The organism is Pseudaquidulcibacter saccharophilus (assembly GCF_019455445.1).
GTDB classification, from domain to species: Bacteria; Pseudomonadota; Alphaproteobacteria; order Caulobacterales; family Aquidulcibacteraceae; genus Pseudaquidulcibacter; species Pseudaquidulcibacter saccharophilus.
Window position 1 is genome coordinate 288,358 of record NZ_JAHWUS010000002.1, and the last position, 57,671, is coordinate 346,028.

Here is a 57,671-nt window from a genome sequence, read left to right on the forward strand (position 1 = left end):
ATCGATTGCGATAAGCTTGCAGATTATGAAGATAATGAAGAGCTTTGGATTGATTTGTCGTGGAATGAAGAGGCGCGTAAAAACGGGCTTGCTGTTGGACGCCTTCGATTAACATGTGAAAATACTAAAGGGGTTTTTGCAGACGTCGGTAAGATTATCGCTAATTGCGATGGCAATATTACAAATCTACGTGCGGAAAACCGTAAAGAAGATTTTATCGACTTATTGGTTGACATTGAAGTTGCAGATAATAAGCATTTGAATGTAATTGCTGCAAGTTTGCGTTCACTGCCAAGCCTTATTGAGGTAGAGCGTTTACGTAGTCAGGATTAAAAAGGCTTAAAACCATGAAAACACAAAAAGTATTGAAAATTTTCAAAGAAGCTGGCGCATTACTCGAGGGGCATTTTATTCTTTCTTCTGGTCGTCATAGCCGAAAATTCTTGCAAAAAGCATTTGTTTTCATGAATCCAGATGCAACAAGTAAACTTTGTAAAGCTCTTGCGAAAAAAATTGCAAAAGAATTTGGTGAAGTTGAATATGTTGTCTCTCCTGCGGTTGGTGCGATTATTCCCGGCTATGAAACTGCTCGTCATTTAAAAGCTAAATCAATGTTCGTAGAGCGCGAGGATGGGGTTTTTAAACTCCGTCGCGGGTTCGAGCTTCCAAAGGGCGCAAAAGTCGTTGTAGTAGAAGATATTATATCAACAGGTCTTTCAGTCCGCGAAACAATTGATGCAATAAAAGATTTAGATATTAAATTGCTTGGTGCCGCAGTATTAATTGACCGTTCTGGCGGTAAAATTGATTTAGGCTTGCCACTTGTTTCACTTGCAGAATATGAGGTTGAAAGTTTTGATCCAAATAATCTGCCAGATGATTTAAAAGATACGCCCGCAGTTAAACCGGGAAGTCGTGATTTATCAAAAAATACAAAGAAATAAGTTATGAGACCATTAAAATTAGGCATCAATATTGATCATGTGGCAACAATCAGAAATGCCCGTGGTGGGTTACACCCTGACCCGATGCGCGCCGCCATTTTAGCGCAAGAAGCAGGGGCCGATTCAATTACTATTCACCTACGCGAAGATAGGCGTCATATCATTGATTCAGACGTTTTTGAAATTGCTGGTGGCTTGGTGATACCGCTTAATCTTGAGATGGCGGCGACCGATGAGATGAAGGAAATTGCCCTCAAACTTGCCCCAGAGGCAGTTTGTTTGGTTCCAGAAAAGCGTGAAGAAAAAACCACTGAAGGCGGACTTAATGTCATTGATGTTCAAGACAATCTTCGTGAATTCATTTCTGAATTGCAAGATAATGGCTCGCGAGTGAGCTTGTTCATCGAACCAAATGAAATGCAAATCAAAGCCGCACATTACACCGGTGCAAGAGCGATTGAGTTTCACACTGGCCGTTATTGTGAAGCAGTTGAAAAAGGTGATTATACAGCCGCATCCGAATGCTTAAGTGATCTTCATATTGGTGCTAGATTGGCTGCCTCACTTGGTTTGGATGTTCATGCGGGGCATGGAATAACGTATGACAGCGTTACCGAAATTGCCCGTATTCCTGAAATTTCTGAACTTAATATAGGTCACTTCTTGGTTGGTGAAGCAATTTTTATCGGCCTAAAAGATTCAATATCAAAAATGCGACAAATAATGGATGATGCGCGCAGGGTTTCTTTTTAATGATAATAGGCATCGGTTCAGATATTTGCCGTATTGATAGGATTGAAAAATCACTGTTACGGTTTGGCAAAAGATTTGAAAATAGATGCTTTACCAGTACAGAACAATCTATTGCTGAGGGAAAGAAAGCCATAAAGGCTGCATTTTACGCAAAGCGTTTTGCTGCTAAAGAGGCTTTTGTAAAGGCAATAGGTGGAGAAATAAAAAATTCCCTTAGCTGGCTTGATATTGAGATTGTAAACCTTATAAATGGTCAACCTGTGATTAACCTTACTGATCATGCAAATAGAATTTTAAACAAAATCATTCCGCAAGGATTTGAACCCAAATTATTTTTAACTTTAAGTGATGACTATCCTAATGCTATTGCGTTTGTAATTATTGAAGCAATAGAAATCAAAAAGAGAGATTAAATGGCGGACATTACCGAAGCATCGGAAACAGTTTCAAACAATAGTGATGATAATAGCGCTAAAACTACGAAAAAAGGTGATGCGCCATTGAATGATAAGCACCATGAAAAAGAATCTTTAGGCGATATTATAAAAACCGTTTTGGGTGCGCTTATAATTGCTCTTTTATTGCGCATAGTTATTTTTCAACCGTTTTCTATTCCTTCCGAATCGATGCGTCCTGGCCTTTTGGTTGGCGACTATCTTTTCGTTTCTAAGTGGGATTATGGTATTTCGCGTTTTTCGATTCCATTTGAACCTAAATTATTCAAAGGCCGCATCTTTGATAAACAGGTTGCGCGCGGTGATGTGGTTGTTTTCAAACATCCATACCAAACTAAAGTTGACTATATTAAACGTGTAATTGGCCTTCCAGGAGACAGAATTCAGGTTGTTGGCGGTCAGTTGGTTATTAATGGTGTTCCAGTAACCCGTGAGGCGTTGCCGCCGGAAATCATAGTTGATTCACGCAATAATACGATGAGCACAAATAGATGGAAAGAAACTCTACCAAATGGTAAGAGTTATACTACCTACGATTTGGTCGAAGAAGGGCAGTTTGACAACACCAAAGTTTACGAGGTTCCACCAGGGCATTATTTTATGATGGGTGATAACCGCGATAATTCGCTTGATAGCCGTGCAGACCCTATTTTGGAGCAAGGCGTTGGTTATGTTCCAGAAGAAAATGTTGTTGGCAAGGCCAGAATTGTACTATTTTCTTGGGATAGCGGTGTGAGCTTGTTTAAGCCTTGGACTTGGCTAACCGATTTGCGTTATGACCGTATAGCAGTTCCGATTAAATAATGGCAAAACTAAAACTTGAATTACCTGATGACGCTGAACTTAAAGAGTTGCAAAATGCGATTGCTTATGAGTTTAAGGATAAATCTCTTCTAAAGCTTGCGCTAATTCATAAGTCTGCCGGTGAGGGGCGTGATAATTTCGAATGTAATGAACGTCTGGAGTGGTTGGGTGATAGGGTTTTAGGGCTATTATCTGCTGAATTCTTATATGAAAATCATCCAACGTTTGAAGAAGGCAATTTAACCAAGGCCTTCAACAAATGTGTGTCTGGGGCTAATTGCGCGGTTTCTGCACGAAAAATAAATTTACAAAAATTAGTTGTCGTGTCTAAAAGCGTTATGCAAAATCAGGGCGTAAATGACAATATTTTGGCTGATGCTTATGAGGCATTAATAGGCGCAATATATCTTGATGGTGGAAAAGATTATGCTTGGAAGCTGGTTGAGCTTGCAATAAAAACTGCTTCAGAAGCCCCTGATGATGGCAAAAATTACAAAAGCATGTTACAGGAATGGTTGCAAAAACGTGGACATGATGCACCAAAATATTCTGTTGTAAACCGCGAAGGTCCAGATCATGCGCCGGTATTTACGGTGGAGGTAACTGCGATTGGGCAAAGCCTGTGCGCAAAAGCAGGCTCGAAACAGGTTGCGCAGCAAATATGTGCCAAAGAATTTTATGAAAAAGTGATAAAAAATGCCGATAAATAACCCTGAAAATAAACAAGAAAATTCAAAATGTGGTTTTGTGGCAATCGTTGGTGCGCCAAATGCCGGTAAATCAACGCTTATGAATGCCTTGGTTGGGCAAAAAATTTCCATTGTATCGCAAAAAATTCAAACAACGCGCTTTCCGGTTCGTGGTATTATCATGCAAGATAATGCGCAAATCATTTTCATTGATACGCCTGGCGTATTTAATCCTAAACAAAGACTTGATCGTGCTATGGTTGCTTCTGTTTGGACTGGTGCCCGTGATGCTGATTTGATTGTGCATGTGGTTGATGCGGGATTAGCGCAAAAGTTTGGTAAATCCGGCTTGCCTAAAGGTGAAGAAAAAGCGCTAGAAGATATTGAACGTACTGAAGCTGGCATAAAGTCACAAAATAAAAATACGCTTCTTTTGCTAAATAAGATTGATACTGTTCCTAAACATGAATTACTTGATTTAGCGCAATCATTTGCGCAAAAAGAGATTTATAAGGAAATTTTGTTTGTAAGTGCTTTACAAGAAGATGGCCTTGAAGAGCTTAAACAATGCCTTGGTAAATATTTACCAGAAAGCCCATTCCTTTATCCCGAAGATCAAGCATCTGATATACCTTTGCGCCTTATGGCGGCGGAAATTACGCGCGAAAAAGTTTTCCATCGTCTGCATGATGAATTGCCTTATAATGCCAATGTTGAAACCGATAATTGGAAAGAATTAAAAGATGGCTCAGTGAGAATTGACCAAACGCTTTACGTTGGCCGCGAGGGGCATAAAGCAATTGCCATTGGCAAAAATGGACAAACTCTAAAATGGATTTCTTCGCAAGCCAGACATGAATTGATGCGTGAATTAGAGCGTGAGGTTCATCTGTTCCTCCATGTTAAGGTTAAAGATAATTGGCAAGAAGATAGCCGCCACTATACCGCACGCGGGCTTGATTATAAGGCGTAATAATGGCGTCATGGGAAACTGATGCAATTGTCCTTAATGCCACCAAATATGGCGAAAATGACGCTATCTTAGAAGTATTTTCTTATGATCATGGCCGTATATCGGCATATGTTTATGGTGGTGCAGGCAAGAGGAAACGTGCACTTTTACAGACTGGTCAGATACTTCACCTGAGCTTTATGTCAAAAGGTGAAAACCAATTGGGATATTTTGATCGCCTTGAAACAAAATTTTCCATTGAAAACGTCTTTGATAACGCTGCAGGTATAAATGCCATTGGCTCTGTTTGTGCGCTTTTAAAAGAAGCTTTGCCTAATTTTCAAACCTATAAGCATTTATTCAATGCAACCGAAATATTGGTTCGTTTGATTTGTAATCAAGATAATTGGGCCGCCGCTTATGTCCGTTGGGAAGTTGGTCTTTTGGCTGATTGTGGTTTTGGGTTAGATTTTGAAGAGTGCGCATTAAGCGGTGTTCGTGAAAACCTTTCATGGGTTTCACCACGGACGGGTAGGGCGGCAAGCTATGAAGCAGGATTACCCTATAAGGACAAATTATTAGTTTTGCCGCCGTTTTTATTGTCATCGGAAAATGAAATCAAAAGCGGTGATATTGCCGATGGATTTGCGTTGACGGGTTGGTTTATTGAACGTGACCTTTTGGGGCAAGCAATGAAAAACATGCCGGATGCAAGGGCGCGTCTAATAATATCTTTGGGTAAAAAAGGCTTGTTATAAAAATACCCCGCATAGAGCGGGGTATAATTGTATTTGCTTGATTTTTTACGAATAAATCTATGATTTTAAACCACGATATTCAAGTAATGCGTCAACGGTTGGCGCGCGACCACGGAATTCAATATATAAATCCATTGGGTCTTTGGTTCCACCTTGTGAGAAGATTGTATCTTTCAGACGTTTCGATGTCGCAGGATCATAAACATTTCCAACTTCTTTAAATGCATTAAAGCCGTCGGTTTCAAGAACCGCTGCCCAAATATATGAATAATATCCAGCAGCATAGCCACCGTCAAAAGTATGTTTGAAGTAACCAGGGCGATAACGAACAACAATTTCAGGAATAGCCCCCATATCGTCAAGAAGCTGTTTTTCCCACGCATCAATATCTTTTGGTGCAGGTCCTTCAATCATGTGCATTTTCATGTCCATGATTGCAGCCATCATATATTCAGAGGTTGTCCAGCCTTCATTAAAGTTTTTCGCCGCCAATAATTTATCAACAAGCGGTTGAGGGATAACTTCATCAGTTTTCCAATGGCGTGCAAATTTACCCAAAATTTCAGGTGTTGGAAGCCAATGTTCCATCATTTGTGATGGGAATTCAACGAAATCACGTTTAACATTTGTACCTGATTGTGATGGATACATTACGTTTGAACACATGCCATGAAGCGCGTGGCCAAATTCGTGGAATAATGTTGATGCATCATCAAAAGAAAGCAATGATGGTTTACCAGGTGATGGTTTTGCATAGTTACAGATATTGTAAACAACTGCTTTGACGTCACCAATTAGTTTTTGTTGGTCACGGAATGAAGACATCCACGCGCCAGACTGTTTTGATGGGCGTGCATAGAAGTCACCAAACCAAATTGCCTGTAAAGTGCCATCACTTACGTTATGAACTTCATATGCAACAACGTCTTTGTGCCAAGTTGGAATTTTGTCGTTTTTAACAAATTTTAGGCCAAATAGATGTTCCGCATGATAGTGGATGGCTTTAATCATGTTGGTAAGTTCGAAATAAGGCTTCACCTCATTTTCATCAATCGCATATTTTGATTGGCGAACTTTTTCAGCATAATACCACCAGTCCCAAGAGGCAATTTTATCAACACCGTCTTTTGTGGCCAATTCTTGCAACATGCCGCGTTCTTTTTTTGCGGTTGCAATTGATGCAGTCCAAACAGCATTCATGGTTGTCATTGCATTTTCTGGGGTTTTTGCCATTTTGTCATCAAGCTGATAGGCGGCAAATGATTTAAAGCCCATAAGGTTGGCACGTTGGGTGCGCAAATCAACGATTTGGGTAATCAATGGACGGTTATCTGGACCAAATGTTGAACCAACCGACATCCAACCTTTTTGAACAGCTTCACGCAAATCGCGTCTTGTTGATGAGGTCAAAAAAGGTTCAAATGAAGAGCGTGAAAGGGTAATTGCACCCAAGGCATCTTTGATACCGCGTTCTTTAACCGCAGCTTTGGCGGCGTCAATTTGGCTTTCGTTCAAGCCTGCAAAATCAGCTTCTGTTTTTAGCGGAAGATAGAATGTAGATTGTCCTTTAAGAACATTTTGGTCAAATTGAACTTGAATCTTTGCAAGTTGCGCATCGATATCGGCAACTTTTTTCTTTTTATCGGCATCCAATAATGCACCACCACGCACGAATGATTGGTAGGTATTTTCCACAAGGTATTTTTGTGGGCCATTCAATCCAAGTTTTTCACGACGTAAATATACTGATTGAATTTTTCCAAACAACAATGGGTCTTGCGTGACCGAGCTTTGGTGTGCCGATAGTTTTTCAGAAATTGGCCCTTCGATTGCTTGAAGTTTTTCATTGGTATCAGCCGAAGTAAGGTGGAAAAATACCGAAGCAACCTTTGTTAAATCTGCGCCTGAACGTTCCATTGCACCGAATACATTGTCAAAAGTCGGGTCTTCTTTATTGGTTGCAATCGCCTTTAGCTCTGCTTTATGGGTTGCCATTGCCGCTTCGAAAGCCGGCATAAAATCAGACGGCTTGATTTGAGAAAAAGGAGGAACACCAAACGGGGTATTCCATTTTTGTAATAATGGATTTGAAGACATTTTTTTTCCTGTTGCTGCAAGAGCTTCGGTTGCAATTATTGATCCTGAAGTTGAACCAATTATTGCCACCGCAGCAGCAGTTTTAAGAAAGTTACGACGACGCATAATTTTTCCTTCCGGTTTGTTTGTTTGGGTGATTTGTTCCACATTTTAGCGCTTTTGTCGATTAATAAAGCGCACAAGAAAGTGTAATTTAAATTATAACTATTTTTTAGTTTTGTTTGACAAAAGATGGTTTGATGCTTAGGGTGTATATATGCAAAACACTACCACTGGCGCGATTGGTAAATACGAATATGGGGCGAATGATGATTTGTTATCACGCCCCCTTTTAAAAAAATATATAAGCTTTTTTGATGTTTTTGTTTGGCTTAGGGTATACGACGCCATCAGAAAGGCAGCAGGTGATCATATTACTTGGCAGAGCTTATTTCTAATTCTTACTGTATTAGCTTTAGGAGCAGTAATTACGCTTAATACTTATTCCAATGCACGTAAAATTTATGAAGTTTCGCCAGAGGATTATGAAAATAGATTTACACCATTCAAAATATTTATCTCCTTTATGATAATTAGTGGAATTATTGGCTTTATATTAAGCTTTCTTAAGCAGGCATTTAAGGAATATGGTCAGGTTTTTGAAGCAATGATATCTGCCCAGATATTAATGTTTTGGGCCTTTTTCTATTTAGGGTCTCGTGCAAAGGCAGATTTATTTCCGGAAAAGTTTTGGAATACAAAGAATGTGATAATCGTGATTTCTTTATTCATATTCTCTTGCTTTGCATTTATACCTGCATCCATAATAGGAAAAAATGTTTACGATTACCGCGTAGAACATAATAACAAGGCGCGGCCATAATTTACTATTGGTATTGCGATTATTATATTTAATGATAATGCAGACATATGCCTTTATATACATTTACAGAATCTGAACCTATGCGCGTCAATAAATGGCTTGCGCAATTAGGTGTTTGTTCGCGCCGTAAGGCTGAGGAATTAATTGTTTCAAATAGTATAAAAATTGATGGCGACATAGTTTCCGATCTTGGGCGAAAGATTGAAAATGGCCAAGTGCTTGAGGTTATGGAAACTGCACAGAATAATCTTTCGGGGCAAATCTCAATTGCTTATAATAAGCCTGTTGGCATAGTTTCCGGACAGCCGGAAAAGGGTGAAATCCCCGCGGTTCGAATGCTAACGCCAGAAAATGCGTTTAATAATGCGCAAATTTTAATTCCAAATAATATATCAATACCGCCTATCGGACGTCTTGATAAAGATAGCCATGGATTGCTTATTCTGTCGCAAGACGGTGTTTTGGCAAAGGCAATCATTGGTGAAAATACCGAAAAAGAAAAAGAATATATCGTAAAAGTAGCGGGCTATATTACGCCCATCGCTCTAAAACAGCTTCGTCACGGCCTAGAGCTTGATGGGCGAAAATTAAAGCCTGCAATAGTTGAACAGCTAGATAAACAAACATTGCGCTTTATTCTTAAAGAAGGGCGCAAACGACAAATTAGAAGAATGTGTGATCTTGTTGATTTAAAGGTTATCGACCTAAAGCGTTTGCGAATTGGCAATTTGGAATTAGGTGATTTACCAGAAGGAAAATGGCGGGCTTTAACAATTGATGAAATAAATAGTTTTAAAGGGATTTAATTGCGGTTCTTGCTAATTCATCACAACGTTCATTTTCTGGATGCCCTGCGTGGCCCTTAACCCATTCCCATTTCACTCTATGTTGGGAAGTAATTGCATCAAGTCGCATCCATAAATCGGCATTCAACAGAGGTTTTTTATCAGCTTTTTTCCAGCTATTTTTTTTCCATCCCCAAATCCATTTTGTAATTCCATCCATAACATATTTAGAATCAGTTGTTAGGATTACTTCACAAGGTTGCGTAAGCGCTTCTAATGCCGCAATGGCGGCCATTAATTCCATGCGATTATTTGTGGTTTGTTTTTCGCCACCAGAAATTTCTTTTGTCGCGCCATTATGGCGTAAAACGGCACCCCACCCGCCAGGTCCAGGGTTGCCAGAGCATGCACCATCGGTAAAAATTTCGACCTGTTTAAGGTTATTAGTTTGATTCATAAGCGCCAGATAAATTGATTTATCCAAAAATTGAAATATTTTTGCCAGTTTATTGCAAATATAACTTGACAAAAACACTTAAAGATATGTTTAAGTGTTTAAACGTTTTGGAGCTTGCGATGGACAATGTAATCGAAATCTTAAAAGCAGCAGGTGAGGACACACGGCTTCGTATCATTGCACTTTTAAATAATGGCGAATTGTCCGCAGGTGAATTATCCAGCGTTATGGCGCAAAGTCAACCACGCGTATCACGACATCTTAAATTATTATCTGAAGCGGGTATTATTGAACGCCGTACAGAAGGGTCGTGGGTATTTGTTAGGCTTTCAAATAGCGAACCAGCAAGATCATTAACAACGCAGATTATTTCATGTCTCAACCGTGATAGCTTTGTTTTAACGCGCGATTTAGCAAAGTTAAAAGAAATACGTGAAGCGCGCCAAGAACGTGCACATAAATATTTTGAAAAAATTGCCCCTGAATGGGAATCTTTGCGTAAGTTGCATCAGCCTGAAGGTGTTGTAGAAGCGGCAATGTTAGCGGCGGCTGATGGCCGTAAGTTTGATTTCCACCTTGATCTTGGTTCAGGCATGGGTGTTATTTTAGAAACTTTTTCCAAATATGTTAAACGGGGCGAGGGGATTGATACCTCTCATGGGATGCTAAATCTATCTAGATTGCGGTTTGACGAAGGGGATAATAAACATCTAAGTGCCCGCCTTGGCGATATTTATAGCCTACCATATGGCAATGAAACCGCAGACTTAATCACAATCCACCAAGTATTGCACTATCTTGATAATCCAGCCGCTGCGATGACAGAGGCGGCAAGGGTTTTAAAGCCTGGCGGACTTCTCTTGATTGCGGATTTTGCCCCGCATGATTTTGAAGAATTGCGCAATAAATACGGTCATTTGCGACTTGGCTTTGCCGATGCAGAATTTAGTGAATGGTGCAATCTTGCAGGCCTGAAAATTCAATCAATTAAATCATTTAAAAATGAAAAAAATGCTTCTGGTTTAGAAGTTAAATTATACGCAATTACAAAGTAACAGGAAAATATAATGACATTGCCAAATTTATCTTTGGAATTCTTCCCCCCCAATAGTGAAGCTATGGAACAAAAGCTTTGGCAAAGCATTATGGAACTTAAGATTCTAAATCCAAAATTCGTGTCGGTGACTTATGGCGCGGGTGGTTCAACGCGTGAGCGTACACACAATACAGTTGATAAAATCCTTCAACAAACCTCACTTGTTCCTGCGGCACATATTACTTGTGTTGATGCTTCAAAGGCACAGGTTGATGAAGTTTTGCAAGAATATTGGAATATGGGCGTGCGTAATATAGTTGCTTTACGTGGTGACCCAAAAACTGGGGTAGGTACCGAATTTATTGCTAATAAGGATGGCTATTTAAATGCAACCGAGGTTGTTGAAGCAGCAAGAAAAATCGGTGATTTTCAAGTTTCGGTTTCTTTTTACCCAGAGAAGCACCCGGAATCTCCATCGCTTGAGCATGAGTTTAATGTTTTGAAAGAAAAAATCGAAAAAGGCGCAACACAAGCAATTGGTCAATTTTTTGTTGAACCTGAAACCTATCTTAATTTTCGTGATTTGGCTGTTAAACATGGGATAAAAATTCCGCTTTTGCCTGGCATTATGCCTGTCGGTAGTGTCTCTGGATATATGCGAATGGCAAAGGCGTGTAATACCAATATTCCTGATTGGTTTGCAGAAAAGTTTGATGGCATGGATGGAAACCCTCAGGAACGCGAAAAACGCGCAGAAGAAACATTGGTAAACCTTGTCACAGCCTTGCAAAAAGAAGGTGTCGAAGATTTCCATTTTTACACACTGAATCGCGCAAAGTTAACCTTAGAAGCCGCAAAAGCACTGGGTTTTTAATAGAATTGATGGCGTTATGAAACGCTGGAGTAAATTATGAGTATTTTTAAGAATCGCGCAGAACGTCTTGCAAAAACCGAAGAGATTATAAAAAGTAGAATTTTAATTCTTGATGGTGCAATGGGTTCGCTTATTCAGCGTCTTGGTTTAGAAGAAAAAGATTATCGTGGTGAACGTTTTAAAGACGTAAAAATTGACCAAAAAGGTAATAATGACTTATTGGTTTTAACAAAACCTGATGCAATCCAATCAATCCATGAGCAATATTTTGCGGCGGGCTGCGATATTGTTGAAACCAATACTTTCGGCGCACAAAGGGTTTCGCAGGCCGATTATGAGATGGAAGAATATTCATATGAAATGAACAAAGTCGCGGCGCAAATTGCGCGTGCTGCGGCCGATAAATTTGAAACAATTGATAGCCCAAAACTCGTTGCTGGTTCAATTGGACCAACTACAAAACTACTTTCTTTATCGCCAAAAGTTGATGACCCTGCATATCGTGATATAAGTTTTGATGAAATGAAGGACGCATTTTATGAGCAGGTTAAGGGCTTGTACGATGGCGGTGCTGATTTATTATTGGTTGAAACTATAACTGATACTCTTAATGCAAAAGCAGCGATTTTTGCCATTGAAACCCTTTTTGAAGAAGTTGGTGAAACCTTGCCTATTATGATTTCTGGCACGATTACAGATATGTCTGGTCGTACTCTTTCTGGGCAAACTGTTGAAGCATTCTATAATAGTGTTCGCCATGCAAACCCATGGTCAATTGGGTTAAATTGTGCCCTTGGTCCAAAACAAATGAAGGCGTTTTTATCTGATCTGGCTCGGGTTGCAGAATGCAAAATTTCATGCCACCCCAATGCAGGCTTACCTAATGCATTTGGTGGATATGATGAAACACCTCATGATATGTGTGAAGTTATTTCAACATGGGCGATTGATGGTTTGGTCAATATTGTTGGTGGATGTTGTGGAACAACACCTGACCATATCAAGCATATTGCACATGGTGTAGAAGGTAAAAAACCGCGCCAAATACCACATTTTGAAACAGCACTGCGTTTAGCAGGCCTTGAACCATTTAATTTTTAAGAAGAACAAATGACCGACACAGTATCCCGCTTTGTTATTGTTGGTGAAAGAACCAATGTTACTGGCTCTGCAAAATTTCGTAAATTGATTGAAGCCGATGATTATGTTGGTGCGCTTGCCGTTGCCAGAAGTCAGGTTGATAGTGGCGCAAACGTGCTTGATGTAAACCTTGATGCGGCAATGATTGATGGCGTCAAAGCCATGAGAACGTTTTTGAATCTAGTTGCGACTGAGCCAGATATAGCAAAAATCCCAATCATGATTGATAGTTCAAATTGGGCAATCATCGAGGAAGGCTTAAAATGCGTTCAGGGTAAGGCGATTGTAAATTCAATATCACTAAAAGAGGGCGTTGACGCATTTCTTGATCATGCCCGTAAAATTCGCAAATATGGTGCTGCTACCGTCATTATGGCATTTGACGAAAAAGGGCAGGCAGACACATTAGAGCGCAAGGTCGAAATTTGTACGCGTGCTTATAATCTTTTGATGGAAATAAACTTCCCACCAGAAGACATTATTTTTGACCCTAATATTTTTGCGGTTGCAACTGGTATTGAGGAACATAATAATTATGGCGTGGATTTTATCGAAGCCACAAGAATAATTCGTAAGAATTTGCCACATTGTCATATTTCCGGTGGTGTATCGAATGTTTCATTTTCATTCCGTGGTAATGAGGCAGTACGCGAAGCAATGCATAGCGTTTTCCTATACCATGCCATAAAGGCAGGTATGGATATGGGCATTGTAAATGCTGGGCAATTGGCAATTTATGATGACATCGAACCAACGCTTCGTGACGCATGTGAAGACGTGATTTTAAACCGTCGTCCAGATGCAACAGAGCGTCTTTTGGATATTGCAGGAAATTATCTTGCTCAAGGTGGTAAAAAAGAAACTGGCCCTGATTTAAGTTGGCGTGAGTTGCCGGTTAATGAACGGCTTACACATGCATTGGTTAAAGGGATAACTGAATTTATTACCCAAGATACCGAGGAGGCCAGACTTCAGGCCGAGCGTCCACTACATGTTATCGAAGGCCCGTTGATGGATGGTATGAATGTTGTCGGTGATTTGTTCGGCTCTGGGAAAATGTTTTTGCCACAGGTTGTAAAATCTGCACGAGTTATGAAAGAGGCTGTTGCTTATCTGATGCCATTTATGGAAGCAGAAAAAGAGGAAATGGGCCTAGCACAAAAGTCAAATGGCAAAATACTTATGGCAACTGTAAAAGGCGATGTTCATGATATTGGTAAGAATATTGTGGGTGTTGTGTTGCAATGTAATGGCTTTGACGTAATCGACCTTGGGGTTATGGTTCCAACAGAAACAATTATTCAAAGAGCAATTGACGAAAAAGTAGATGTTATTGGGCTTTCTGGCCTCATTACACCATCCTTGGATGAGATGTGCTATGTGGCGCAAGCAATGGATAAAGCGGGGCTTAAAGATATCCCTTTAATGATTGGCGGGGCAACGACCTCACGCACACACACTGCCGTTAAAATTGCCCCAAATTTCAAAGGTGACACATTCTATGTAACGGACGCAAGTCGTGCAGTGCCTGTTGTTCAAAAGCTTGTTGGCGATGAAAAGCAAGAGTACGTCGCAGAAAACAAAAGGGATCAGGAAAATGCGCGCAATGCGCATTATGCATCCCAAGATAAACGCCCAAGGCTTTCATTAGAAGATGCTCGTAAAAATTCTTTAAAACTAGATTTTGAAGGCAAAACTCATAAGCCATCATTCCTTGGGACAAAGGTTTTTGATGAAATTAATCTTGCTGAATTAAAAGATTATATTGACTGGACGCCGTTCTTTGCATCTTGGGAATTAGCAGGAAGTTTTCCAGCAATCCTAACCGATAATATTGTTGGATCCGCAGCAAGCAATCTTTATAAAGATGCTCAAGTAATGCTTGAACGGATAATTAATGAAAAGATGGTTGGGGCAAAGGCCGTAATTGGTTTTTGGGCAGCAAATAGTATTGGTGACGATATAATTCTTTATGAAGATGACGCACGACAATCACCAATTGCTACGTTCCATACTTTACGTCAACAAATGGTAAAGGCAGAAGGGCGCGCAAATTATGCCTTATCTGACTTTGTTTCCCCTGTTGGAAACCCTGATTATGTTGGTGGCTTTGCGGTTACTTCTGGTATTGGGGAAATTGATGTTGCCAATGCATTCAAGGCAAAACACGATGATTATTCTGCAATACTGTTCCAATCGCTTTGTGACCGTTTAGCAGAGGCCTTGGCGGAATATATGCATGCAAAAGTTCGTCGTGAACTTTGGGGTTATGCAAAAGATGAAAATCTTTCTTATGAGGATTTAATTAAAGAAAAATATCATGGCATCCGCCCTGCCGCCGGATATCCCGCACAGCCTGACCACACCGAAAAAGAAACACTGTTCAAACTATTGGATGCAACCAATGCCACGGGCATAAGTTTAACCTCATCAATGGCCATGGATCCGCCATCATCTGTTAGCGGACTATATTTTGCGCATCAAGATTCAGAATATTTCGGGGTTGGTAGAATTGATAAAGAGCAAGTGAAGGATTACTCAATTCGTAAAAATTGGGACATTAAAACAACTGAGAAATGGCTTGCGCCAATTCTTTCATATGACCCATCAACTAGCGAATAAATTGTTCAACGATAATACTTGTTGAGAAAATCGGTTTATCGTTTGTGACATTATACATGGTAAATAATGAGAATACGATGAATACCAATGAAGATAGCATTGCAATCGAACTTGGTTTTTCAGATGAATTTTTATCGCCATCCCAACATTTTACGTTTAATGCGCGCTCTTCAATTTTATTTGCTTCTGTGGCACGCAATATTTGAAAAGCTAAGGCAAATGCAACAGGGATCAATACCAGCAATGGTATTGGCATGTTTAGCATTATTGCAACGCTTTCTAATAAGTTGGAAATATTCATTTTCGCCCCTCTACAAATTATCAATACAATATCTGGTTGAATTTTAAATTAACCCAATTGATAAAATTTTATATTTATAGGTAAATTTAAACATTGGTGTACAGTAAGTATGAAGAAAACTTGTTTCATATTTTTAATATTTGATTTTATTACTTCAAACGGGGGGATAGGCCAACATAATCCCTTTAAACTCAAGTAATTATATAATGTGCAATGGTGAAAATATAATTGCCAATGTGGGTTTAAAATAAAGTTTTCCATATATGAAAAACTTTTTTAAAATCACTAAGTTTGCCATCTCGATGTCAGGAAATGTCAGGGTTTTGGTGAATGGGCATTAATTTAATAAAACCTATGGTTTTGTGTGCTATGATAAAGATTATATAAGGGGGCAATCTATATTGATTGTTTCTGCGCTTTAATTTATTTCTTGGTTATTATGTCAATTTGGAAGAAATTATTTAGAAATCCTTTTAGTTTTTTTGACCCCGGCGCTAACTTTAAAAAGCCGGCTAAAAGCGCTAATAAATCACTAATAATTTCAGATATACGAAATGACGAAGACTTTGCTTCATCAGTTGTGGCATTGGCGGCAAAGATGGCAAAGGCTGATGGAATTGCAACGGTTGATGAAGCAATTGCTTTTGAAGCGGCTTTTCCGATTGCTAAAGAAGATAAGCCTGCATTTGAAAAACTTTTTCGACTTGCGGCTGGAACAACCCTCGGTTTTGAGCATTACGCAAAAAGAATCGGTAAAAAATACCGCGAAAATCGACAAATTTTATTCGACGTTATGGCAGTATTGTTTTTTGTTGCGGTTGCTGATGGTCAGATAAAAGAAGCGGAAAAACAATATCTTATAAATGTATCGCAGTATTTGGGGCTAAGTGGCAGTGATTATTCACGAATTTCGTCTTTTTTTATAAAAGATGTTGAGCCAAATCCATATGTTATACTTGGTGTACACGAAAGCGACAGTGACGAAATAATAAAACGTGCATGGCTTGATATTGTAACCAAAAACCATCCAGATTCATTTATGAGTAGGGGGGAGCCCATGGAGTTTATAAGGCTTGCCCATGAAACAACTGCTCAAGCGAATGCGGCATATAATAAAATTCGTTCAGAAAGAATGACAAAGGGTTCTTCCTAATGTCATTTCGTGATTTGATTTTAATTTTGTTGGTTGCATTTGTTTGGGGTGCAAATGTTCCCATGTCTGCAATTGCGGTAAAAAATTCACCACCAGTATTTTTTGTTTTATTACGTTTTATAATTCTAACCATATTGTTTTTGCCAAAACTTTTGCCAATTCCTAAACAATTAGGAATGTTATTTTTTGTATCGCTTTGTATGGGGGGATTATCGTTCATTGCGCAATTTGTTGCGCTTTTAACAACTTCGGCGTCAAATTTGGCGATTATTGCGCAGCTTTCTTTGCCACTTGCCACAATATTATCAATCATATTTTTAAAAGAAAAAGTAAGGTGGAAACGTGGATTGGGAATGTTTCTTGCCTTTTCAGGTGTGATTTTTGTTATTTATAAACCACATGGTATTGACCTTAACTTAGGTAACATTCTTGCTTTTGCATCAGCATTACTTGCGGCAATCGGAACCGTTTTAATGAAAAAACTTGAACCAATTGAGCCATTAAGGTTTCAGGCATGGAATTCATTATTTTCTCTAATCCCGCTGTTTTTATATACCTTATTTTTAGAGCATGGGCAGTTTGAAGCATTAGAAACGAACTCTAAAACAATAGGCTTAATATTATTATTTTCTGTTGTTTTTGTTTCTATATATGGGCATACAATGTATTTTCACCTCATAAAAAAATATGAAGTTACCCAAATTATGCCATTTACTTTAATGACGCCAATTTGGGCAGTTTTACTTTCAAGTGTAATTCTTCACGAAAAAATAACTTTACAAATTGTTTTCGGCGGGCTTATCTCTATTGCTGGTGTCGCCCTAATTGCAATGAGGGATAATGCTTCATTGGGTAAAAACACTGCTACAACAATAACTAAAATATAAAGATGTAAAATGTTTCCATATCGCCCATCAAATCCAAAACCTGTTAGAAATCTTAAAAAAATGCCAGCAAAACTTATTATTGAGCAAGCGCCAAGTCCAAATTTTAATGAGCGCACTCGCCCCATTCGTTATGTAGTTCTTCATTATACAGGCATGCCGAGTGAAGAAAAGGCACTTGAATTGCTTCGCGATCCAGATCCAAAAAGAATAGCATATAAAGCCGAATTAGTTGAACATCCGCGTGAAGGAATGGCTCCCCCGGGGCCAAATCTTAACCGCGTTTCTGCGCATTATGTGGCGTTTAAAAGTGGTCATATTTACCAACTTGTAGATGAAGAAAAACGCGCATGGCAAGCTGGCGCGGGTGTATATGGCGGCGAGACCGATATGAATTCTGCATCCATTGGAATTGAAATTTGCAATGCCGGACATGATTTTGGTTTGCCAGATTTTCCAGATGAACAAATAGATGCCGTTATGGAATTAGTGAAACAAATCAAAGAACGTCACGGCCTTGATAAACGCCATATTATTGGGCATTCAGATCTTGCGCCGCGTCGAAAAATAGATCCAGGTGAAAAGTTTCCTTGGCATAAATTCGATGCCTCAGGGATTTCACAAGGTATTCCTGCCGCCAAAGCAGATAATGACAAAACCATTATTGCTGAAGAGATAGGATCGCAATCCGAAGATATTGCTGCTTTTCAAAAGGCGCTTTCTGATGTGGGATATGGAATTCCGCAAAATGGTATTTTTGATGAAGATACAAAATATGTCTTGATTGCATTCCAGCGCCGCTATCGTCAAAGCGATGTTGGCGGCAAACTAGATGTTGATTGCCTTGAAAAAGCACGACGTTTGGCTAAAATCATCAAACCTGCTTGATAATTCAAGGGTTTTGAGGCAAAAGCCATTTGTCAGATAGTCGGGTGATTGCGGATGATATGGCCGAAAGGTTTCATCTGAGGAAAGTCCGGGCTCCACACAAATATGATGGCGGATAACGTCCGCCGTGGGTAACCACAGGGAAAGTGCCACAGAAAACAAACCGCCATTATTGGTAAGGGTGAAAAGGTGGTGTAAGAGACCACCGCCTTTTTGGTAACAAAAAGGGCAGGGTAAACCCCATCAGGAGCAAGACCGAATAGGAACACGTTGAGCGTAAGCGAAGGCGAATTTGTGCGCAGATGTTCGGGTAGGTTGCGTGAGCTTGTTAGTAATATCAAGCCAAGATGAATAATCGCCACCCATATGGGTACAGAACCCGGCTTATAGACTATCTGACGAATTTTTATTTTAAAACTCTGCATATAGTTATATTTGATTTTTGGCTTGCTAATCACAACTTTTGATGCGAAATTAAATTTAAGGGGTGGGGGTTTTAATGAAAAGTTGCAAACCGAAAAAAATAGAAATTTTGTATTTAATTGGATTATTGTCTACAATATCTTTTTGTGGTCTTGCTAATGCAGAGCCATTAAATGCAGGTGATTATTCTGCATTGAATTGGGCGAATTCTCAAAGATTTGCTTGTTCTGCTAGTATTCCTAGTGAAGCTTTTGAAGGTGGATATTCAAAGCAATATATACAATTCGCTATACAGGCACACGATGATATGACTGCCACAGGTATTCAACGTGATACAATTAATGTAAGAGGATCAAATTATAAAAAAGACACGCAATTATCGGGCAATGTTTTCAAAAATAGCAGCTCGCTTGGTTTTTGGGTGGAAAGCCATAGTCTTGTTGAATATGATCCACTTCCAGATGGTATGACTTGGGGCGATGAGCTGCAGATGCAGATTTGGATAAATGACAATGGTGGGGGCAATTATTCAATTCAAGGGCAATTGGTAAGGCCTAGCTCATCACGTATAAATTTTGATTATTGTATTGTTGACAATTAGTATTGGTTGGCAGCTTTAATAAAACTATTTTTCTGCGCTCACCAACCAAACTTTGCCTTTAAAACAAAGGCTTTCATCCTTTACATAATCTTTGCATGCTTGTGTAAGTCGCGTGATACCAATTTTTTGTTGTTCAAGGGGGAGGGCCGCAAGGTTGCGTGACGCTGGGCCGATTTTTGCTAAAAGCGATACACCAGCAGCGAGACCTTTTCCTTTGTTATAATAAAGATTTCTTTCGTGCCCTGTGATTTCAATGTTACGAAAACCTGCATCGGTTAAAATAGCACGCACCCGGTCAGGGTTGTTAAATGCAAAAGCACCAGGGGCATCCGGATTATTGGCGGAAATGGCTTCAGCGATACCATGCAATGCATTTTTAGTTACCATAATCCATTCGTTTTCTTGTGGTGACTGCCAAGCAATAAAAATAAGCTTTGCATTTGGTTTCATGGAATTATGGATATTTTTAAAGCTTGTAACGCTATCATCAAAAAACATTACACCAAAACGTGATACTGCTAGATCGAAATAATCTGGAATAAACTGATAATCAGTAACGTCGCAAAGCTCAAAGCGCGGGTTTATCTTATTTTCTTGTTTGCTTTGTGCGTTTGCTAAAAGTGATTTTGAAACATCTGCGCCAAAAACTTTTGCCCCATTTTTAGCAAGTGAGTACGATATAGTACCTGCACCACAGCCGATATCAAGAATTGATTTGTTATGGCAATTTCCAATTTCGTCTAATAAAACTATTGAAAATTCTTCTAACATTTCGTCGATTTCGTGGTGATATTCATCCCACTTATTACCGACTTCACCATTCCAATATGCGATTTGTTTTTGATTCTGTGTCATGTTTTCTTTTTGCATGAATTTAAAAAATATTAAATCTGCACACGCATATTGAAAATTACATTATCAAAGTGCATATTATGCACATCATGATAAATAGCGATTGGTTTAAAAATAGATTGAATGCACTTGGCCTTACGCAAGATGATGTTGCACGTGCATTGGGTAAAAATCGAACAACTTTTGGGCGGTTAATAGGCGGCCAGATAGAATTTAAATTACAACATGCTCAGGCATTAGCGCCACTTTTCAAGACAAGTGTTGAAGAAATACTTGTCAAAGCTGGTTTAAAGTTAAAAGAAAAAGAAAATAATATGTTAGAAAATATAGAGACCGCAATCGAAGCCTTTAAAAATGGTGAAATACTTATTGTTACAGATGATGATGACCGAGAAAATGAAGGTGATTTAATTGTTGCTGCTAATAAATGCACGCCGGAACAAATGGCCTTCATTATTCGTCATACATCAGGGATTGTTTGTACACCTTTATCTGAAAAGAGAGCGCGTGAACTAAATCTCAATCCAATGGTCGCGCAAAATAATGCGCCTTTAGCAACTGCTTTCACTGTTACGGTTGATGCGCGTCATGGCACTACGACGGGTATTAGTGCTGCGGAACGCTGTAATACTGTTCATGTGATTGCGAACAATAATTCAACTGCTGATGACTTGGTTCGCCCAGGGCATGTTTTCCCGCTCATTGCGCGCGAAGGAGGTGTTTTGGTGCGTACAGGGCATACTGAGGCAACGGTTGATTTGTGTCGTTTGGCGGGTTTGCCAGAGGTTGGTGTCATTTGTGAAATGGTCAATGATGACGGTAGTGTTATGCGTGGCGACGATATTAAATTATTTTCGCAAAAACATAATATCAAACACATCTCGATTGAACAGTTGATTGCATATCGGCAATCTCGTGAAAAGCTAATTGATAAAACTAGCGAGTTTACAATTGAAAGTGAAATCGGCACGCTAAGAGCAATTTCTTATAAAAGTCATTTTGATAATGTGCAGCATTTGGCATTAATTTATGGTCGTATAAATGATGGCGATGATATACCGGTTCGACTTCATCGTGGTGATATTGTTGATGATGTTTTTGGCGGTCGTGATTCAATCAATAGCGCATTGCAAAAATTCAAAACACTTGGACGTGGTGTGTTAATCTACCTGCGCGATGGAAGTGTTGGTGTTCCATCAAATCTTAGTGCGCAAAGTCATTCAAGTGAAGAAAAACGCAATGTTGTTTGGCGCGAAATCGGAATTGGGGCGCAGATTATCCGTGATTTGGGGATTAACTCAATTCACCTTCTAACGCGGTCACAGCTTAAGTTTGCTGGTTTAGACGGTTTTGGTATAAAAATAGCAAAAACAGAGGGGCTGTAAAATACAGCCCCAATATTTATAACCCTAATTTTTCTTCAACAAATTTTTGTGATGCCACATAATCAATTTTACCGGTTCCTAATATTGGAACATTTTCGGTGAAAAGGATTTGTTTAGGTAATTGAAGTTCGCTAATGCCGTTTTCTTTATAATATTTTTGCAAAGCATCTTTTGGAAAATTGGGTAGGTTAGAAACAAGAATGATTTGCTCACCTTTTTTACTATCGTTAACTGCAATAGCAACATGAAGATTTTCTGGCCAAATCGAAGCAACGTGATTTTCAACAGCAGTTAAAGAAACCATTTCGCCACCGATTTTTGCAAAACGTTTTAAGCGACCACGAATTGTCACAAAACCATGATCGTCAATTGATGCGATATCGCCTGTATCGTGCCAGCCGCCAGGAAGTGCTTGTATTTCGCCTGGCGCATCAACACGAACATAGCCTTGCATGACATTAGGGCCACGAACATAAAGGCGACCGCCACCATTTATACCGGGAACGGATTCTAGTTTCCACTCTATATCAGGCATAAGCTGACCAACAGTACCGTGACGGTTGTTTTCATCAGGAGTATTAACAGCCAGAACAGGTGCAGCTTCTGTAACGCCATATCCTTCGACAATAGTTACACCAAATTTACTCATCAAGGCTTCGCGGGTTTCTGGTTTGACACGTTCCGCGCCGCAAACGACAAACTCAAGCGAGTTTAAATCTCCTTCGTCTGCCACACGAATGTATTGGTTTAAGAATGTATCAGTACCAAATAAAATTGATGCTTTTAAATCTTTAACCAAGCCAACAATATTTTTTGCTTGAAGTGGAGACGGGAACATGAATGTTTTCATGCCAGTAAATAATGGCAAGAAAGTTCCGCCGGTTAGCCCAAAGCAGTGAAAAATTGGTAGCGGGTTGAATACAACCCATTCAGATTTAAGATCAATGTGCGCTGCAATCTGTTGAACATTTGCCACCAAGTTTTTATGGCTTAAGGCAACACCCTTTGGTGCACCTTCGGTTCCAGAAGTAAATAGCATCACAGCGGTTTCATCAGGATCAACTTTTGGGACGGCCGATTTGGGATTAAATGAATCCATAAGACCACGAACCTTATCAAGTGGTCCGATTGCATCTTTAATGTCTTCTAGATAGATAATTTCAAAATCTTTGCTAAGATCGCTGAAAAGTGTCTCAAGTCCTGCTTTTTCAACAAAACGGCGTGCTGAAACAATATGCTTTACTCGACCAGCTTCGCAAGCGCTCTTAATATTTTTTAAGCCAGCAGTGAAGTTAAGCATGGCAATCGTGTGGCCAAAAGCACTTAGGCCAAGAAAAGCAAGTGTGCCACCAACCGAATTGGCAATCAATAAACCAACCGTTTCTGAATCTTTTAAAGCTAAGTTTAACTTGCGTCCAAGAACCAAAGAAGCCAAAACAACTTTGTCATAGCTTAAAGGGTTGCGTTCAATATCTTCAATAATAGGTTTTTTGCCGCCGTAGAGTTTCTTTGCATCTAACAAAGCCTCGAAAATGGTCTTGCGGGCGTTTTTTACCTCAAACTTTCGTGAAGGCATATCCTGTCCTTATTGTTCAGTTTTTGTTGAGGATTTAGCCATTATCACGGAATATTGCAAATTGTATCAACAGTAATGCTATAAAGACGATAATAATCTGCCCTTAATCCTTGCAAAATAAAATAATTACATTCACAAAAATTGAATGAGAAATTATGCAAAAAAACAAAATACTATGAAACATACCTTACAATTATCGATATTTGGAATAACGCTTTGTGCGACTATTAGTCCTTCGTTGGCAAATGCGCAGGCTCTTAGGCAAACCAAGGGCGATTTTTACGATGCATTTCGTCAATTAGACCCGGAAGAATTACCTACGCCAAATGAATTCAGGTCTGCTTCGGGGGCACCTGGATACAAATATTGGCAGCAACAGGTTGATTATAAAATCAAAGCATCTCTTGATGAGAAAAGTAAAAGCATATCTGGCACTGAGAAAGTTGTTTATAAAAATAATTCGCCTGATACTTTAAACTATCTTTGGCTTTTGCTCGATCAAAACTATAAAAGAAACTCTATTTCTGAGCTAACTCGTACATTCCCTGATGGCGATAAAATTTCTTTTGGTGAAGTCAAAAGAATGATGAAAATGAAGGAATGGGAGGGTGGTTTTGACATTAAATCGGTGCGAGGTCCTGATGGTCAAAATTTACAATTCTCTATAACCGATACTTTACTTCGTGTTGAGTTGCCAAAGCCTCTTAAAAGCGGTGAAGAATATAGTTTTTCAATTGATTGGTCATTGCCACTTGTTGATAATAAATTGATCGGTGGCCGGTCTGGCTATGAATGTTTCACCAAAGAAGGTGAAGACGGTAATTGCATATTTGAAGCGGCACAATGGTTTCCGCGTCTTGCAGTTTATTCCGACTATGAAGGGTGGCACAATAAAGCGTTCATAGGTTCTGGTGAGTTTACCTTGGAGTTTGGCGATTATGACGTTGAGATAAATGTTCCGTCAGATTTTGTTATTGCTTCAACGGGTGAATTGCAAAACAGTGATGAGATTTTAAGCGCAGCTCAAAAGCAACGCCTGCAAAGCGCCAAATCAAACTATGACAAGCCGGTTTTTATTACCACACCTGCTGAGGCAAAAGCCGCGCAAGCAAATAAGGCAAGTGGTACAAAAACATGGCATTTTGCCGCAAAAAATGTTCGTGATTTTTCTTGGGCTGGTTCTCGTAAATTTATTTGGGATGGTATGGCAGTAAAACAGGATAATGCCCCTGATGTACTTGCGATGTCGTATTATCCGAATGAAGCAGAGCCATTGTGGTCAAATTATTCCACACAGGCAATTGCACATACCATAAAAGTTTATGGTCGTATGAGCTTCCCGTATCCATATCCTGTTGCACAGTCGGTAAATGGACCAGTTGGCGGTATGGAATATCCGATGATTACTTTTAATGGACCACGTCCAGAAAAGGATAAAAAGGGAAATCTAACTTATACTGACAGAGCAAAATTTGGTTTGATTTCTGTTGTTATTCACGAAATCGGTCATATTTGGTTTCCTATGTCTGTGAACTCCGATGAACGCCAATGGACATGGCAGGACGAGGGGATAAATACCTTCTTGCAATATATTGCAGAGCAAGAATGGTCAGAAAATTATCCATCTCGCCGTGGTGATCCGCGTGATATTACTGAATATATGCTTTCAAGTGACCAGGTTCCAATTATGACCAATTCTGAAAGTGTTTTGCAATTCGGAAATAACGCCTATGGTAAACCTGCAACAGCTTTGGTTATCCTTCGTGAGACTATTATTGGTCGCGAAAAGTTTGACCGCGCATTTAAAGAATATGCGAATCGTTGGCGCTTTAAACGACCAACTCCTGCAGATTTCTTTAGGACATTAGAGGAAAGCTCTGGTGTTGACCTTGATTGGTTCTGGCGTGGATGGTTCTACTCAACTGATCATGTTGATATTGGCATAACTGGTGTCAAAGAAGCGACAATTAACACGCAAGATCCAGAAATCGAAGCTAAATATCAAATTGAACAACGTGATAAGCAACCATTAGAACTAGGCGCGCAGCGCGTTAAAAACGTCGAAAAAGTTGTCGACAGACATCCAGAGCTTAAGGATTATTATGACAAAACTGATCCTTTGGCTGCAACAAAGTCACAAAAAGATAAATACAAGAAGGATTATGCGGATTTTGATAAATCCGAACAAGATGTCCTGAAGTTAAAAGATAAAATTTATATTGTTGGTCTTGAAAATAAAGGCGGTCTCGTAATGCCTGTTATTTTGAAGTTCACCTTTGCTGATAAAACATCAAAGACAGTTTATATTCCTGCTGAAATTTGGCGTTATGATACCCATAAAACTAATTGGGCATATATGTCTGATAAAGAAGTTGTATCAGTTGAGTTAGATCCAAATTACGAAACTGCAGATGCTAATCGTAATAACAACTATTTCCCATCACGAATTGAGCCTTCTCGCCTAGACGTCTTCAAGGCAAAACAGGGGAAAAATCAAATGAAGGATGATGAATTAGTTGTCGATCCAGACAGCTTGAAAACTCATCCAATGGCAAAGGATAAATAATGAGAAAGGCGATTGCCGCCTTTATGTTGGTGTTGTTATTGCCAATTGCGGCAATAGCGCACCGCATGAATTCAGCCTATTCTGTGATAGAGATTGAGAAAGGGGGATATGTTGAAATCACCCACCGTATATTTGCCCATGACCTAGAGCATAGCTTTAATCTTTCTGATGTCGGTATTGACTATTTTGCGTCAAAAGAGGGGCAGAATGCGCTGAAAACTTATTTGGAGCGCTCTTTCTCTATTTCTGCAGATGGCAAGCCGATGACTTTAAAATATGTTGGGTCTGAGGTAGAGGGTGATTTAGTATATTCTTATTTTGAAGCAAAGATAAAACCCAAAACTCGTAATCTATTGATTAATTCAAAAATCCTTTTTGAATTTCAAAAAGATCAGAATAATTACGTGAATGTGCATTTTGAAGGTAACACAAAAACGCTTACTTTCAGCGAAGGTAGCGATGATAAAGCAATTTCTTTATGGTAATGCTTGATAAAAGAGCTTTTAAAATTGCTTAATTTTGCTAAAGGAAATCGAATGGTTACTTTAATTGACAATTCAAAAGGCAATCGCCCGGCTAATGGCGAATTTAGGCATCCTGAAAAACGCAATCGGCCAGATAATCCTATTCAGCGTAAGCCTGATTGGATACGTGTGAAAGCACCGGGGACCGGTGAATATAAGGCAACACAAGCACTGGTTAAGGCAAATAATCTGCATACAGTTTGTGAAGAGGCGGCATGTCCAAACCTTGGCGAATGTTGGTCAAAAAAACATGCAACCATGATGATTCTTGGCGATACATGTACTCGTGCGTGTGCTTTTTGTAATGTGAAAACTGGTAAGCCTGGCCCAGTTGATGTTGACGAGCCAAAACATGTTGCCGAAGCCGTTGCAAAAATGGGGCTTCACCATGTTGTTATCACATCTGTTGACCGCGATGATTTGGATGACGGCGGCGCATTCCAGTTTGTTGATACAATAAGAGAGATACGTAAGGCCTCGCCAGAAACTACTATTGAAATTCTAACCCCTGATTTTTTACGTAAAAAAGGTGCTTTAGAAAAAGTTATTGATGCCCGTCCTGATGTTTTCAATCACAACCTTGAAACTGTTCCGCGACTATATTTATCAATTCGACCGGGTGCACGTTATTACGCCTCTTTAAGGTTGCTTGACATGGTCAAACAACGAGACCCATCGGTTTTTACAAAATCTGGTTTAATGGTTGGTCTTGGTGAGAGCAAAGAAGAAATTATGCAAGTTATGGATGATATGCGAAGTGCTGAAATTGATTTCATAACGATTGGACAATACCTTCAACCAACAAAAAAACACGCAGCTGTTGATCGATTTGTTCCACCTGATGAATTTAAGACTTATGAAACGATTGCTTATTCCAAAGGCTTCTCAATGGTTTCTTCTTCGCCTCTAACGCGTTCAAGCCACCACGCAGGTGACGATTTTGAAAAATTGCGTGAAAATCGCCGTCGCGAGCTGGGGCTCTAACTTATGTCAAAAACCGGTACTATTAGGGTTAATCGCATAATAAAGCATAGTGCCGACGAAATTGTGGCCTTGGTTGGCGATGTTCCGAATTATGGAAAGTTTATCCAATGGGTAAAGGCGGTTAGAATCTGGGACAAAGCGCCAGATGGCAATTCTTTTAGTGCAGAACTAATGATTGGCTATAAGGCAATAAGGATTCCATTTTCAACGCGGGTGACTATTGACAAAAACAATAGAACCATCAGAACTTCGCTTTTAAAAAATAAAAGTTTTTCACTTCTGCCAAATCCATTAAGATTGCTTGAGTGTACATGGAAAATTATGCCGCATGAACAAGGATGCGAAATAGACTTGCAAATAGACTATAATTTCGCAGATCCATTTTTGGCAACGCTTATTACCTCTAATATCAACAAAGCTACTAGCAGACTTATCGAGGCTTTTAGTAATGAGGCAGATAAAAGATACGTTATCCCATAGACTACTGCATTGCCTTAAAGAACAAGCCAATTGCGTAATTAACAGCGCTTAACCTAATTTTGTCGCGTCCGATATCGCCAAAGTTTTGTTCAAATGTTCTCGTCAGTGAGCCTTTACGGGCAAGTCCGAAATAAACTAATCCTACAGGTTTTTCAGCAGAGCCACCGCCAGGTCCAGCTACACCAGTTACGGATACCGCAACATCTGCCGCCGAGTTTTTTAAAACACCATTTGCCATCGCATTGGCAGTCTGTGGTGATACAGCACCATGAAAGCTAAGCGTATCAGTTGGGACGCCTAATAATTCATGCTTTGCAAGGTTTGAATAGGTTACGAACCCACGCTCAAAAACATCAGAAGAGCCTGGGATTTCGGTTAAAAGCCCAGCTAGAAGTCCGCCCGTGCAGCTTTCAGCAGTTGCAAACTTAACTTGGTTGATGCGTGCTTCCATCAATAATCTTACGGTGGCATCAATTAATTCTTCGTCAAACATAATAGTATTCCTGTTTCTGAATATTTTAAATATATTGAACCACGCTTGCAATTGCTTGTGCGGCAATTCCTTCACTTCGTCCAGTAAATCCAAGACGTTCAGTCGTGGTTGCCTTTATACCGACCCTATCAATGGGGATTCCCAAAACCGCGGCAGTGGATTTTTGAAGTGCCTCACGATATTTGCCAACTTTGGGTGCTTCACAGATTATGGTAATATCAACATTTGCGATTTCTGCGCCGTGTTTCTTAACTTCATCTTTTGCAAATTCAAGAAAGATTGAAGAGGCGGCACCTTTCCATTTATTATCGCTTGGCGGAAATACCTTTCCAATATCGCCAAGAGCCATTGCCCCAAGTAAGGCATCTGTCAATGCATGCCATGCTACATCCGCATCTGAGTGCCCCTCAAGCCCCATTGTATGAGGTATTTTAACCCCGCAAAGTGTAACAAAATCGCCATCGCAAAAACGATGAACATCAAATCCAATACCTGTACGCGGTAAGATTTTTGGTGATAATGTTCTTTCCATACGTTTAAAGTCTTCTTTATAAGTTAGCTTATCAGAGAATGATGTGCCCTTAATTGCCTTTATTATCATTCCATTTTGTGTTGCGATTTGTGCATCATCAAGTGCGGATTTAAAATCACATGATGAATAGGCTGCCAAGAGTTTGTTATATTTGAATGCTTGTGGTGTTTGCGCTCTAATGCGTTTTGTTTTGTTTACGGGCGACAAAAGTTGATTATCATCATCAATTTGCCAAAGAGCATCCGCTATTTCAACATATGGTATCGCCCCATCTGCGCCATTTGAAATTGCATCCTGCATTGAATTAATAACATCACTATCAATAAACGGTCTTGCCGCATCATGGATATACACATTGTCTGGCGATAAAATTTTTGCCGCTTCAAGGCCATTATAGACGCTTTGTGATCGTGTTTTTCCGCCGATTATAATTGTATAATTGTTATAATTAACTAGTTGTTCTCTAATGAAATCGTGCCACTCAGGGTTAGCAACAACTATTATATGGCTAAATAAATTTGACGTGTAAAAGAATTTAAAAGAGTGTACAAAAAGTGGTAGGCTGAGAAAATTATTATATTGCTTCGGAATATCAAGACCGGTTCGGGTACCGGTTCCCGAAGCAACAATTATAGCAACATTATTCATTAAAAACTCTAGCTTAAAAAATAGATGTTTAAAGGATAATAGGTTTAGTAAGTTTTGCAATCGTAAAGTCAGTGTCTGTATTTTAGACAAAGTGATTAAAATATGGTCATAATTCAATTGACCAAATTGCTAATCATATTAAAACATTTCAACAATTAACAATCTGCTTAAAATTTAAGCTCGTGATTTGGATGGATTTATGGAAGCGGTAAAAGAAATGATTGATGAGGCACATCAGCCTTCAATAGAATTTATACCAGCCCCGATAGTAGTCGTGGATAGCGAAGGCTATTTAAAATACGGAAATGTCTTTTCACAAGATTTGTTGGCATCTTCTAAAAAGTCCATGATTGGCAAGAATTTATTTGAAATAATTCGCTCTGAGGAATCTTTGCGCACTCTTGTGAAAAAAGCGGAAAGTTCAAACTCGGTCATTACTTCGTATGATATTGAAATTATTGATGCCAATTTAAATAGTTTTAAATCAGACATTACAATTTATCCTTCTGTTGCATCTGGACTTTTTAATGTCATGTTTTGGGTAAAGAGCCTTTCTGAAAACATCATTGAAAAAAAATCTGATAATGAAAAAAGCAAGTCATTTGGGCAAATCGGCCGTGCCTTGGCACATGAAGTTAAAAACCCACTTGCTGGCATTAGAGGTGCTGCACAATTGTTAATGCTTGACGCTTCTAATGAGCAAAAGCCACTTGCGAAATTAATCATTGATGAAACCGACCGTGTGCACCGCCTTATCGATCGTGTTGAAAGCCTTGGCATTGATAATGCCGTAGAGCTTGAACCAATTAATATCCATTCAATTATAGACCGTGTTGCCCAACTTGCTGAAAACGGTTTTGCCAGCGAGCTGCATATTTCAAGGCAATATGACGTTTCTTTGCCATTGATAATGGGTGAACGAGACAGGCTTACACAAGTGTTTCTAAATCTTGCAAAAAATGCCGCCGAAGCCGCAAACGAAAAAGGTGCAAAAGGGCAGGTTATTTTTGCAACATCATACAGACATTCACGGAAACTTCGCAATAATGAAATAGAGAACCCACATTTACCTATCGAGGTTTCGATTACGGATAATGGTTTCGGTGTTCCTGATGATTTGCGTAACGTAATTTTCGACCCCTTTGTCACCACCAAGAGCGAGGGAAATGGGCTTGGTTTGGCATTGGTAAGGAAAATGGTAACCGCACTTGGCGGAACAGTTGATTTTGAATCCCAACCTGGGCGAACGTGTTTTCGGGTACGCTTGCAGCAGGCATTGGATGTGGAGTAATTTATGTCACTAAATAATGTAAACTATAATAATGATATCCGAGGCACAAAAGGTACTGCGTCCACAATTCTAATTGCAGACGATGATGCATCCATCCGCACTGTATTGTCACAAGCATTGGCACGTGCGGGTTTTCAGGTTCGTTCAACATCGAACGCATCAACCTTATGGAAATGGGTAAAAGATCAAGAGGGGGACTTGGTCTTGACTGATGTGGTTATGCCAGATGGTAGCGTTTTTGATTTCCTGCCCAAAATCCGTATGGAGCGCCCAAAGCTTCCAATCATTGTTATGAGCGCGCAATCAAACCTTCTGACTGCTGTTTCTGCCGCAGAGCAGGGGGCGTATGAATACCTTCCAAAGCCGTTTGATTTGGACAAAATGATTGACCTTATTAAGCGCGCCTTAGAGCCAGTTGGCGAACACCGCGCAGTTGTGCAAAAACGTAAAGCACAGGTTGATGAAGGTCTGCCACTAATTGGTCGTTCTAATTCAATGCAAGAGGTTTACCGGTCTTTATCACGCGTTGCGCCAAGCGATTTAACCGTGCTTTTAGAAGGTGAGGTCGGTGTTGGCAAAAAACTAATTGCCCGCACAATTCATGATTATTCAAACCGTAAAACCGCGCCATTCCGCACTATTAACGTTGCCGGTTTTACCAATCCATTTGACTTGGATAAGGTGTTTTATGGCAAAAACCTTCAAGGTGGTGGCCTTATTGATGAAATGCGCGGCGGCACCATTTTGCTTGACTGCGTATCTGATACCACAAGTGAAATGCAATCGCGCATTCTTGGCATTATCTCCGATTTAGAAGCCGGCGATATAAGGATTATCGCATCATCAAACGATAGTTTGCGGGCGAAATTGGCGGCCGGTGAGTTTCGTGCTGACTTGTTCCATATATTGAATGTCATAAGCATTAGTGTGCCACCGCTTCGTGAACGTGTTTCCGATATCGGTGACTTGGCTCGCCTATTCCTAACGCGTGCGTCACGTCTTGGAAATGGCGAAAAAATCATTGATAAAAGCGCAATTGAAGAGCTTGAACAATGGTCATGGCCTGGCAACGTGCGTGAGCTTGAGAACCTTATGTATCGTCTATGCGTACTTAACTCACAGAATGTTATTAATGCCTCTACGGTTGCCAATGCCTTGGTCGAGGCAAAGATTATTCCGGTTGCTGCCTCAAAAGAGCAAGACGGCGATTTACAAAGCATGGTTAAAAACACCATTTCATCCATCCTGCTTAATGCAAAAAATGAAGGTAAAAATATCCACGATCTTCATTCAAACATTATCCGTTCGGTTGAGAAGCCATTGTTTGAAATGACCCTTAAAGAAACCCGTGGCAACCAAATCAAGGCAGCTGAATTATTGGGCCTAAACCGCAACACATTGCGTAAACGCCTCAGTGACTTTGGTTTAAACTAGTGATTTTGGTTTAAATTAGTGACTTTGGTTTAAGATAGGCAATTCTGGTAAACCCAATTGCCTATTTTGTAACTTGACCATTCCATTGCGTAACAAATGTTGATAATTCAATTTGGCGGTTGTGCCAAAAAAATATTATTAATCAATTTGTTACGTAATGATTTTAGCTATTTTTTGCGCAATTTCCGAAAATTGTTACCAAATGTTGACATTTTTACTTGGCGAGTTTTAACAAAAAACATTATTAATCAATCTATTACGCTATATTAAATGGCGTAAATTCCGCGCATTGCGCAAAACCCTGACAAATCCTGACATTTTAAAAACATACTAACATCTTCAATTAATCCCAATGTAATTTGGAATTATAATTGCGTTTGTTAGTGGTGGGGATACGCATTATTCTTTTGCATCAGCGGTAAATTATAAAACAAATTATTAGGAATATTGGAATTCAGTATACGCGAAAATCCGAAAACTATATTATAGGGATTAGTTCATATCCATATTTGCAAAATTGACATACACACATTACTGAAACTTTACCTTTGCCCCTGTTGCGGCGCGACAACTATTGTGTCATATATGCAACATGGTTGATGTTCAAAAGAATGAAACTCCAATAAAAAAAGCCGAAACCGGCTTCATTAACCGCAACGACGGCTTTGAAACCCTTAATTACGGGCTTTCTAAATATGCGCTAATCTTATTTGGCGTTGGTTTTCTGCTTAATGTTATTGCCCTGTATTTTTCGGTATCACAGGCACAGGATAATGGCTTTGCCGGAAAAATCATTGCGTTTTTCCTTATTGTAAACGCCCTGATTATTGGGTTCTTTGTTTATCGTCTTTTCAAAGTTTTCAAAAGCCTGCAATTTTTCAAGAAAAACAAAGGGCAGGGGTCGATTCTTCACCTGCGTTATGTGCGTTTCTTTGTTATGGCGGCGGCGATTCCGGCGATTATTATCGCGCTCTTTTCCGGTGTAACCTATGGACGCGGGGTACAGGTTTGGCTTTCAGGTCAGGTTAAGGATGCGATTACATCGACATCAAACCTTGGTAATGAAATTATCAATCAAATTTCTGAAAGCGCGCGTGCCGATATTATGGCAATGGCGTCGGACCTTAATCAGGCGTCCGCTAATTTTTCTTCATCGCCAGAACAGTTCAAGGAATATTTGCAAACCCAAGCCGTAAGACGTGCCTTTGTTGCGGTTTATATTATCCGCGAGAATGGCGAAATAATTTCAAAGGCAGAACGTCCGCAAAACGTCCCCGCATATAAACCGCCATCAAAAGATAATTTTGATACTGCGCGCGTTGGCGACGTTTCCTTTACTTTTGACGAGGTAACAACCCAAACCCTTTTCCGCCTTGATGGCATAAGTGGCGCATATCTTTATGCCATTAGATTGCAAAATCCAGAACAAATTTCGGTACTTAGTAAGGCAGAAAAGACAATATCCTCATATCGCGCATTAGAGGCGCGTCAGGCCAATATTCAATTTATTTTTGGTATTGCCTATCTTGAAATTGTTTTGCTTGTGGTTTTGGCTGCGGCATGGCTTGGGCTTTATTCGGCAACAACAATTTCTGTGCCCGTTGCAAAATTGGTGAATGCCGCCGGACAGGTTGCGGCAGGTGATTTAAGCGTCAGAATTGATACCGATCGCAAGGTGCATGAACTTGCGCTTTTAACCGATACGTTCAACACAATGACCAAAGAGTTACGGGTTCAAAAAGACGAGCTAGAGGCCGAACGTGAAGAGGCGGTCAAAAGATCCCAATTTATCAATGCGGTTATTGAAGGGGTTTCGCCTGGTGTATTAACACTATCAAAAGACGGAATTATTTTAACCGCCAACTCATCTGCGGCAAAGTTTTTGGCGATACCGGCGGAAAATTTAATTGGTACATCGCTTGAGGCGGCGTTTCCGCAATTCATTGCCGTAATTGAAAAATCGAAAACCCATCCGGGTGAAAAATCGCAAATTGAAATAAGTCGTGAAAATATTAATTTGCAATTTGAAGCCAGTGCGGCCCATGCTGGAGACGATTTGGTGATAACATTTGATGATGTGTCGGCCCTTATACAGGGGCAAAGGCAGGCGGCGTGGCGCGATGTTGCACGCCGTATTGCGCACGAAATTAAAAACCCACTTACACCAATACAGCTTTCTGCCGAACGTCTGACCCGTAAATTCGGCAAACAAATCGTTGAGGATAAGGATACTTTTGTTCGCCTTAATGAAACAATTATCAGACAGGTCAGCGATATTGGTCGTATGGTTGATGAGTTTTCATCATTTGCGCGTATGCCGGCACCGAAATTTATTGCTGCTGATATTTGCGAAATTACGCGCGAGGCCGTGTTCAGCCAAAAAATAACCTTTGCAAATATAGACTATCAATTAATCAGCCCACCAGAAAAAATCAAAGTTATGATGGATGAGCGGATGATTTCACAGGCATTATTAAATATTTTGAAAAATGCGGCGGAATCTATTTCTCATGAACAGGTAACTCAAAACGGCGAATATAAGGGAAAAATTGATATTTCTGTCGAAATTAAAGGTGAAAATGTTGTGATTACCATATTGGACAATGGCATTGGCTTCCCGGCAAATAATCGCCACAGCCTGCTTGAACCATATGTAACCACGCGTGAGAAGGGTACTGGTCTGGGGCTACCGATTGTGGTGCGGATTATCGAAGAACATGGCGGGAAATTACGACTTATTGACCGACCAGACGGGGAAAAAGGTGCGGGTGTTCAAATGAACTTACCTATTTTAGCAACAAGTGAAGTAAATTCGGAGGATGATAATGGCTGAAATTCTTATTGTGGATGATGAAGCCGATATTCGTGATTTGATTGGCGGAATCCTTGAAGATGAAGGTTATAATGTTCGCTTTGCTTCAAATTCGGACATGGCTTTGGATGCTTTTCGCGGGCGGCGCCCAGATTTAGTTGTTCTTGATGTATGGTTACAGGGTTCAAAACTTGATGGCCTTGAAATTCTTTCAACTATCAAGGGGATTGATGAAACTATTCCTGTGGTTTTGATTTCTGGTCACGGCACGATTGAAACCGCGGTTTCGGCATTAAAACGCGGTGCTTTTGATTATATTGAAAAGCCATTCAAAAGCGAAAGATTGTTGCTTTTGGTTGAGCGCGCCTTGGAAAATGCCAATTTATTAAATGAAAATGCGCGCCTAAAATTACGCAGTATGGCGGATGATGAATTGCTTGGTCAAAGCATTATCATGCAACACCTCAAAAGCACTATCGAAAAAGTTGCCCCGATGAATTCGCGCATTCTTATTTCCGGTCCATCTGGTTCGGGTAAGGAAATTGTTGCCAGAATGTTGCATACCAAATCCCAACGCGCAGAAGGGCCATTTATAGCGATCTCAGCATCATCAATTGCGCCTGAAAAAATGGAAAGCGAGCTGTTTGGTGAAGAAACGCAAGACGGCAGACCAGTCCGGATTGGTGTGTTTGAAAAGGCGCACAATGGAACTTTGTTGATTGATGAAGTTGCCGATATGCCATTTGAAACCCAAAGCAAGATTTTAAGGGTCTTGCTTGAACAACGTTTTAAACGTGTTGGTGGTAACAATTATATCGATGTTGATGTGCGGGTGATTTCATCAAGTTCACGTGATTTAAAGGCGGCAATTGCTGCGGGTATATTCCGTGAAGATTTGTATCACCGCCTAAATGTAATTCCTGTAAAAGTTCCGCCATTATCTGAACGGCGTGATGATATTCCGTTATTGGTTGAATATTTTGCGGGCAAAGTTGCAAAAGTGAACGGCCTGCAAAACCGCCCATTTTCAACAGAAGCAATTGCGGCACTCCAAACCGCACAATGGCCTGGTAACGTCCGTGAGTTGCGTAATTTGGTTGAACGGGTTTTAATACTATCGCAAGGCGGTGATAAGAATTCAATTGACCTTAGCGCATTGGGGCTAGAGAGCAGCGGTAATAACGAAGGCGACGTAAGAATTGGAATGCACCAAATGGTTTCATTGCCACTGCGTGAGGCAAGGGAGTTGTTTGAGCGTGAATATTTAACTTCACAAATCTCAAGATTCGGCGGCAATATTTCAAAAACTGCATCCTTCATTGGTATGGAGCGTTCAGCGCTTCACCGTAAATTGAAAACTTTGGGTGTTGAAGGTCTTAAAGGGGACAAGGACTAATGGCTAAAATTGCATATGTTAATGGTGGTTTTTCTCTTCAATCAGAAGCCGTAATAAATATTGAAGACCGCGGCCTTCAGTTTGGTGACGCCGTTTATGAGGTTTGGTCTTTTAAAAACTATAAGCTTCTTGATGAAGAAGGGCACTTTACCCGCCTGCAAAGATCCCTTGATGAACTTGGAATTGATTATCAGGTAAATCCTGTATCGATGAAGATTGTTATAAAAGAGCTTATAAGAAAAAACCGTGTAAGAGACGGTATGGTTTATTTGCAAATTTCACGTGGCACGGCGCCTCGCGATCACAAATTTCCTGATGATGTAATGCCAAACGTGATTTTTACGGTTAAACCGTTGAATTTTGTGGCTTTGGAAAACAAAGCACAAAAAGGCATAACAATAACCTTTATGCCAGATAATAGATGGGGACGGGTTGATATTAAAACTACTAATTTGCTCGCCAATGTTTTGGCAAAACAAAATGCATTGGATAATGGTTTTGATGATGTTTGGTTTTTTGACAATGATGGATTTATTACCGAGGGGACTTCTAACAACGCTTGGATAATCGATAAGGATGATAATCTTATTACTCGCGCACTTTCAAATGAAATTCTTGCGGGTATTACCAGAAAGTCGGTACTGGCGGCTGCGGCGCAATTAGGACTAAATATTGTTGAGCGTAAATTTACTGTCGAAGAAGCTATTAATGCCAAAGAAGCCTTTATAACATCGGCAACACAGTTTGTTATGCCGGTCGTTAAAATGGAACAAAATACCATAAGTGGCGGCAAAATGGGTTTGGTTGCGTCCAAATTACGCACTCAATATTTACAAAATAATATGTAAAATAATAGAAATTAACTGTGTTGATTATTGAAATTATATATAAAACAGTTCAAATAGGGAAATTCATTATTTGTAATAATGGATTTATAAAGTGGCATCCCGCCTTACATCAATATTAAAAAAACGGAAAAAAATATGTCAGGTGAAAAAAAACAAAACTTACAGGACGCTTTTTTAAACGCGGTCAGAAAAACTAGAACTCCCCTTACGATTTTCCTTGTAAACGGTGTTAAATTGCAGGGTGTTGTTACTTGGTTTGATAATTTCTGCCTGTTATTGCGCCGCGAAGGTCAGGTGCAATTGGTTTATAAGCATGCCATTTCAACTATTATGCCGGGCGGTCCGGTATCATTGTTTGAAAATGAAACTGTCGAGGACGACAATTAATTTAAAAAGGTTTTACCTTGTACGAAACTCGTACGCCTAAACAAAGGGCGTTGGTAATTCATCCTGTCACCAAAGAATCGGCGGCAAATCGTGAGCCTGACTTGCGCCTTGAAGAGGCTGTGGGTCTTACGATTGCGCTTGGGCTAGAGGTTTGTGGCGCATTCATTGAAGTAATTCGTGAAATTCGCCCATCAACCTATTTGGGTAAGGGTAAGATTGAAGATTTTCGGGCACAAATCGAAGTTGATGAAGTCGATATTGTAGTAATCGATGATGAGATAACGCCTGTTCAACAACGAAACCTTGAAAAAGAACTTAATGCCAAGGTTATAGATAGAACGGGACTTATTCTTGAAATCTTTTCCCTTCGTGCGCGTACCAAGGAGGGTAAGTTACAAGTAGAGCTTGCACGCCTTACGTATGAACGTTCGCGCCTAGTTAGGACTTGGACCCACCTTGAACGCCAACGTGGCGGAACGGGTAAAACCGGTGGCCCAGGGGAACGCCAAATCGAGCTTGATAGGCGATTAATCGCTGATAAAATCGTAAAATTAAAAAAAGAACTTGAACAAGTGCGCCGTACACGTGGTTTACAACGCCAAGGGCGCGAACGCGTGCCGTATCCAGTTGTTGCTCTTGTCGGCTATACCAATGCTGGCAAATCTACATTGTTTAACAATGCCACCAAGGCAAAAGTTTTGGCAAAGGATATGCTTTTTGCCACACTTGATACAACTTCACGCGCTATGAAAATTAAAAATGGTCGTGAAATTATTTTATCAGATACGGTCGGGTTCATTACTGATTTGCCCCACGAATTAATCGCGGCATTTCGTGCAACATTAGAAGAAGTTGCCGATGCCGATATTCTTATCCATGTTCGCGATATTTCGTCACCGGAAACCGTTGCGCAAAAGCAAGATGTTGATGAAATTCTTGATAAAATACTTGAAGATAAAGAATTAATACCAGCCGTTATTGAGGCGTGGAATAAGGCAGATTTACTTTCAGAAGCTGAATTCAACTCTGCCCAAGAGGATGCAGAAAACATTTTCAAAAAAACTGGCACGAAATCGGTTTTGATTTCTGCTGAAAACGGGCAGGGTCTCGATGAATTATTCCAAGCTGTTGAAAATGAGTTGGCGGTTGGATCCAAAGAGGGGTATATAAAAATTACCCCAATAGATGGTAAAATTCGTTCATGGCTTTACGAAAAAGGTGCGATTTTGAACGAATATCCGCTAGAAGATGGGGATGTGGTTTTAAAAGTCATTCTCAACAAAATTAATCACGCTAAATTCATGGCGCAATTTCATGAATTTGTTGAATTAGATTTCGCCACGCTCCGAAAGCTTGGCATTAACCCATAATGCCTCCATTTCATCAAGGCTTGCCTCATTGGTGGTGCGACCTTGTGATTTAAGTGATTGTTCAACTGCACGGAAACGGCGTTCAAACTTTGCATTTGCGCCGCGTAATGCCTTTTCAGGATCAATTTTTAATTTACGTGCCAGATTAACCAAAACAAACAAAACGTCGCCGATTTCTTCTTCGATATGGTCGGTGTCTTTTTCGGAAATTGCTTCACGGGTTTCGGCAATTTCTTCTTCTAATTTTGCAAAGACATCATCGGTATTTGCCCAATCGAATCCAACCCGTGCCGCGCGCTTTGATAATTTTTCAGCCCGTGACAAAGCGGGAAGGGGAAGGGCAACCCCCGCCAAAACACTATCATCATTTTTGATTTTATCTTCACGTTCTTTGGCTTTTAATTTTTCCCAATTGCCCAAAACTTCATTTGGTGTTGCAAATTCAGCGTCACCAAAAACATGGGGATGACGGCGCACCATTTTTTCATTTAAGGTTTCCACAACATCGGTAAAGTCAAACATTCCGGCCTCTTCTGCCATGCGGGCATGGAATGCAACTTGAAACACCAAATCCCCCAATTCCTCTTTTAATGCCGCATAATCGCGGTGAAGAATTGCGTCATAGACCTCATAGGCTTCTTCGATTGTGTAGGGGGCAATTGTATCAAAATCTTGCTCTATATCCCAAGGGCATCCTTTTTCAGGATGGCGTAAAGCCGCCATGACTTCGATTTGTTTTTCGATTGCCTTATGTAATTTGTCGCTTTTATTGGTCATTATTGTTTCGCTAATTCTTGTTGAACTTCTTCGACCCGTGCGCGGGTTAATGGATAGGATTTCATTAATAATATTATCACCAAGTTCGATAAAATTGGTAGCCCAACAAATAATGCCTGTAATCCCATGAGAGAAAATGCGCTATTCATAGAGCCCAATTCACTTTTGAAATGTATCATATCAAGCAAAATATAAGTTACGCCAACCGATATCGCATATCCTGCCTTGGAGGTTAGGGTTGTTGCGGCAAATAAAAGCCCAGTGCGATCGTGGCCAGATTTCAATTTATCCTCGTCACCAACATCGCCAACCATTGCCCGCAATAATAGGGTGGGTGCGGCGAATACTGCGCCGGCAAAGGCGATTATCAATGCAGCAATCAAAAAAATTCCACTTGGCATAAATATCAATAAACTTTGTGAAATTACTACATAAATTGATGCAAGCGCGTATGAAACATGTTTTCCAAACTTATTTGCAAGTTTTGTCCAAATTGGTGTGCAAATCAAACCCACAACAAAATATATTAACATCAATGTATTAGCTTGTCCGGCATCATATCCTTTTATGCTTTTTAAGAAAAACAAGAAAAGTCCGCCGATAACGCCGTTCGCAAATGACGAAAATACATCAGAAAATAATAGCCTTCTGAACGCGTCAATGCCAAATAGAATTTTGAAATCTTTTAAATCAGTATGTTTCGCCGCCGCATCAGCCTTGTTTTCTTTGGCAAATAAATATGAAATAATGGCACTTATGGGCATCATTATCATGATAAAAAGCCCCATAGCTTGAACGCCGTTTGCCGCTGTTCCGCCTGTTTTCTCAATGATAACGGGGAGGGCGAGGACCAATAACATGCCAATAATATTGCCTATTTGCCAATATGAGAAAATACGCGAACGTTCGTTATAATCACTTGATAGTGAGTTTCCGACACCTAATTGCGCCAACATACAAACAGAAAATGCAAAATATGACCCAATCAATGCAATTGTAAGATAGGCCGGCGATGCACCGGGCTTTGCCATAAATAATAAATAACCAAAAAATGCGAGAAGGGGGGCGCCGCCTAATAAGTATGGTGTAAATCGACCGATTTTTGAATTGGTTTTGTCCATTAAAACCCCAAGACCTAGGTCAATGAACACATCCAAAAGACGTGCCGCCATAAAAATCATGCCAACTGTGGCAAGGCTTAAACCAACATAGCCAACATAATGTGGCGGTAGTTGAACAACAATTGGCAATCCAAATGCCGCCAAAGGCAAAGAAGGGGCAGAAAACGCCAATATACGCGGTAATGAAACTTTTTCTTTTATGATTGTTGTCAAAACTTGCCCCTAATAAAAGCGTTATATTTTTGCTTATTTGGATCGTAAAAAATGTTGCAGTGCATGTGTATATCCACGTGGTGCGATAGTTCCATGATCTTCATCATTTAAAACTTCATATTTCACCTTAAGCGAAGGATAATTATGACTTTGCAGAACTTTTGCAAAATCTTGAGTATCGGTTACCATATCATATCGATTGGGATCTTTGGCAGGGCCGAGACCAGGCGTCTCATATTCACCGATAAACATAAAAACATCGGCGGGTAAGTCTGTATGGGTTGCCGCATATTCTGCTTCGGTTTTGAATGTATAGCGACTGTCATACCAAAGAGATGGACTGCCAAGGATATAACCACTGAAAAGTGTTGGGTCATTTAGTAAAATTTGTGCGCCAAACAACCCGCCATACGAATGCCCCGCGTAAATACGACGAGTTTTATCGGCTCTAAATTTTCCTTCTACAAATGGTATAACTTGCGCCTTTATATATTCAAGATAGTGCTTTGCGCCACCGTAAACGGCACCAACAGGGGCATCGGGGGCGCCAGTTGTGGTTGGGGTATAATCGCGGCGGCGACTTAGGCCGCCATTTTCGCCTTTGGCATAAGAAAGACCAACCAAAATATAGTCTTCAATTCCACCAGCGCGCCACCCGAGGCGATTTATAACAGGAAAGGAATAGTCGGCATCGGTAACATATAAAACCGGATAAATTTTATCTGGATTACTGTTGTAATTCGATGGAAGTTTTACATAAATTTGGTAATTACGACCAGATTCCTTATCAGGAACGTCCCAAACCTGTGAATCGGCGATGACATATGGTTGACCATTTCCAATGCTTTGTTCGGTTTTTCGTGAATCAATTATGGGGGCAGGTGTTGCTTTTTTTGTAATTTCGCCACTTGTTACACAGCCAGTAAGTGACATTAAACCTAATCCCGCGATAATTATTTTATTCATATTAACACCCTGATTTTTATTCAGTTAAATTTATTTTGCAAATGCTGTAAAGGCTTTGGGGTGATTAAACTATAAAATGCTGATTTATTTATATAGATAGAGCCATAGTGGGGGTAATAAACATTATGGCATTAGTCGCATAAGGTATATTATGGGACAATTTATTGTGCGTAAGCCCCCTCAAACTGTATTATAATTGATTTTTTGAGTGTATTTTGCCACGAATACTTTTATTACCAAAACACATGAACATGCAAAATATAAATGACAAAAATAAATCGGAAACTTCATCAAATGTTGTTTCGGATTCTTCGCTTGCATATAAACGCATGAAATCCATTGCTACTGGATTGTTTATAATAATGACGGCTATTTACGTCATTTCAAAATTTGTAGAAATTAAATTCCATTGGGTTTCATATATTCGCGCATTTTCAGAAGCTGCAATGGTTGGCGCTTTGGCAGATTGGTTTGCGGTTACGGCATTGTTTAGGCATCCGATGGGAATTCCAATCCCACATACTGCAATCATTCCAAATTCAAAGGATAGAATTGGTGAAGGCTTGGGAAGTTTTATTTCTCGTAATTTTTTGCAGCCTGAACAGGTTAAAAAGCGTCTTGAACCAATTGATTTGGCACAATATTTTGCGAATTGGGTATTAGAGCCAAATCGTGCGCGGCAAATTGCCAATGGTATTGCATCAACAATCCCAAGGATTATGGCGCTTTTAAAAGATGGGCCAATTTATAATTGGCTTGAAAGTACAATAACTGATAAATTGCGAAATCTCGATGTTGCATCCCTTCTCGCTGATGCAATTGGAATTTTGACATCAAATAACCGCCATCGCCCTATTGTCGATTTAATCATCTTTCACGCTGATTTGGCAATTAATAATTACGAACCTGAATTTAGAGAAAAGGTTTCTAATAATACTAATTGGCTCCCGAAATTATTTTCTGTTGATGATACTGCGGCGGATTCACTGCTTGCCTCAATTCGCGAAACTTTACGTGAAGCGGCGCATGACCCAAATCATAAATTACGAAATGCAATTGATGATGCGATTAAGCATTTTCAACAAAATTTACGTAGTGATCCCAACCTTCGTGATAATTTGAAAAATTGGATTATTGATTTTTCAGAGCATCCAGTTGTTACAAATTATATAAAAGGAATCTGGGCGGACTTGAAACGTGATATGTCTTTGCCAGATGCGGTACGTCACGAAAACATTGTAAATGCGCTTGAAAACTCTTTGTCTGATGTTGCAAATTCTTTGTTAAAAGACAATGAGTTGCGTTTATCAATTAATGCAAGGTTTAAACAATGGGCGGTTGAATTATCGGCCGCGCAAGGTGAAAATGTTGGCAAAATGGTTGCCGATACGATTAAAAGCTGGGACGCGACAACAACCGTTAATCAAATTGAAAATGCGGTTGGCCGTGATTTACAATATATACGGATAAATGGCACGGTTATCGGTGGTATTGTTGGACTATTTATTCATATAATTTCACAAATTATTTTTAAACATCTTGGTTGATTAACATACCGTCAAATGCCGGAACAATATTTTCAGGCAAGGTTTCAAGCAAAATTTTGTAATCCATATCAATATGTAAATTGGTCAAGATTGCTTGTTTTGGCTTTATTTTTTCAATCCATTCCAATGCCAAATCCAAGTGTGCGTGTGATGGATGTGGCTTGTACCTTAATACGTCAACAATAAAAAAATCTAGGTCGTATAAACAATCTATGCTTTCTGGTGGAAGAACGTTTAAATCGTTGCAATATGCGGTTTTGCCATATCTGAAACCAACACTTTGAATGCTTCCATGTTCCTGACGAAGAGGGGTGAAGCCAATTTTGCCCCCCTTCCCGTCTATTTCGAATTCTGAACCAAATTCTGGCAATGGATTAATCTGCATTAAAGGCGGGTAACCATCCACCTCATAACCATTAAAAATATAGCCAAATCTTTTAATTAGGCTTGCTTGTGTTGGTGCATCCATAAAGGCGTTGATAAGTGCTTTTGAATTATACGCAATTGGGCGAATATCATCGATGCCATGTGTTTGGTCTGCATGGTCGTGGGTGAAAAATACGGCATCGAGATATTTTACCTGTGCCTTTAAAAGTTGGGCGCGTAAATCAGGCGACGTATCAATTAATATTGTGGTTGGCTCATCAGATAGTGAGTAATCATATTTTTCAATCAATATAGAACAGCGTGTGCGGTAATTTTCTGGAATAGCTGGATCGCAGGCGCCAAAATCACCACCAACGCGTGGAACCCCACCAGAAGAGCCACAGCCCAATATTGTTGTTTTTATGCGATTTCTCATGACGCTACATTAACCGCCCTTTTGAATAATGAAAAGAAATTTTTATCCAACTCGTCCTTAAAGCCTTCTTTTGGTTTTCCAAGGAATTCAGATAAATAATCAACTAAATAGTTGATAAATTCCGGTTCATTACGTTGTCCCCGCTTTGGAATAGGGGCAAGATATGGGCAATCGGTTTCAACCAATAGACGGTTTGACGGGATATATTGGATATTATCACGAACATCTGATGCATTTTTAAAGGTTGCGATACCTGAAATCGAAACATAAGCACCCAAATCTAGCGATTTTTTTAGTAATTCCGTGCCAGAAGTATAACAATGCATTAAAAGAGGAAATTCGCATTCCTTCATTGCATCTTCAAGAATTTGTGCTGTTTCAATGTCAGCAAGTCTTGTGTGAACTATAAGTGGTAACTTACTGATTTGTGACGCTTTTATATGTTCTATAAAGACTTTAATTTGCTCTTCTTTCGGGCTTAGATTATAATGAAAATCAAGGCCAGTTTCACCAATGCCAATTACTTTTTCATTGTGTGCAAGGTCAACAAGTTTGTCCGAATTTAAATCTAAATGGTCTTTTGCTTCATGCGGGTGGGCGCCAACAGACATCCAAAAATTGTCACGGTTTTCAACGATGGAAAGAATACTTCCATAATTTTCAACTCGGTCACAGATTGATAACATGCCGTGAATGCCGCCTTCCCTTGCACGTTTTATAACTTCTTCAAGATCACTTTCATATGCATGATGGTGAAGGTTTACATGGGTATCAATCATTTGCGACCTATTTTATTTCCAATGACTTTTTGATTATTTTCAATGCTTCTAATATTGCCGCACCTTTATCAAGGTTGTTGGCAACTGCACCACGTAGATCCTGTAATGATTGCCATGCTTTGAAAAGTTTTTCTTTTGGGATACGGCTTGTAAGGCGTGCTAGGGCGGCACTTTCGCCAACTTCAATTTCTTTGATGTCGCCACCTGTACCGGCGTTGGTGGCGCGATATATCCAATTAGATAAAAGTTCAAATATAATTTCAAAGATAGCTTCATCACGTGCCATATCAGCAAGTGCAAAAGACTTTTCCATTGGGCAATTGGGAAATGTGTTCAAATATCCGGCAATCAGATTATAAACGCCGTCAACATCATATTTTTCAAGCGCCAAAGCGCGACCATAACAACCATTTGCCATTGCTAATTGGGCATAATTATACTTTGGCAAAAATTGCTTCATTTCCACATCGCTCATTGGTTTGAGGCTAAGGACGCGGCATCTTGAGCGTATGGTTGGTAGAATTGAACCCAACGAATTGGCAATTAAAATTATTACTGCGCCTTTTGGTGGTTCTTCTAGTGTTTTTAAAAGGGCGTTGGCGCCGGCATCGCGTAAATCATCAACGCTATCGATTATTGCCACCCTGCGGCCAAATTCGTTGGATGACTTTAATGAAAACATGTTTGTTAATTGCCGTATTGCAGCGACACTTACATCACGTTTTACTGTTTCGGCTTCGGGGTCATAGCGTGTAGCAGTTTTTAAGTCACCCAAGGAGCCATTTGCGATTTTGGCAACAATCGGGTCGTTCTTATTACTTGATAATGGGCTTTCATCACTTGCTTGTGCACCAAGATAACGCCTAGCAAAGCGATATGCCAAAGTTGCCTTCCCTACCCCCTTGGGACCTGTGAAAATCCATGCGTGATGCATTTTTGCTGATTGTAAAGCATTATAAAGTGCAAGCTCTGCTGCTTCATTACCAAAGAAATTCATGGTTTCGCGGGGATGGGGCAAACCATCAATTGCATCAATTCCCATCTTATGCCTCTTTTAGGCTTATAGAAAACTTTTGTGCAATCAAATCCATTGCAATTTCTTCAATTTCGTCTGGGGTTTTGGTTGCATCAATTACTTTACAGCGTTCAGGCTCATTACGTGCGATTTCAAGATAGGCATCACGTAATTTTTGATGGAATTCAATTTTTTTGGCTTCAAAGCGCCCCTCTTTATCATCGCCATCAATATTATTGCGAGAATTAGCACGGGTTAAGCCGGTTTCGACATCAATATCTAATATCAAGGTAATGTCGGGCATGGTTGGCCCAACGATATTTTCTTCTAAAGCTTTTATGATATTGCTTTCTCTTATCCCTAATTGCCCTTGATATGCGCGTGTGGAATCAAAGAAACGGTCACAAATAACGATTTTTCCGTCTTCAAGTGCGGGCCTTATAAGGCGGTATAAATGATCCTCACGCGCGGCGTAGAAAAGGCATATTTCACTTGTTACATCCCAACGTTCAGCAGAACCTTTTACAAGTAAATTACGAATTTCCTCCGCACCGCTCGTGCCGCCTGGTTCACGCGTAGTTACAACAGTGTTTCCAAGGGCAGTCAGGCGTGCAACAAGCCTTTTAATCAAGGTAGATTTACCTGAACCCTCACCGCCTTCAAGCGTTATAAATAGTGACTTTTTGCCTGCGTTATCCATACCAATTCAATGGCGTTAATGCGTGCTTTAGTCAAGCAATCAATCACAAATTCTAGTCTGCGTTAGCATAGAATTGTTTTTTGTTTAGTGGTTGATTGTTGGCCTGAATTTGATTTGATTGCGCCAATAATACGCGGTACATAACGCCATTTGCAGTTTGCACCTCAGTGATTTTTACATCGCCTTGGACTTTTGAACTGCTTGCAAGTCTGTCAGCATTTGCACGGCTTGCGAATGCACCAATCTGTACATAGTTCAGGTTTTTGGCAACGCTTTGCGCAACTGGTGCTTTAGGGGTGGTATTTTGTGCCAATACAATTGGGGCATCTATTTTTGCAGGTGCAGAAGGTGATTTAACAACTGGTTTATCAGCCATAACAGCAGGTTTTGCTACCGCTTTTGCTTTTGGTGCATCATTCGCGGCAAGCATAACTTTATTATTGTCGCCATCATTGATTTGGGGTGCTTGACCGACATATCTTACACGAACATTAGCAGTTCCTTTGTCTTTGAAGCCCAATAATTCGGCAGCACGTTTTGAAACGTCGATAATGCGACTTGATGCAAATGGACCACGGTCATTGGCGCGGGCGATAATAGTGCGACCATTATCAAGATTGGTAACTTCAACTAATGAAGGTAATGGCAAAGTTGGATGCGCAATAGTAACTTCGTTCATATCAAAAGTTTCGCCATTTGCGGTTTGTTTGCCGTTAAACTGCTCACCATACCATGATGCAACACCAGTTTCATCATATTCAGGTTCATGAGAAGGAATATACCACTTTCCATTAACTTGATACGGAGATCCTACTTTTTGATATGGTGCAACGTCAGCTGGGCGAACTGAAGATGCATATGCACCAGCATCATTTGCATTATCGGCCATTACGTCCATTCCAAGTTCGCGGAACATTTGTGCTTCAGAAACATAAGTTACGTTTTCTTTGGCTTTTGGTTGCATGGTTTCCCTAAAGCTAGTGGCTTTTTTCTCAACACTTGCCATTTTTACGGCTGGTTTTGCGGAAACATCTTGGGCTGCAACATTTTTTAAAGGTGCTTTTACAGGTGCTGGGCTAACGGCGTTTTTATTCGCGGTAACTACTTGGTTTTGTACCGGTTTTGCAGCTTGTATTTTTTTGTCAGAAACAGCAACATTTTGTTTTTTTGCAGCTTTTTCTTTTTTCAACAAATCAAGTGGTGAAAGGATTTGTTTGTTATCACCTTTTTTGTAATTCATTGATTGGGCACTGGTTCCGGCAGCTTCATTAGAGCTGACAACAGTTTTTTTGACTTTTTTTTCTGCTTTTAGATTTGGTGCAGAAGGTTTAACCGCATCAGCTTTTAAAAGCTTTTCAGATTTAACGACTTTGTTTGCATTATCAGAGTTAAAAGAAACAACAGGTTTAGAATTTTCAGATTTGCGAACAAAACTAATTGATTTGCCCGCTTCATTCAAATTCCCTGCCATTGCTTGTTTGGTGCCAAATGCAGCCAAAGAGAAAAGCAAGAAAATTATTTTTAAAACTTTGTTACCTTGAATACCCACCGTTTTCCCCATTTTTTATTATGCTACTTAAAAAAGGTGAAATCGGGCTTTGAAAAATAGATTGTATTTTATCTAATTTTTATAAAAATACATTTTTTACAATAATATCAATATGTTATTGGTGCAATTGACACTGCGTCATTTTTCAATACACTAAATGCAAAAATTCCCACATTTTGGTAGGGAGGAAATTTTGGGTAAGCCAAATAATCATAGTGACATAGTTTTTAGAACTGTGACTGATTTAAATGCCTCTGCTATGTCACAGGTTGCGGCATCATGGCGTCGTTCTGCCCTTACGCATGGGCTTGATCCGTCGCGCTATCGCAACCAAACGCTTGTCGGGAATTCGCAGCTTGCTATTGAAAAATCGCGCAATGAGAAACTTTTGTGGATCGCGCGACCAATAATAGATTCTATGTTTAATGCAGTTGGTCAAAGTGGTTGTTGTGTGGCTCTAACCAATAAACATGGGCTTGTACTTGAAAGTCGTTGCCATAGTGGCGATACACGTGATTTTGAGGATGCAAGGCTTATCCCAGGTGCTGATTGGAATGAGGCAAGCGAAGGCACAAATGGAATCGGCACCTGTATTGTTGAGCAAAGACCGATAACTATCTATAAAAATCAGCATTTCTATTCAAAAAATATTGATATGAGTTGTATCGATGCGCCGGTACGCGATCATCGCGGTAATCTTGTTGCGGCATTAGATATTTCTACATGTCGAACAGACCACAATGAAATGTTGGTTTCAATGCTTTCATCAATTGTTATTGATGCGGCGCGAAAAATTGAATCATCGTATTTTCATCATAGCTATAATAATGCGCGAATCGTTCAGGCAAATGACGATTTGTTGGGTGCGCCGGCGCTTTTGGCGATTGATGGTGATGATTTGGTCATTGGCGCAACACGTGCGGCACGCAAAATATTTGGTCTTACTGATGAAATGCTTGCCAACCCACTTCCCGCATCTGATTTATTTGGCGGGGAGAAATATGATGGCGAATTACAGAGTGCAGAAAAATCGGCAATGCGTCGCGCCCTTGCCCGCTCTAAAGGCAATGTAAAAGAGGCGGCAAAAACACTTGGAATTGGTCGCGCAACCTTCTACCGCAGAATGAAAAAGCTTGGTTTGCATTAATTAAAATATGTAATTTTGCGGTTTGCTGCGAATTTTTATTCCAATATTTGTATCGCTTTTGGTGGTTTTGTCTCAACAATGAGACATATTTAAAACTTAGATTCTCAATACCGTATTTTAAATTTATTTTCTGATGGTTATTCTAATCCTCAAGTTCGCACAAAAATTATACAAGTGTGAATATAAAGGGAGTGATAATCATGACAATTAATATGACCCCGCCATTCCAGGCGAGATATGATAACTTTATCAACGGTAAATTTGTTCCACCAAAAGCAGGCAAATATTTTGACAATGTGACGCCAATCACAGGTAAAGTAATTTGTCAGTGTGCGCGCTCTGATGCCGATGATATTAATGCTGCACTAGATGCGGCACATGCGGCAAAAGACGCATGGGGTAAAACATCTGCGGCGGAACGTTCGCTTATGTTAAACAGAATTGCCGATGTAATGGCGGAAAATCTTGAAAAAATCGCCACTGCAGAAACTTGGGACAATGGTAAGCCAATCCGTGAGACTATGGCTGCTGATATTCCGCTTGCGATTGACCATTTCCGTTATTTCGCATCTGTAATTCGTGCTGAATCTGGCTCAGTTGAAGAGATTGACCATGATACTGTTGCCTACCACTTCCGCGAACCATTGGGCGTTGTCGGCCAAATTATTCCTTGGAACTTCCCAATTTTGATGGCGGTTTGGAAATTGGCACCAGCGTTAGCAGCCGGTAACTGTGTAGTTCTTAAACCAGCAGAACAGACACCTGCATCTATTATGGTTCTTATTGAACTTATTGCCGATATTTTGCCACCAGGCGTTATTAACGTTGTGAATGGTTTTGGTCTTGAAGCAGGTAAACCACTTGCATCATCACCACGTATCGCAAAAATTGCATTTACTGGCGAAACCACAACTGGTCGCTTGATTATGCAATATGCTTCTGAAAATCTAATTCCTGTAACCTTGGAATTGGGTGGCAAGTCGCCAAATATTTTCTTTGCCGATGTTGCAGAAGCAGACGATGCATTCTTCGATAAAGCAATTGAAGGCTTTGTACTATTTGCATTGAACCAAGGCGAAGTTTGCACCTGCCCATCACGCGCGCTTATTCATGAATCAATTTATGACAAGTTCATGGAAAGAGCACTTGCACGTGTTGCCGCGATTAAACAAGGTAACCCACTTGATCCATCAACCATGATTGGTGCTCAAGCATCTTCAGAGCAGAAAGAAAAAATTGCTTCTTATCTTGATATTGGTAAGCAAGAAGGTGCGGAATGCCTAATCGGTGGTGAAGTTGCTGATTTGGGTGGCGAATTATCTGGTGGTTATTATATTAAACCAACCGTATTCAAAGGCCATAACAAGATGCGTATTTTCCAAGAAGAAATTTTTGGACCTGTGGTGTCGGTTACAACCTTTAAAGACGATGCCGAAGCATTGGCAATTGCAAACGATACGCTATATGGCCTCGGCGCCGGTGTTTGGTCACGTGATGCAAATACATGCTACCGCTTTGGTCGCGCAATTCAAGCGGGTCGTGTTTGGACAAATTGCTATCACGCATATCCTGCTGGCGCTGCATTCGGCGGTTATAAACAATCTGGTATTGGTCGTGAAAATCATAAAATGATGCTTGACCACTACTCACAAACTAAGAATTTGTTGGTTAGCTATAATCCAAATAAACTTGGTTTTTTCTAAGATTTGTAAGAGCCCCTAAATCTCAGTTTAGGGGCTTTTGCATTTACGGCTCTAATTAGCATTCATACTATTTTAGAGCCATGTTTAACCCTAGCAACTGTCCCGAGATTAATAGTTTCGGGACCTTTCTGGGGCAACGGCATAAAAAATATTTTCTGGGGTTACTAATTCTATCAGGGATAAATATAAAACTTGAAAAACCTAAAGGAAAACAAATATGACCGCTACTTTCTTTATACCAAATGTTAACATAATGGGTTCGGGTGCAGTTGCCGAGGCAATAGCATCAATAAAGCCATATAATTTTAAAAAAGCACTAATCGTAACCGACGCAGTTTTGAATAAATTGGGTGTTGTTGCAGGCGTTCAAAAAACTATGTCTGATAATGGCATGGATTCTGTTGTATTTGATGGTGCGCAACCAAATCCAACGGTTGGCAACGTTGAAGCCGGCCTTAAACTTCTCAAAGATAATAATTGCGATTTCGTAGTTTCTTTGGGCGGTGGTTCGCCGCATGATTGCGCAAAAGGCATTGCCCTTGTTGCTGCAAATGGTGGTAGCATCAAAGATTATGAAGGCGTTGATCAATCACCAAAACCTCAATTGCCATTGGTTGCAATTAATACAACTGCTGGTACAGCGTCGGAAATGACACGTTTCTGCATCATTACTGATGAAGAACGTCATGTTAAAATGGCAATTGTTGACCGCCATACAACCCCTATTCTATCTGTAAATGACCCTGATTTGATGGTCGGAATGCCAAAAGGTCTAACTGCGGCAACTGGTATGGATGCTTTAACACATGCGATTGAGGCATATGTTTCAACTGCTGCTACACCAATTACTGATGCATGCGCGTTAAAAGCGATGGAGCTTATTTCTGGAAACCTTCGTGCGGCCGTTGAAAATGGTAAAGATATGACAGCGCGTGAAGCAATGGCATATGCAGAGTTTCTTGCAGGTATGGCATTTAACAATGCTTCATTGGGCTATGTCCATGCTATGGCGCACCAATTGGGCGGCTTCTATGACTTACCACACGGCGTTTGTAATGCGGTTTTATTGCCACATGTTGAAGAGTTCAACTCAAGTGTTTCTGCGGCGCGTCTAAAAGACTGTGCGAAAGCAATGGGCGTAGATGTAACTGGTCTTTCTGATGAAGATGGCGCAAAGGCGTGTATTACAGCAATTAAAACACTTTCAAAAGATATCGGCATCCCAGCGGGGCTTGCAGAACTCGGAATGAAAGATGAAGATGTGACCACTTTGTCTGAAAATGCTCTTAAGGACGCTTGTGGTTTGACCAACCCTCGCCCAGCTTCATTGACTGAGATTGAGGCTATTTTCCGCGCCGCCGCCTAATTTAAAACATAAAATAATATCAAATTAGGGGCTGGGTCAAAAATGGCACAGCCCCTTTTTGTATCAAGGGAGAAAAAAATGAAAAATATAAATGAAAGCGTGAAAAGGGTTTTGGCAACCGATGCCGCACGTGAATTAATTGAAGAAATCAAGATTGACCATCCCGAAATAATATTTCATCAATCCGGTGGTTGTTGCGATGGATCAAGCCCGATGTGCTATCCGAAAAATGATTTCAGAATCGGTGATTCAGATGTCCTTTTAGGGGATATTGATGGGGTTCCGGTTTATATTTCAGGTCCGCAATATGAGGTTTGGAAGCACACACAGTTGATATTGGATGTTGTTCCTGGGCGTGGCGGCATGTTCTCGCTTGATAATGGCCGTGAAAAGAGGTTTTTAACACGCTCACGAATTTTTGATGATAAAGAGTTAGCGGAACTAGGTATAGAAAAACCAGATGGCAATATAATTTCCTGTGCTATATAGAGATTATGGAAATAATTGTTACCGAAGCGAAAATAAACTCATCCCCAGCCCGTGAATTAATTTCTGAATTGTCTGCCATATTAAAAGAAATAAGCGGCGACAGTGGGAGTGATAATTTCCAAGATTTCGATAATCGAAATCCAAGGAATTTATTCTTGTTGGCAAATTATAATTCAACCCCTGTTGGCTGCGTAGCACTTCGCGAGGTTGATTTTGAAACCTGCGAACTAAAGCGGATGTATGCGCGCCATAAAGGCGCTGGGACGCGCCTATTAGAGGAATTTGAGGCGCGGGCATTATTGCTTGGGTTTAATCGCATTATTCTCTCTACAAGGCGTTTAAACGTGAAAGCCATTGCCTTTTATAAACGCAATGGCTTCGATGAGATTGAACCTTATGGTGTTTACAAATTACGTTCGCCGGAAATATCAATCTGTATGGCAAAAGAGATTTAAGGCAGCTTTGCGCTATCCATCACTGCAATTGCATTCTTAAGATTTGAATTATAATAATGTTCTTTGGGTGCAAGATAAATAATATAATAATTTTTATTGTCTTTGGTTACAGCTTGCGCCAGCCCGTTTATATCCAATCCATCATTATTACGCATATTAAGTTCAAAGCGGATACCTTTTTGCCCCGAAATTGTAACTGGTTTAGGTGACTTGTAATTTACTTTCTTAAAGTCAACTTCACCTAAGGATCTTGTTACGTAATCCATTTGCTCGGTTAAAGACATGTTATCGTTTGGCCTAGGGGCAATATGGTTCTTAGTGTCTCCATTTTGGCCAACAAATAGCGGGTCATTCACGGTCAAGCCTTGGGAAATATAAAGACGATTAAGCAGGACACCATCAATTGTTAACAATTTTGCCTTTGATTTTTGATGGTTGAAAACTGCTGTTGCATCGTTCCAATCACGATCAAGTGTAACTTCTAGGTTGTTATCGCCAACTTTATAAATACCACTTGGCGCAAGTATGACACTTGGACCGCAGCCAATTAATAAAAATCCTGTAATTGTCAAAGTAGAGATAATGCGAAAACTTTTTACCATAATATACCCCTTTAACTGGCTTTATTTTGAACTTGGTTAGTATTCTTTGATAAGGTAGAAATTAAATCTTCAATAATCCAATTATCTTCAGCATTGGGATTTAAATTCAAATATTTCTTGTATGCTTCGATTGCTAAAGAATTTTTTTCCAGCTTTCGATAAACATCACCAAGTTGACGTTGCGTTTCCAATGGTGCATCCGGATATTTTGACGCTTCGATATATGAACCCGCAGCTGCGTCCAAATTCTTTCCTTGAAGTTTTAGCGCTTCTGCTTGATAAAAATTTAGAAGTCCCAGATCTTGATCGTCTTTTTTCATACGATTTATGATAAACAGAGTTTGCCCAAAATCTTGCCGCCTTAAATCATCTTTTAGCCATTCACCAATATACGGTCTTATTTTACTGCGATATGCAATTCGTGCAGATTTTTGCTTAGCATCGTCATACTCTTTTGCAATATTTCCAGATTTTTGGTTATAAGTTTCAAGATTTATAATTCTCTCACTTTCAAGTGGGTGGGAGCCAAAAATATTTATTCTCGTAGGACGATTTCTAACCCTTTGATAATCAGATGCTGCAGTTTCATCTAAAAGATTTTTCCAAATATTTTCACCTGCTTTTGGATTATAGCCAGAAGAAACGGCATAATAATCGCCGTATATATCTGCCCTCTCCTCCATATCACGTGTATATCCCATGAATGACGCCATTGTTCCTAGATAAACAATGTTTACAAGGCTTTGGCCAAGGTTGCTAATGTCTTGTGCTGAACCAATACTTGATGCATTGCCCGCTGCGGCAATAGTTGCAGCCGTTAATACTAATGATGCCGCAAGTGCAAGTTGCTGCTTCTCTTTTAAGTTTTCATATGCAGTAATTGAGTGTGAATGAAGATAATGCCCTGCCTCATGGCCTAGAACAAATGCGACTTCATCTTCGGTTTCTGCACGTAATAATAAACCAGTCCAGATTTCTGTATAACCATTTGGCGCCATTGAGGCATTAAAAAATGGCCTTTCCATTACGTAAACACGAATGTCAGATTTATAATCCGGTAACATGTGTTGTAGCAAATCTGTTGTATAGCTTTCTAATTCTTTATGGTGTGTTCTTTCACCAGATGTTTTTGCTTGAACTTCAGCTTTGTGGGATTCAACCCAAAAGCCCTCTTCTAGTGACTTTTCTTTAGGTTTAATGCCTGGTGCACGAGTTGGAGGATCTTTTGAAAGATCGACACCAGCTTGTTTGGCAGCATTAACATCTTGGGCATAGGCAAAACAAGGAATATTAATTAATAAACCAGTCGCGATTGTATAAGCGATAAACTTTTTATGGTTATTTTTCATGCTAATCGCCTAAAAAGGAAGTTCTTTGAACAGTTTTTCAATCTCTGCCTTGGCGCCTTCTTCGGTTCTTATATCGGTGCCAAAAGATACAACATCATATTTGTACCAAACAACTTTCCCATCTTTTAGATCTACAAGAGATGCGCGAACATCTTGGCCACCCATTGGAATTGATCCACCGACCAACATTGCGGTAACCAATAATGCTTTACGACCGCCAGACGAATATGAACCTTTTGTAGTTATGAATAACGCATATTTTTGGCCATTTTCCGATTTTAAATCATCTGGCACAAGTTTTTGCGCACCTTCCCCAATTGTCCAATCAAAATCGGTTTTAGTAGGCAGTTTTGCCATAGGAAAAGAATTTAGTTGGATTGAATCTGTAACCGCGTCATTTAGCTTTACTATTTGAAGCGCATCAGAATCATCGGTGTCAGAAATATCAAGTGCGATAAATTTATATTTTTTTTCTGTAATATATTCATTTGCAGCTTTTGTAAGTGCTTGTTTAGCGTTTTTTGACCATTCTACTTTAGGGTCCAAGTTTCCAGTTGCCGTCAATTCGCTAAGGCTTGCCTCGGTTGAATTAATTACAAACGTACCATCGGCGGGCTTTTCAATTTTGACATATGTTTTTGGCGTTTCTGCGATTGCATGAGTGGCAAATGAACTAGTGAAAATAAAAGCCAAAAAAAATTTAACATAAAAATTTCTCAATATCGCCTCCATGATATTAATCATGACATTACAAATATTTTAGATTGAGGCAATGGTTATTAAAACTAATTTATGTAAAAATATATTCAAATGCAGTTTCGAAGCTGTAAAGTTGAATTTGTTAGTATTTATGGCAGTTAAGTGTTATTCAATTTTATTGCTTGGTAAGTTTTGCAAAAAAAAAGCAGGTTCGAAAACCTGCTGTTCTTAAATGGTCGGGGAGACAGGATTCGAACCTGCGACCCACTGGTCCCAAACCAGTTGCGCTACCAAGCTGCGCTACTCCCCGACGTGAGGCCCGAAATCGGACTTGCGGCTTCTATATAAATTTTTCCAACAATACAATAAGCCAATGCAATTTGTTTGCATAAAAATGCACCTGTTTTACAGTAAGTCTAATGATGCTGGCTGCTAAAAATTGGAAAATCTACTTTTTGACCAGCCGTAATATTTTGTTTTTTGGCTTCGCCCCCTTTGATTTCAAGAACTGCAAGAATCGGTTCGCCTGAATCGATTGGTGTTAAATCCTGTGGCTTGGCATTTGCGGCAACTCTCGCAATCGTTCCATCTTGACGAATGAATATGATATCAAGGTAAACAAGAGTGTTTTTCATCCAAAATGAAGCATATTTAGGGGTTTTGAAGTCAAAAATCATTCCTTCATTAGCAAGAACAATTCTGCGCCACATCATACCTATTTCGCGTGATTCAGGTGTATCGGCGACTTCAACAACAAAAGTTCTTTTACCTTTTGGGGTGTTTATTGTTAATGGTGCACGTTTTAAACCAGTTTGAGGGCCTGCTTCTGTATCGGCGAATTGCGCCATAACTTTATTATAACTAAGCCCTGCGCCACCAATCGCCAATATAATCATAAAGATTATGGCAAACTTACCTTTTAAAAGTTTCTGCATTTTATATCCTGTTTGATTTTATCGGATATTATACGTGTTTTGTTGAACGTAAAATGAATTTTATCATTTTACGTTCAATGTTAGTGCCCACTCGGCATTTCACCGCCCATGCCACCCTTTGGTTTTGGCGATAACCAGACCGTGCATGCCGCAAAGAGTGTAATAAGCCCAAGCGCAAAGAATGTTTGGTTAGTGGCAATCATTACGGCTTCTGGCATTAGATGCTGGCTATAATTTAGTGCGGTCTCTAGTTGAGAATGTGATGCCGCTGCAACCTCGCCTGTTGGGTCAACGCTACTTGCCATTTCCGCATAATTACGTTTAATTGAATCGTCCCACACTGTTGTAACAACTGAGGTTGCAATTGCACCCGCCAAAGTACGTAAGAACGCCATTAAACC

The 57,671-nt window shown here is 39.9% G+C and carries 56 protein-coding genes, 1 tRNA gene and 1 other RNA gene (2 of these 58 only partly in view); 37 read left to right on the top strand and 21 right to left on the bottom strand.

What is annotated here, in order from left to right:
- The 8 genes in view from KXV15_RS07100 to recO are tightly spaced (at most 14 nt apart) and all read left to right on the top strand, a layout consistent with a single transcriptional unit that may run on beyond the window.
- A protein-coding gene (locus tag KXV15_RS07100; RefSeq protein ID WP_240007478.1) for a RelA/SpoT family protein crosses the window boundary here: on the top strand, window positions 1-333 show its final stretch. 1,854 nt of this gene lie to the left of the window's left edge; 333 of the gene's 2,187 nt are visible here — the last part of the coding sequence; its start codon lies off the left edge, out of view; the stop codon is at window positions 331-333.
- 14 nt (window positions 334-347) lie between these two features.
- Window positions 348-944: an orotate phosphoribosyltransferase gene (pyrE, locus tag KXV15_RS07105; protein WP_240007479.1), complete on the top strand. Its 597-nt coding sequence runs from the start codon at window positions 348-350 to the stop codon at window positions 942-944.
- Window positions 945-947: 3 nt separating this feature from the next.
- Complete coding sequence (locus KXV15_RS07110) at window positions 948-1,697, top strand: pyridoxine 5'-phosphate synthase (protein ID WP_240007480.1); 750 nt, start codon at window positions 948-950, stop codon at window positions 1,695-1,697.
- Window positions 1,697-2,110 (top strand): holo-ACP synthase, encoded by a 414-nt coding sequence (gene acpS, locus KXV15_RS07115; RefSeq protein WP_240007481.1) that lies wholly within the window; start codon window positions 1,697-1,699, stop codon window positions 2,108-2,110. The genes KXV15_RS07110 and acpS overlap by 1 nt, the downstream gene beginning before the upstream one ends.
- Complete coding sequence (gene lepB / locus KXV15_RS07120) at window positions 2,111-2,956, top strand: signal peptidase I (protein ID WP_240007482.1); 846 nt, start codon at window positions 2,111-2,113, stop codon at window positions 2,954-2,956. It abuts the gene before it with no gap.
- Complete coding sequence (gene rnc / locus KXV15_RS07125; RefSeq protein ID WP_240007483.1) at window positions 2,956-3,666, top strand: ribonuclease III; 711 nt, start codon at window positions 2,956-2,958, stop codon at window positions 3,664-3,666. Before lepB ends, rnc begins: the two co-directional genes overlap by 1 nt.
- Complete coding sequence (gene era, locus KXV15_RS07130) at window positions 3,653-4,618, top strand: GTPase Era (RefSeq protein ID WP_240007484.1); 966 nt, start codon at window positions 3,653-3,655, stop codon at window positions 4,616-4,618. The genes rnc and era overlap by 14 nt, the downstream gene beginning before the upstream one ends.
- A gap of 2 nt (window positions 4,619-4,620) precedes the next feature.
- Window positions 4,621-5,355 carry a DNA repair protein RecO gene (recO, locus tag KXV15_RS07135; RefSeq protein ID WP_240007485.1) on the top strand — a complete coding sequence of 245 codons (735 nt, stop codon included), beginning with the start codon at window positions 4,621-4,623 and terminating at the stop codon, window positions 5,353-5,355.
- 57 nt (window positions 5,356-5,412) lie between these two features.
- Here the strand turns inward: recO and KXV15_RS07140 are convergent, their stop codons facing one another.
- Window positions 5,413-7,557, bottom strand: a complete 2,145-nt coding sequence (locus tag KXV15_RS07140) for a M3 family metallopeptidase (protein WP_240007486.1) — start codon at window positions 7,555-7,557, stop codon at window positions 5,413-5,415.
- 151 nt (window positions 7,558-7,708) lie between these two features.
- On the opposite strand from KXV15_RS07140, the gene KXV15_RS07145 reads away from it, so the two are divergent.
- Both KXV15_RS07145 and KXV15_RS07150 read left to right on the top strand, forming a co-directional pair.
- On the top strand, window positions 7,709-8,314 hold the full coding sequence (locus KXV15_RS07145; protein WP_240007487.1) for a hypothetical protein: 606 nt from the start codon (window positions 7,709-7,711) through the stop codon (window positions 8,312-8,314).
- 47 nt (window positions 8,315-8,361) lie between these two features.
- A complete protein-coding gene (locus KXV15_RS07150) occupies window positions 8,362-9,120 on the top strand; it encodes a pseudouridine synthase (protein ID WP_240007488.1) in 759 nt (252 codons plus the stop codon).
- Here KXV15_RS07150 and rnhA read toward each other — a convergent pair.
- Entirely contained in the window at window positions 9,107-9,556 is a 450-nt protein-coding gene (rnhA, locus tag KXV15_RS07155) for a ribonuclease HI (RefSeq protein WP_240007489.1), read from the bottom strand. The two genes, KXV15_RS07150 and rnhA, sit on opposite strands and share 14 nt — an antisense overlap.
- 86 nt (window positions 9,557-9,642) lie before the next feature.
- Between rnhA and KXV15_RS07160 the strand changes: the two genes are divergently transcribed.
- Genes KXV15_RS07160 through metH form a run of 4 tightly spaced genes read left to right on the top strand, consistent with a single transcriptional unit; the run spans window position 9,643 to window position 15,228 of the window.
- A complete protein-coding gene (locus tag KXV15_RS07160; protein ID WP_240007490.1) occupies window positions 9,643-10,611 on the top strand; it encodes an ArsR/SmtB family transcription factor in 969 nt (322 codons plus the stop codon).
- Between the two features lie 12 nt (window positions 10,612-10,623).
- The gene (gene metF / locus KXV15_RS07165; RefSeq protein ID WP_240007491.1) at window positions 10,624-11,466 is read left to right on the top strand and encodes a methylenetetrahydrofolate reductase [NAD(P)H]; all 843 of its coding nucleotides are present in this window, start codon (window positions 10,624-10,626) and stop codon (window positions 11,464-11,466) included.
- Window positions 11,467-11,502: 36 nt separating this feature from the next.
- Window positions 11,503-12,567, top strand: a complete 1,065-nt coding sequence (locus tag KXV15_RS07170) for a homocysteine S-methyltransferase family protein (RefSeq protein WP_240007492.1) — start codon at window positions 11,503-11,505, stop codon at window positions 12,565-12,567.
- Between the two features lie 9 nt (window positions 12,568-12,576).
- The gene (gene metH / locus KXV15_RS07175; protein WP_240007493.1) at window positions 12,577-15,228 is read left to right on the top strand and encodes a methionine synthase; all 2,652 of its coding nucleotides are present in this window, start codon (window positions 12,577-12,579) and stop codon (window positions 15,226-15,228) included.
- Here the strand turns inward: metH and KXV15_RS07180 are convergent.
- A complete protein-coding gene (locus KXV15_RS07180; RefSeq protein ID WP_240007494.1) occupies window positions 15,218-15,529 on the bottom strand; it encodes a hypothetical protein in 312 nt (103 codons plus the stop codon). The genes metH and KXV15_RS07180 overlap by 11 nt on opposite strands.
- Window positions 15,530-15,968: 439 nt before the next feature.
- Between KXV15_RS07180 and KXV15_RS07185 the strand changes: the two genes are divergently transcribed.
- The 5 genes from KXV15_RS07185 (at window position 15,969) to KXV15_RS07205 (ending at window position 19,478) form a co-directional block, all read left to right on the top strand.
- The gene (locus KXV15_RS07185) at window positions 15,969-16,682 is read left to right on the top strand and encodes a TerB family tellurite resistance protein (protein WP_240007495.1); all 714 of its coding nucleotides are present in this window, start codon (window positions 15,969-15,971) and stop codon (window positions 16,680-16,682) included.
- A complete protein-coding gene (locus KXV15_RS07190; RefSeq protein WP_240007496.1) occupies window positions 16,682-17,569 on the top strand; it encodes a DMT family transporter in 888 nt (295 codons plus the stop codon). Before KXV15_RS07185 ends, KXV15_RS07190 begins: the two co-directional genes overlap by 1 nt.
- Window positions 17,570-17,578: 9 nt before the next feature.
- Window positions 17,579-18,454 (top strand): N-acetylmuramoyl-L-alanine amidase, encoded by an 876-nt coding sequence (locus tag KXV15_RS07195; protein ID WP_240007497.1) that lies wholly within the window; start codon window positions 17,579-17,581, stop codon window positions 18,452-18,454.
- A 32-nt stretch (window positions 18,455-18,486) separates the two neighbouring features.
- Window positions 18,487-18,857: RNase P RNA component class A (gene rnpB / locus KXV15_RS07200), an RNA gene on the top strand.
- A 96-nt stretch (window positions 18,858-18,953) separates the two neighbouring features.
- A complete protein-coding gene (locus tag KXV15_RS07205) occupies window positions 18,954-19,478 on the top strand; it encodes a hypothetical protein (protein ID WP_240007498.1) in 525 nt (174 codons plus the stop codon).
- A 24-nt stretch (window positions 19,479-19,502) separates the two neighbouring features.
- On the opposite strand, the gene KXV15_RS07210 is transcribed toward KXV15_RS07205, so the two are convergent.
- A complete protein-coding gene (locus tag KXV15_RS07210; protein WP_240007499.1) occupies window positions 19,503-20,348 on the bottom strand; it encodes a class I SAM-dependent methyltransferase in 846 nt (281 codons plus the stop codon).
- Window positions 20,349-20,419: 71 nt separating this feature from the next.
- Between KXV15_RS07210 and ribB the strand changes: the two genes are divergently transcribed.
- Window positions 20,420-21,715 carry a 3,4-dihydroxy-2-butanone-4-phosphate synthase gene (ribB, locus tag KXV15_RS07215; RefSeq protein ID WP_240007500.1) on the top strand — a complete coding sequence of 432 codons (1,296 nt, stop codon included), beginning with the start codon at window positions 20,420-20,422 and terminating at the stop codon, window positions 21,713-21,715.
- Window positions 21,716-21,731: 16 nt separating this feature from the next.
- On the opposite strand, the gene KXV15_RS07220 is transcribed toward ribB, so the two are convergent.
- Complete coding sequence (locus KXV15_RS07220) at window positions 21,732-23,291, bottom strand: AMP-binding protein (protein WP_240007501.1); 1,560 nt, start codon at window positions 23,289-23,291, stop codon at window positions 21,732-21,734.
- Window positions 23,292-23,436: 145 nt separating this feature from the next.
- Between KXV15_RS07220 and KXV15_RS07225 the strand changes: the two genes are divergently transcribed.
- Genes KXV15_RS07225 through KXV15_RS07240 form a run of 4 tightly spaced genes read left to right on the top strand, consistent with a single transcriptional unit; the run spans window position 23,437 to window position 27,845 of the window.
- On the top strand, window positions 23,437-25,857 hold the full coding sequence (locus KXV15_RS07225) for a M1 family metallopeptidase (protein WP_240007502.1): 2,421 nt from the start codon (window positions 23,437-23,439) through the stop codon (window positions 25,855-25,857).
- The gene (locus tag KXV15_RS07230) at window positions 25,857-26,342 is read left to right on the top strand and encodes a DUF6702 family protein (protein ID WP_240007503.1); all 486 of its coding nucleotides are present in this window, start codon (window positions 25,857-25,859) and stop codon (window positions 26,340-26,342) included. The genes KXV15_RS07225 and KXV15_RS07230 overlap by 1 nt, the downstream gene beginning before the upstream one ends.
- Before the next feature lie 24 nt (window positions 26,343-26,366).
- Window positions 26,367-27,365, top strand: a complete 999-nt coding sequence (lipA, locus tag KXV15_RS07235) for a lipoyl synthase (RefSeq protein ID WP_338050427.1) — start codon at window positions 26,367-26,369, stop codon at window positions 27,363-27,365.
- 3 nt (window positions 27,366-27,368) lie between these two features.
- Entirely contained in the window at window positions 27,369-27,845 is a 477-nt protein-coding gene (locus KXV15_RS07240) for a type II toxin-antitoxin system RatA family toxin (protein ID WP_240007505.1), read from the top strand.
- A gap of 1 nt (window position 27,846) precedes the next feature.
- Here the strand turns inward: KXV15_RS07240 and KXV15_RS07245 are convergent, their stop codons facing one another.
- Together KXV15_RS07245 and KXV15_RS07250 are read right to left on the bottom strand one after the other, a co-directional pair.
- The gene (locus KXV15_RS07245) at window positions 27,847-28,338 is read right to left on the bottom strand and encodes a CinA family protein (protein ID WP_240007506.1); all 492 of its coding nucleotides are present in this window, start codon (window positions 28,336-28,338) and stop codon (window positions 27,847-27,849) included.
- 25 nt (window positions 28,339-28,363) lie between these two features.
- Entirely contained in the window at window positions 28,364-29,518 is a 1,155-nt protein-coding gene (locus KXV15_RS07250) for a bifunctional 2-C-methyl-D-erythritol 4-phosphate cytidylyltransferase/2-C-methyl-D-erythritol 2,4-cyclodiphosphate synthase (protein ID WP_240007507.1), read from the bottom strand.
- A gap of 199 nt (window positions 29,519-29,717) precedes the next feature.
- Between KXV15_RS07250 and KXV15_RS07255 the strand changes: the two genes are divergently transcribed.
- The 7 genes from KXV15_RS07255 (at window position 29,718) to hflX (ending at window position 39,056) form a co-directional block, all read left to right on the top strand.
- Window positions 29,718-30,809 carry a two-component system sensor histidine kinase NtrB gene (locus KXV15_RS07255; RefSeq protein WP_240007508.1) on the top strand — a complete coding sequence of 364 codons (1,092 nt, stop codon included), beginning with the start codon at window positions 29,718-29,720 and terminating at the stop codon, window positions 30,807-30,809.
- Window positions 30,810-30,812: 3 nt separating this feature from the next.
- Window positions 30,813-32,243, top strand: a complete 1,431-nt coding sequence (locus KXV15_RS07260; protein WP_240007509.1) for a sigma 54-interacting transcriptional regulator — start codon at window positions 30,813-30,815, stop codon at window positions 32,241-32,243.
- Between the two features lie 592 nt (window positions 32,244-32,835).
- Window positions 32,836-35,076 carry a sensor histidine kinase gene (locus KXV15_RS07265; protein ID WP_240007510.1) on the top strand — a complete coding sequence of 747 codons (2,241 nt, stop codon included), beginning with the start codon at window positions 32,836-32,838 and terminating at the stop codon, window positions 35,074-35,076.
- Window positions 35,066-36,451, top strand: a complete 1,386-nt coding sequence (gene ntrX, locus KXV15_RS07270; protein WP_240007764.1) for a nitrogen assimilation response regulator NtrX — start codon at window positions 35,066-35,068, stop codon at window positions 36,449-36,451. Before KXV15_RS07265 ends, ntrX begins: the two co-directional genes overlap by 11 nt.
- Window positions 36,451-37,299 carry a D-amino-acid transaminase gene (locus KXV15_RS07275; RefSeq protein ID WP_240007511.1) on the top strand — a complete coding sequence of 283 codons (849 nt, stop codon included), beginning with the start codon at window positions 36,451-36,453 and terminating at the stop codon, window positions 37,297-37,299. The genes ntrX and KXV15_RS07275 overlap by 1 nt, the downstream gene beginning before the upstream one ends.
- Before the next feature lie 135 nt (window positions 37,300-37,434).
- Window positions 37,435-37,686 carry an RNA chaperone Hfq gene (gene hfq / locus KXV15_RS07280; RefSeq protein ID WP_240007512.1) on the top strand — a complete coding sequence of 84 codons (252 nt, stop codon included), beginning with the start codon at window positions 37,435-37,437 and terminating at the stop codon, window positions 37,684-37,686.
- 17 nt (window positions 37,687-37,703) lie between these two features.
- Window positions 37,704-39,056: a GTPase HflX gene (gene hflX / locus KXV15_RS07285; protein WP_240007513.1), complete on the top strand. Its 1,353-nt coding sequence runs from the start codon at window positions 37,704-37,706 to the stop codon at window positions 39,054-39,056.
- Here the strand turns inward: hflX and mazG are convergent.
- From mazG to KXV15_RS07300, 3 genes are read right to left on the bottom strand one after another with little or no spacing between them, the layout of a single operon-like run.
- The gene (gene mazG / locus KXV15_RS07290) at window positions 39,015-39,833 is read right to left on the bottom strand and encodes a nucleoside triphosphate pyrophosphohydrolase (protein WP_240007514.1); all 819 of its coding nucleotides are present in this window, start codon (window positions 39,831-39,833) and stop codon (window positions 39,015-39,017) included. The two genes, hflX and mazG, sit on opposite strands and share 42 nt — an antisense overlap.
- The gene (locus tag KXV15_RS07295) at window positions 39,833-41,167 is read right to left on the bottom strand and encodes an MFS transporter (protein WP_240007515.1); all 1,335 of its coding nucleotides are present in this window, start codon (window positions 41,165-41,167) and stop codon (window positions 39,833-39,835) included. The genes mazG and KXV15_RS07295 overlap by 1 nt, the downstream gene beginning before the upstream one ends.
- 33 nt (window positions 41,168-41,200) lie before the next feature.
- Window positions 41,201-42,133: an alpha/beta hydrolase gene (locus KXV15_RS07300; protein WP_240007516.1), complete on the bottom strand. Its 933-nt coding sequence runs from the start codon at window positions 42,131-42,133 to the stop codon at window positions 41,201-41,203.
- A 251-nt stretch (window positions 42,134-42,384) separates the two neighbouring features.
- Here KXV15_RS07300 and KXV15_RS07305 point away from each other — a divergent pair, with 251 nt between their 5' ends.
- Window positions 42,385-43,680 (top strand): DUF445 domain-containing protein, encoded by a 1,296-nt coding sequence (locus KXV15_RS07305; RefSeq protein ID WP_240007517.1) that lies wholly within the window; start codon window positions 42,385-42,387, stop codon window positions 43,678-43,680.
- On the opposite strand, the gene KXV15_RS07310 is transcribed toward KXV15_RS07305, so the two are convergent.
- Genes KXV15_RS07310 through KXV15_RS13510 form a run of 5 tightly spaced genes read right to left on the bottom strand, consistent with a single transcriptional unit; the run spans window position 43,664 to window position 48,525 of the window.
- Window positions 43,664-44,482 carry an MBL fold metallo-hydrolase gene (locus KXV15_RS07310; protein ID WP_240007518.1) on the bottom strand — a complete coding sequence of 273 codons (819 nt, stop codon included), beginning with the start codon at window positions 44,480-44,482 and terminating at the stop codon, window positions 43,664-43,666. The two genes, KXV15_RS07305 and KXV15_RS07310, sit on opposite strands and share 17 nt — an antisense overlap.
- On the bottom strand, window positions 44,479-45,261 hold the full coding sequence (locus KXV15_RS07315) for a TatD family hydrolase (RefSeq protein WP_240007519.1): 783 nt from the start codon (window positions 45,259-45,261) through the stop codon (window positions 44,479-44,481). The genes KXV15_RS07310 and KXV15_RS07315 overlap by 4 nt, the downstream gene beginning before the upstream one ends.
- 7 nt (window positions 45,262-45,268) lie before the next feature.
- Window positions 45,269-46,303, bottom strand: coding sequence for a DNA polymerase III subunit delta' (locus tag KXV15_RS07320; protein WP_240007520.1), 1,035 nt, complete (start codon window positions 46,301-46,303; stop codon window positions 45,269-45,271).
- 1 nt (window position 46,304) lies between these two features.
- Window positions 46,305-46,976 carry a dTMP kinase gene (gene tmk / locus KXV15_RS07325; protein WP_240007521.1) on the bottom strand — a complete coding sequence of 224 codons (672 nt, stop codon included), beginning with the start codon at window positions 46,974-46,976 and terminating at the stop codon, window positions 46,305-46,307.
- 52 nt (window positions 46,977-47,028) lie between these two features.
- On the bottom strand, window positions 47,029-48,525 hold the full coding sequence (locus tag KXV15_RS13510; protein WP_240007522.1) for a septal ring lytic transglycosylase RlpA family protein: 1,497 nt from the start codon (window positions 48,523-48,525) through the stop codon (window positions 47,029-47,031).
- Window positions 48,526-48,718: 193 nt separating this feature from the next.
- On the opposite strand from KXV15_RS13510, the gene KXV15_RS07335 reads away from it, so the two are divergent.
- The 5 genes from KXV15_RS07335 (at window position 48,719) to KXV15_RS07355 (ending at window position 53,685) form a co-directional block, all read left to right on the top strand.
- The gene (locus KXV15_RS07335) at window positions 48,719-49,672 is read left to right on the top strand and encodes a helix-turn-helix domain-containing protein (RefSeq protein ID WP_240007523.1); all 954 of its coding nucleotides are present in this window, start codon (window positions 48,719-48,721) and stop codon (window positions 49,670-49,672) included.
- Window positions 49,673-49,872: 200 nt separating this feature from the next.
- Window positions 49,873-51,375, top strand: a complete 1,503-nt coding sequence (gene adh, locus KXV15_RS07340; protein ID WP_240007524.1) for an aldehyde dehydrogenase — start codon at window positions 49,873-49,875, stop codon at window positions 51,373-51,375.
- Window positions 51,376-51,592: 217 nt separating this feature from the next.
- Window positions 51,593-52,741, top strand: coding sequence for an L-threonine dehydrogenase (gene yiaY / locus KXV15_RS07345; RefSeq protein ID WP_240007525.1), 1,149 nt, complete (start codon window positions 51,593-51,595; stop codon window positions 52,739-52,741).
- Between the two features lie 78 nt (window positions 52,742-52,819).
- Window positions 52,820-53,230, top strand: a complete 411-nt coding sequence (locus tag KXV15_RS07350; RefSeq protein ID WP_240007526.1) for a DUF779 domain-containing protein — start codon at window positions 52,820-52,822, stop codon at window positions 53,228-53,230.
- A gap of 5 nt (window positions 53,231-53,235) precedes the next feature.
- Window positions 53,236-53,685 carry a GNAT family N-acetyltransferase gene (locus KXV15_RS07355; RefSeq protein WP_240007527.1) on the top strand — a complete coding sequence of 150 codons (450 nt, stop codon included), beginning with the start codon at window positions 53,236-53,238 and terminating at the stop codon, window positions 53,683-53,685.
- Here KXV15_RS07355 and KXV15_RS07360 read toward each other — a convergent pair.
- The 6 genes from KXV15_RS07360 to KXV15_RS07385 form a co-directional block, all read right to left on the bottom strand.
- Window positions 53,682-54,287, bottom strand: coding sequence for a hypothetical protein (locus tag KXV15_RS07360; RefSeq protein WP_240007528.1), 606 nt, complete (start codon window positions 54,285-54,287; stop codon window positions 53,682-53,684). The genes KXV15_RS07355 and KXV15_RS07360 overlap by 4 nt on opposite strands.
- 11 nt (window positions 54,288-54,298) lie before the next feature.
- Window positions 54,299-55,636, bottom strand: coding sequence for a M48 family metallopeptidase (locus tag KXV15_RS07365; protein ID WP_240007529.1), 1,338 nt, complete (start codon window positions 55,634-55,636; stop codon window positions 54,299-54,301).
- A 9-nt stretch (window positions 55,637-55,645) separates the two neighbouring features.
- Window positions 55,646-56,329, bottom strand: coding sequence for a hypothetical protein (locus KXV15_RS07370; RefSeq protein WP_240007530.1), 684 nt, complete (start codon window positions 56,327-56,329; stop codon window positions 55,646-55,648).
- Between the two features lie 239 nt (window positions 56,330-56,568).
- Window positions 56,569-56,645: transfer RNA gene (locus KXV15_RS07375), tRNA-Pro, on the bottom strand.
- A gap of 106 nt (window positions 56,646-56,751) precedes the next feature.
- Window positions 56,752-57,270: a DUF192 domain-containing protein gene (locus KXV15_RS07380; RefSeq protein WP_240007531.1), complete on the bottom strand. Its 519-nt coding sequence runs from the start codon at window positions 57,268-57,270 to the stop codon at window positions 56,752-56,754.
- Window positions 57,271-57,350: 80 nt separating this feature from the next.
- On the bottom strand, window positions 57,351-57,671 hold the 3' portion of the coding sequence (locus tag KXV15_RS07385; protein WP_240007532.1) for a DHA2 family efflux MFS transporter permease subunit. It continues 1,212 nt past the right edge of the window; 321 of the gene's 1,533 nt are visible here — the last part of the coding sequence; its start codon lies off the right edge, out of view; it ends in the stop codon at window positions 57,351-57,353.

Excerpts from the sequence above, each read along its gene's own strand:
- pyrE (WP_240007479.1), top strand. The coding sequence starts at position 348 with ATGAAAACACAAAAAGTATTGAAAATTTTCAAAGAAGCTGGCGCATTA.
- KXV15_RS07110 (WP_240007480.1), top strand. The coding sequence starts at position 948 with ATGAGACCATTAAAATTAGGCATCAATATTGATCATGTGGCAACAATC.
- acpS (WP_240007481.1), top strand. The coding sequence starts at position 1,697 with ATGATAATAGGCATCGGTTCAGATATTTGCCGTATTGATAGGATTGAA.
- lepB (WP_240007482.1), top strand. The coding sequence starts at position 2,111 with ATGGCGGACATTACCGAAGCATCGGAAACAGTTTCAAACAATAGTGAT.
- rnc (WP_240007483.1), top strand. The coding sequence starts at position 2,956 with ATGGCAAAACTAAAACTTGAATTACCTGATGACGCTGAACTTAAAGAG.
- era (WP_240007484.1), top strand. The coding sequence starts at position 3,653 with ATGCCGATAAATAACCCTGAAAATAAACAAGAAAATTCAAAATGTGGT.
- recO (WP_240007485.1), top strand. The coding sequence starts at position 4,621 with ATGGCGTCATGGGAAACTGATGCAATTGTCCTTAATGCCACCAAATAT.
- KXV15_RS07140 (WP_240007486.1), bottom strand. The coding sequence starts at position 7,557 with ATGCGTCGTCGTAACTTTCTTAAAACTGCTGCTGCGGTGGCAATAATT.
- KXV15_RS07145 (WP_240007487.1), top strand. The coding sequence starts at position 7,709 with ATGCAAAACACTACCACTGGCGCGATTGGTAAATACGAATATGGGGCG.
- KXV15_RS07150 (WP_240007488.1), top strand. The coding sequence starts at position 8,362 with ATGCCTTTATATACATTTACAGAATCTGAACCTATGCGCGTCAATAAA.
- rnhA (WP_240007489.1), bottom strand. The coding sequence starts at position 9,556 with ATGAATCAAACTAATAACCTTAAACAGGTCGAAATTTTTACCGATGGT.
- KXV15_RS07160 (WP_240007490.1), top strand. The coding sequence starts at position 9,643 with ATGTTTAAGTGTTTAAACGTTTTGGAGCTTGCGATGGACAATGTAATC.
- metF (WP_240007491.1), top strand. The coding sequence starts at position 10,624 with ATGACATTGCCAAATTTATCTTTGGAATTCTTCCCCCCCAATAGTGAA.
- KXV15_RS07170 (WP_240007492.1), top strand. The coding sequence starts at position 11,503 with ATGAGTATTTTTAAGAATCGCGCAGAACGTCTTGCAAAAACCGAAGAG.
- metH (WP_240007493.1), top strand. The coding sequence starts at position 12,577 with ATGACCGACACAGTATCCCGCTTTGTTATTGTTGGTGAAAGAACCAAT.
- KXV15_RS07180 (WP_240007494.1), bottom strand. The coding sequence starts at position 15,529 with ATGAATATTTCCAACTTATTAGAAAGCGTTGCAATAATGCTAAACATG.
- KXV15_RS07185 (WP_240007495.1), top strand. The coding sequence starts at position 15,969 with ATGTCAATTTGGAAGAAATTATTTAGAAATCCTTTTAGTTTTTTTGAC.
- KXV15_RS07190 (WP_240007496.1), top strand. The coding sequence starts at position 16,682 with ATGTCATTTCGTGATTTGATTTTAATTTTGTTGGTTGCATTTGTTTGG.
- KXV15_RS07195 (WP_240007497.1), top strand. The coding sequence starts at position 17,579 with ATGTTTCCATATCGCCCATCAAATCCAAAACCTGTTAGAAATCTTAAA.
- KXV15_RS07205 (WP_240007498.1), top strand. The coding sequence starts at position 18,954 with ATGAAAAGTTGCAAACCGAAAAAAATAGAAATTTTGTATTTAATTGGA.
- KXV15_RS07210 (WP_240007499.1), bottom strand. The coding sequence starts at position 20,348 with ATGCAAAAAGAAAACATGACACAGAATCAAAAACAAATCGCATATTGG.
- ribB (WP_240007500.1), top strand. The coding sequence starts at position 20,420 with ATGATAAATAGCGATTGGTTTAAAAATAGATTGAATGCACTTGGCCTT.
- KXV15_RS07220 (WP_240007501.1), bottom strand. The coding sequence starts at position 23,291 with ATGCCTTCACGAAAGTTTGAGGTAAAAAACGCCCGCAAGACCATTTTC.
- KXV15_RS07225 (WP_240007502.1), top strand. The coding sequence starts at position 23,437 with ATGAGAAATTATGCAAAAAAACAAAATACTATGAAACATACCTTACAA.
- KXV15_RS07230 (WP_240007503.1), top strand. The coding sequence starts at position 25,857 with ATGAGAAAGGCGATTGCCGCCTTTATGTTGGTGTTGTTATTGCCAATT.
- KXV15_RS07240 (WP_240007505.1), top strand. The coding sequence starts at position 27,369 with ATGTCAAAAACCGGTACTATTAGGGTTAATCGCATAATAAAGCATAGT.
- KXV15_RS07245 (WP_240007506.1), bottom strand. The coding sequence starts at position 28,338 with ATGTTTGACGAAGAATTAATTGATGCCACCGTAAGATTATTGATGGAA.
- KXV15_RS07250 (WP_240007507.1), bottom strand. The coding sequence starts at position 29,518 with ATGAATAATGTTGCTATAATTGTTGCTTCGGGAACCGGTACCCGAACC.
- KXV15_RS07255 (WP_240007508.1), top strand. The coding sequence starts at position 29,718 with ATGGAAGCGGTAAAAGAAATGATTGATGAGGCACATCAGCCTTCAATA.
- KXV15_RS07260 (WP_240007509.1), top strand. The coding sequence starts at position 30,813 with ATGTCACTAAATAATGTAAACTATAATAATGATATCCGAGGCACAAAA.
- KXV15_RS07265 (WP_240007510.1), top strand. The coding sequence starts at position 32,836 with ATGGTTGATGTTCAAAAGAATGAAACTCCAATAAAAAAAGCCGAAACC.
- KXV15_RS07275 (WP_240007511.1), top strand. The coding sequence starts at position 36,451 with ATGGCTAAAATTGCATATGTTAATGGTGGTTTTTCTCTTCAATCAGAA.
- hfq (WP_240007512.1), top strand. The coding sequence starts at position 37,435 with ATGTCAGGTGAAAAAAAACAAAACTTACAGGACGCTTTTTTAAACGCG.
- mazG (WP_240007514.1), bottom strand. The coding sequence starts at position 39,833 with ATGACCAATAAAAGCGACAAATTACATAAGGCAATCGAAAAACAAATC.
- KXV15_RS07300 (WP_240007516.1), bottom strand. The coding sequence starts at position 42,133 with ATGAATAAAATAATTATCGCGGGATTAGGTTTAATGTCACTTACTGGC.
- KXV15_RS07305 (WP_240007517.1), top strand. The coding sequence starts at position 42,385 with ATGCAAAATATAAATGACAAAAATAAATCGGAAACTTCATCAAATGTT.
- KXV15_RS07310 (WP_240007518.1), bottom strand. The coding sequence starts at position 44,482 with ATGAGAAATCGCATAAAAACAACAATATTGGGCTGTGGCTCTTCTGGT.
- KXV15_RS07315 (WP_240007519.1), bottom strand. The coding sequence starts at position 45,261 with ATGATTGATACCCATGTAAACCTTCACCATCATGCATATGAAAGTGAT.
- KXV15_RS07320 (WP_240007520.1), bottom strand. The coding sequence starts at position 46,303 with ATGGGAATTGATGCAATTGATGGTTTGCCCCATCCCCGCGAAACCATG.
- tmk (WP_240007521.1), bottom strand. The coding sequence starts at position 46,976 with ATGGATAACGCAGGCAAAAAGTCACTATTTATAACGCTTGAAGGCGGT.
- adh (WP_240007524.1), top strand. The coding sequence starts at position 49,873 with ATGACAATTAATATGACCCCGCCATTCCAGGCGAGATATGATAACTTT.
- yiaY (WP_240007525.1), top strand. The coding sequence starts at position 51,593 with ATGACCGCTACTTTCTTTATACCAAATGTTAACATAATGGGTTCGGGT.
- KXV15_RS07350 (WP_240007526.1), top strand. The coding sequence starts at position 52,820 with ATGAAAAATATAAATGAAAGCGTGAAAAGGGTTTTGGCAACCGATGCC.
- KXV15_RS07355 (WP_240007527.1), top strand. The coding sequence starts at position 53,236 with ATGGAAATAATTGTTACCGAAGCGAAAATAAACTCATCCCCAGCCCGT.
- KXV15_RS07360 (WP_240007528.1), bottom strand. The coding sequence starts at position 54,287 with ATGGTAAAAAGTTTTCGCATTATCTCTACTTTGACAATTACAGGATTT.
- KXV15_RS07365 (WP_240007529.1), bottom strand. The coding sequence starts at position 55,636 with ATGAAAAATAACCATAAAAAGTTTATCGCTTATACAATCGCGACTGGT.
- KXV15_RS07380 (WP_240007531.1), bottom strand. The coding sequence starts at position 57,270 with ATGCAGAAACTTTTAAAAGGTAAGTTTGCCATAATCTTTATGATTATA.